This window comes from Clostridium fallax (assembly GCF_900129365.1).
Classification (GTDB): Bacteria; Bacillota; Clostridia; order Clostridiales; family Clostridiaceae; genus Clostridium_AH; species Clostridium_AH fallax.
In genome coordinates this window covers 1-57,671 of sequence record NZ_FQVM01000016.1, presented here as the reverse complement: position 1 = coordinate 57,671, position 57,671 = coordinate 1, and the positions used below count along the sequence as shown (strand labels likewise).

At 27.5% G+C, this 57,671-nt stretch carries 55 protein-coding genes, 2 pseudogenes, 1 riboswitch and 1 other annotated feature; of the genes and pseudogenes, 56 read left to right on the top strand and 1 reads right to left on the bottom strand.

Annotated elements, in window-relative coordinates; genetic code table 11:
- Nucleotides 1–252: 252 nt before the first annotated feature.
- The 22 genes and pseudogenes from BUA70_RS13300 to BUA70_RS08795 form a co-directional block, all read left to right on the top strand.
- Entirely contained in the window at nt 253–1,431 is a 1,179-nt protein-coding gene (locus BUA70_RS13300; protein WP_072896453.1) for a 3D domain-containing protein, read from the top strand.
- 109 nt (nt 1,432–1,540) lie between these two features.
- The gene (locus BUA70_RS08895; RefSeq protein ID WP_072896450.1) at nt 1,541–2,815 is read left to right on the top strand and encodes a replication-associated recombination protein A; all 1,275 of its coding nucleotides are present in this window, start codon (nt 1,541–1,543) and stop codon (nt 2,813–2,815) included.
- 135 nt (nt 2,816–2,950) lie between these two features.
- Nucleotides 2,951–3,412 (top strand): RrF2 family transcriptional regulator, encoded by a 462-nt coding sequence (locus BUA70_RS08890; RefSeq protein WP_072896448.1) that lies wholly within the window; start codon nt 2,951–2,953, stop codon nt 3,410–3,412.
- Nucleotides 3,405–4,589, top strand: a complete 1,185-nt coding sequence (gene nifS, locus BUA70_RS08885) for a cysteine desulfurase NifS (RefSeq protein ID WP_072896446.1) — start codon at nt 3,405–3,407, stop codon at nt 4,587–4,589. The genes BUA70_RS08890 and nifS overlap by 8 nt, the downstream gene beginning before the upstream one ends.
- Nucleotide 4,590: 1 nt before the next feature.
- Nucleotides 4,591–5,022, top strand: a complete 432-nt coding sequence (gene nifU / locus BUA70_RS08880; RefSeq protein ID WP_072896443.1) for a Fe-S cluster assembly scaffold protein NifU — start codon at nt 4,591–4,593, stop codon at nt 5,020–5,022.
- Nucleotides 5,023–5,029: 7 nt separating this feature from the next.
- A complete protein-coding gene (mnmA, locus tag BUA70_RS08875) occupies nt 5,030–6,106 on the top strand; it encodes a tRNA 2-thiouridine(34) synthase MnmA (protein WP_072896441.1) in 1,077 nt (358 codons plus the stop codon).
- Between the two features lie 129 nt (nt 6,107–6,235).
- Complete coding sequence (locus tag BUA70_RS08870) at nt 6,236–6,709, top strand: PRC-barrel domain-containing protein (RefSeq protein ID WP_072896439.1); 474 nt, start codon at nt 6,236–6,238, stop codon at nt 6,707–6,709.
- Between the two features lies 1 nt (nt 6,710).
- Nucleotides 6,711–7,736, top strand: coding sequence for an AI-2E family transporter (locus tag BUA70_RS08865; protein ID WP_072896436.1), 1,026 nt, complete (start codon nt 6,711–6,713; stop codon nt 7,734–7,736).
- Nucleotides 7,737–7,889: 153 nt separating this feature from the next.
- Nucleotides 7,890–8,062, top strand: a binding site (T-box leader).
- Between the two features lie 45 nt (nt 8,063–8,107).
- Nucleotides 8,108–10,744 (top strand): alanine--tRNA ligase, encoded by a 2,637-nt coding sequence (gene alaS / locus BUA70_RS08860; protein WP_072896434.1) that lies wholly within the window; start codon nt 8,108–8,110, stop codon nt 10,742–10,744.
- A gap of 150 nt (nt 10,745–10,894) precedes the next feature.
- Nucleotides 10,895–11,155 carry an IreB family regulatory phosphoprotein gene (locus BUA70_RS08855; protein ID WP_072896431.1) on the top strand — a complete coding sequence of 87 codons (261 nt, stop codon included), beginning with the start codon at nt 10,895–10,897 and terminating at the stop codon, nt 11,153–11,155.
- A 44-nt stretch (nt 11,156–11,199) separates the two neighbouring features.
- Nucleotides 11,200–11,616 (top strand): Holliday junction resolvase RuvX, encoded by a 417-nt coding sequence (gene ruvX, locus BUA70_RS08850; RefSeq protein WP_072896429.1) that lies wholly within the window; start codon nt 11,200–11,202, stop codon nt 11,614–11,616.
- Nucleotides 11,617–11,671: 55 nt separating this feature from the next.
- Complete coding sequence (locus BUA70_RS08845; RefSeq protein ID WP_072896427.1) at nt 11,672–11,932, top strand: DUF1292 domain-containing protein; 261 nt, start codon at nt 11,672–11,674, stop codon at nt 11,930–11,932.
- Nucleotides 11,933–11,953: 21 nt separating this feature from the next.
- Nucleotides 11,954–12,406 carry a Fur family transcriptional regulator gene (locus BUA70_RS08840; protein ID WP_072896425.1) on the top strand — a complete coding sequence of 151 codons (453 nt, stop codon included), beginning with the start codon at nt 11,954–11,956 and terminating at the stop codon, nt 12,404–12,406.
- Between the two features lie 67 nt (nt 12,407–12,473).
- Nucleotides 12,474–14,141 carry a ribonuclease J gene (locus BUA70_RS08835; protein WP_072896423.1) on the top strand — a complete coding sequence of 556 codons (1,668 nt, stop codon included), beginning with the start codon at nt 12,474–12,476 and terminating at the stop codon, nt 14,139–14,141.
- 21 nt (nt 14,142–14,162) lie between these two features.
- Nucleotides 14,163–14,513, top strand: a complete 351-nt coding sequence (locus tag BUA70_RS08830) for a YlbF family regulator (RefSeq protein WP_072896420.1) — start codon at nt 14,163–14,165, stop codon at nt 14,511–14,513.
- Between the two features lie 99 nt (nt 14,514–14,612).
- Complete coding sequence (typA, locus tag BUA70_RS08825) at nt 14,613–16,439, top strand: translational GTPase TypA (protein WP_072896418.1); 1,827 nt, start codon at nt 14,613–14,615, stop codon at nt 16,437–16,439.
- A gap of 80 nt (nt 16,440–16,519) precedes the next feature.
- Nucleotides 16,520–17,536: an endolytic transglycosylase MltG gene (mltG, locus tag BUA70_RS08820; protein WP_072896415.1), complete on the top strand. Its 1,017-nt coding sequence runs from the start codon at nt 16,520–16,522 to the stop codon at nt 17,534–17,536.
- Nucleotides 17,537–17,549: 13 nt separating this feature from the next.
- Nucleotides 17,550–18,194 carry an O-methyltransferase gene (locus BUA70_RS08815; protein ID WP_072896413.1) on the top strand — a complete coding sequence of 215 codons (645 nt, stop codon included), beginning with the start codon at nt 17,550–17,552 and terminating at the stop codon, nt 18,192–18,194.
- A 4-nt stretch (nt 18,195–18,198) separates the two neighbouring features.
- Nucleotides 18,199–19,419 (top strand): peptidase U32 family protein, encoded by a 1,221-nt coding sequence (locus tag BUA70_RS08810; protein ID WP_072896411.1) that lies wholly within the window; start codon nt 18,199–18,201, stop codon nt 19,417–19,419.
- Nucleotides 19,420–19,440: 21 nt separating this feature from the next.
- Nucleotides 19,441–20,061 (top strand): uridine kinase, encoded by a 621-nt coding sequence (udk, locus tag BUA70_RS08805; RefSeq protein ID WP_072896408.1) that lies wholly within the window; start codon nt 19,441–19,443, stop codon nt 20,059–20,061.
- 51 nt (nt 20,062–20,112) lie between these two features.
- Nucleotides 20,113–21,717: a peptidoglycan D,D-transpeptidase FtsI family protein gene (locus BUA70_RS08800; RefSeq protein WP_072896405.1), complete on the top strand. Its 1,605-nt coding sequence runs from the start codon at nt 20,113–20,115 to the stop codon at nt 21,715–21,717.
- A gap of 67 nt (nt 21,718–21,784) precedes the next feature.
- Nucleotides 21,785–22,213: pseudogene (locus BUA70_RS08795) on the top strand (sigma-70 family RNA polymerase sigma factor); the annotation flags it as partial.
- A gap of 27 nt (nt 22,214–22,240) precedes the next feature.
- On the opposite strand, the gene BUA70_RS08790 reads toward BUA70_RS08795, so the two are convergent.
- Nucleotides 22,241–23,746, bottom strand: coding sequence for a recombinase family protein (locus tag BUA70_RS08790; protein WP_072896401.1), 1,506 nt, complete (start codon nt 23,744–23,746; stop codon nt 22,241–22,243).
- 246 nt (nt 23,747–23,992) lie between these two features.
- Here BUA70_RS08790 and BUA70_RS08785 point away from each other — a divergent pair, with 246 nt between their 5' ends.
- The 34 genes and pseudogenes from BUA70_RS08785 to BUA70_RS08620 all read left to right on the top strand — a co-directional run.
- Complete coding sequence (locus tag BUA70_RS08785) at nt 23,993–24,316, top strand: hypothetical protein (RefSeq protein WP_072896398.1); 324 nt, start codon at nt 23,993–23,995, stop codon at nt 24,314–24,316.
- 368 nt (nt 24,317–24,684) lie between these two features.
- The gene (locus BUA70_RS08780; protein ID WP_072896396.1) at nt 24,685–24,909 is read left to right on the top strand and encodes a hypothetical protein; all 225 of its coding nucleotides are present in this window, start codon (nt 24,685–24,687) and stop codon (nt 24,907–24,909) included.
- A 336-nt stretch (nt 24,910–25,245) separates the two neighbouring features.
- A complete protein-coding gene (locus BUA70_RS08775; RefSeq protein ID WP_072896394.1) occupies nt 25,246–25,959 on the top strand; it encodes a hypothetical protein in 714 nt (237 codons plus the stop codon).
- Nucleotides 25,960–26,161: 202 nt separating this feature from the next.
- Nucleotides 26,162–26,440 (top strand): annotated as a pseudogene (locus BUA70_RS08770) (sigma-70 family RNA polymerase sigma factor); the annotation flags it as partial.
- Nucleotides 26,441–26,495: 55 nt separating this feature from the next.
- On the top strand, nt 26,496–27,260 hold the full coding sequence (locus BUA70_RS08765; protein WP_072896392.1) for a shikimate dehydrogenase family protein: 765 nt from the start codon (nt 26,496–26,498) through the stop codon (nt 27,258–27,260).
- 3 nt (nt 27,261–27,263) lie between these two features.
- Nucleotides 27,264–28,313 (top strand): type IV pilus twitching motility protein PilT, encoded by a 1,050-nt coding sequence (locus tag BUA70_RS08760; RefSeq protein ID WP_072896390.1) that lies wholly within the window; start codon nt 27,264–27,266, stop codon nt 28,311–28,313.
- 492 nt (nt 28,314–28,805) lie between these two features.
- Nucleotides 28,806–30,080, top strand: a complete 1,275-nt coding sequence (locus tag BUA70_RS08755) for a glycosyltransferase family 2 protein (protein ID WP_072896388.1) — start codon at nt 28,806–28,808, stop codon at nt 30,078–30,080.
- A gap of 179 nt (nt 30,081–30,259) precedes the next feature.
- A complete protein-coding gene (ftsA, locus tag BUA70_RS08750; RefSeq protein WP_072896386.1) occupies nt 30,260–31,513 on the top strand; it encodes a cell division protein FtsA in 1,254 nt (417 codons plus the stop codon).
- Nucleotides 31,514–31,526: 13 nt separating this feature from the next.
- Nucleotides 31,527–32,630 carry a cell division protein FtsZ gene (gene ftsZ / locus BUA70_RS08745; protein WP_072896383.1) on the top strand — a complete coding sequence of 368 codons (1,104 nt, stop codon included), beginning with the start codon at nt 31,527–31,529 and terminating at the stop codon, nt 32,628–32,630.
- Between the two features lie 224 nt (nt 32,631–32,854).
- On the top strand, nt 32,855–33,661 hold the full coding sequence (locus BUA70_RS08740; protein ID WP_072896381.1) for a sigma-E processing peptidase SpoIIGA: 807 nt from the start codon (nt 32,855–32,857) through the stop codon (nt 33,659–33,661).
- A gap of 13 nt (nt 33,662–33,674) precedes the next feature.
- Nucleotides 33,675–34,382: an RNA polymerase sporulation sigma factor SigE gene (sigE, locus tag BUA70_RS08735; RefSeq protein WP_072896379.1), complete on the top strand. Its 708-nt coding sequence runs from the start codon at nt 33,675–33,677 to the stop codon at nt 34,380–34,382.
- Between the two features lie 79 nt (nt 34,383–34,461).
- Nucleotides 34,462–35,235, top strand: coding sequence for an RNA polymerase sporulation sigma factor SigG (sigG, locus tag BUA70_RS08730; RefSeq protein ID WP_072896376.1), 774 nt, complete (start codon nt 34,462–34,464; stop codon nt 35,233–35,235).
- Between the two features lie 93 nt (nt 35,236–35,328).
- Complete coding sequence (locus BUA70_RS08725; protein WP_072896373.1) at nt 35,329–35,589, top strand: YlmC/YmxH family sporulation protein; 261 nt, start codon at nt 35,329–35,331, stop codon at nt 35,587–35,589.
- Nucleotides 35,590–35,649: 60 nt separating this feature from the next.
- Nucleotides 35,650–36,123, top strand: a complete 474-nt coding sequence (gene nrdR, locus BUA70_RS08720) for a transcriptional regulator NrdR (RefSeq protein ID WP_072896371.1) — start codon at nt 35,650–35,652, stop codon at nt 36,121–36,123.
- Nucleotides 36,124–36,246: 123 nt separating this feature from the next.
- Nucleotides 36,247–36,972: a peptidoglycan editing factor PgeF gene (gene pgeF, locus BUA70_RS08715; RefSeq protein WP_072896368.1), complete on the top strand. Its 726-nt coding sequence runs from the start codon at nt 36,247–36,249 to the stop codon at nt 36,970–36,972.
- A gap of 12 nt (nt 36,973–36,984) precedes the next feature.
- Nucleotides 36,985–37,683, top strand: a complete 699-nt coding sequence (locus tag BUA70_RS08710; RefSeq protein WP_072896365.1) for a response regulator transcription factor — start codon at nt 36,985–36,987, stop codon at nt 37,681–37,683.
- A gap of 3 nt (nt 37,684–37,686) precedes the next feature.
- On the top strand, nt 37,687–39,396 hold the full coding sequence (gene pnpS / locus BUA70_RS08705; protein WP_072896363.1) for a two-component system histidine kinase PnpS: 1,710 nt from the start codon (nt 37,687–37,689) through the stop codon (nt 39,394–39,396).
- Nucleotides 39,397–39,673: 277 nt separating this feature from the next.
- Nucleotides 39,674–40,555, top strand: a complete 882-nt coding sequence (locus BUA70_RS08700; RefSeq protein ID WP_072896361.1) for a phosphate ABC transporter substrate-binding protein — start codon at nt 39,674–39,676, stop codon at nt 40,553–40,555.
- 60 nt (nt 40,556–40,615) lie between these two features.
- On the top strand, nt 40,616–41,509 hold the full coding sequence (gene pstC, locus BUA70_RS08695) for a phosphate ABC transporter permease subunit PstC (protein WP_072896359.1): 894 nt from the start codon (nt 40,616–40,618) through the stop codon (nt 41,507–41,509).
- Nucleotides 41,506–42,405: a phosphate ABC transporter permease PstA gene (gene pstA, locus BUA70_RS08690; RefSeq protein WP_072896357.1), complete on the top strand. Its 900-nt coding sequence runs from the start codon at nt 41,506–41,508 to the stop codon at nt 42,403–42,405. Before pstC ends, pstA begins: the two co-directional genes overlap by 4 nt.
- Nucleotides 42,406–42,417: 12 nt before the next feature.
- Nucleotides 42,418–43,167 carry a phosphate ABC transporter ATP-binding protein PstB gene (gene pstB, locus BUA70_RS08685; protein WP_072896354.1) on the top strand — a complete coding sequence of 250 codons (750 nt, stop codon included), beginning with the start codon at nt 42,418–42,420 and terminating at the stop codon, nt 43,165–43,167.
- Nucleotides 43,168–43,417: 250 nt separating this feature from the next.
- Nucleotides 43,418–44,752: a DUF512 domain-containing protein gene (locus tag BUA70_RS08680; RefSeq protein ID WP_072896352.1), complete on the top strand. Its 1,335-nt coding sequence runs from the start codon at nt 43,418–43,420 to the stop codon at nt 44,750–44,752.
- A 3-nt stretch (nt 44,753–44,755) separates the two neighbouring features.
- The gene (gene der / locus BUA70_RS08675; RefSeq protein WP_072896349.1) at nt 44,756–46,072 is read left to right on the top strand and encodes a ribosome biogenesis GTPase Der; all 1,317 of its coding nucleotides are present in this window, start codon (nt 44,756–44,758) and stop codon (nt 46,070–46,072) included.
- Nucleotides 46,073–46,074: 2 nt separating this feature from the next.
- Complete coding sequence (locus BUA70_RS08670; protein ID WP_072896346.1) at nt 46,075–47,067, top strand: NAD(P)H-dependent glycerol-3-phosphate dehydrogenase; 993 nt, start codon at nt 46,075–46,077, stop codon at nt 47,065–47,067.
- 130 nt (nt 47,068–47,197) lie between these two features.
- Nucleotides 47,198–48,676, top strand: coding sequence for a stage IV sporulation protein A (spoIVA, locus tag BUA70_RS08665; RefSeq protein WP_072896344.1), 1,479 nt, complete (start codon nt 47,198–47,200; stop codon nt 48,674–48,676).
- 402 nt (nt 48,677–49,078) lie between these two features.
- On the top strand, nt 49,079–50,068 hold the full coding sequence (locus BUA70_RS08660) for an asparaginase (RefSeq protein WP_072896342.1): 990 nt from the start codon (nt 49,079–49,081) through the stop codon (nt 50,066–50,068).
- A gap of 84 nt (nt 50,069–50,152) precedes the next feature.
- A riboswitch (purine riboswitch) is annotated at nt 50,153–50,252 on the top strand.
- A 159-nt stretch (nt 50,253–50,411) separates the two neighbouring features.
- Complete coding sequence (locus BUA70_RS08655) at nt 50,412–51,764, top strand: NCS2 family permease (RefSeq protein WP_072896339.1); 1,353 nt, start codon at nt 50,412–50,414, stop codon at nt 51,762–51,764.
- A 427-nt stretch (nt 51,765–52,191) separates the two neighbouring features.
- The gene (locus tag BUA70_RS08650) at nt 52,192–53,799 is read left to right on the top strand and encodes an amidohydrolase (RefSeq protein WP_072896337.1); all 1,608 of its coding nucleotides are present in this window, start codon (nt 52,192–52,194) and stop codon (nt 53,797–53,799) included.
- Nucleotides 53,800–54,023: 224 nt separating this feature from the next.
- Nucleotides 54,024–54,908, top strand: a complete 885-nt coding sequence (locus BUA70_RS08645) for a YicC/YloC family endoribonuclease (protein WP_072896334.1) — start codon at nt 54,024–54,026, stop codon at nt 54,906–54,908.
- Between the two features lie 14 nt (nt 54,909–54,922).
- Nucleotides 54,923–55,192: an extracellular matrix/biofilm regulator RemA gene (gene remA, locus BUA70_RS08640; protein WP_072896332.1), complete on the top strand. Its 270-nt coding sequence runs from the start codon at nt 54,923–54,925 to the stop codon at nt 55,190–55,192.
- Nucleotides 55,192–55,830 (top strand): guanylate kinase, encoded by a 639-nt coding sequence (gene gmk / locus BUA70_RS08635; protein ID WP_072896330.1) that lies wholly within the window; start codon nt 55,192–55,194, stop codon nt 55,828–55,830. The genes remA and gmk overlap by 1 nt, the downstream gene beginning before the upstream one ends.
- Nucleotides 55,811–56,029, top strand: a complete 219-nt coding sequence (gene rpoZ / locus BUA70_RS08630) for a DNA-directed RNA polymerase subunit omega (RefSeq protein WP_072896328.1) — start codon at nt 55,811–55,813, stop codon at nt 56,027–56,029. The genes gmk and rpoZ overlap by 20 nt, the downstream gene beginning before the upstream one ends.
- A gap of 2 nt (nt 56,030–56,031) precedes the next feature.
- Entirely contained in the window at nt 56,032–57,216 is a 1,185-nt protein-coding gene (coaBC, locus tag BUA70_RS08625) for a bifunctional phosphopantothenoylcysteine decarboxylase/phosphopantothenate--cysteine ligase CoaBC (protein ID WP_072896326.1), read from the top strand.
- A 32-nt stretch (nt 57,217–57,248) separates the two neighbouring features.
- Nucleotides 57,249–57,671, top strand: a 423-nt coding sequence (locus BUA70_RS08620; protein WP_483188759.1) for a primosomal protein N' family DNA-binding protein, incomplete at its 3' end; no start/stop codon positions are given.

The window sequence follows — 57,671 nt, the reverse complement described above, 5'->3', positions numbered from 1 at the left end:
ACTTAGTTAAATATACTTTTAAAAGTATATTTGTAATTTAAAGTAAAAAATATTTAAAATAATTATAAAAACATAAATGATATAATAAAGTTTAAGAAATATTCATAAGATAATTATAATATATCTACTAAATGTGCCAATATCTATTAAATGTGTTATAATAAAAAACAATTAAAAAAATATTTGCTCAAAAATATTATATATTAGTTAGAGCATTAATTTAATTAATAAAGAGGAGGAGTAAAGAGAGTTATGCGAAAAAAAGCTATATCAACTATAATTGCAATGGCTTTAACTTTTGGGACAAGCTATAAAGCTTTAGCAGCACCAAATGATTCTATGAATGAAAATAAAGCTAAATATCAACAATTAAATAGTGAAATAGTTTCTTTAAACTCACAGATATCTGATCTTGATAATCAAATAGGCGATTTAAATAGTAAGCTAGATGAGAATAATGATAATATAAGAAAAGTTAAAGGTGAAATTGATAGTAATGAAGCTAAACTTCAAAAAACTAAAGAGGAACTTGAAAAAGAGCAAGAAACCTTTAGTAAGAGAGTAAGGGCTATTTATAAAAGTAATAGTTCTACAGAGTATTTATCAATACTTTTAACCTCTAAAAGTTTTTCTGATTTTTTATCTAGAGCTAATGCTGTAAATAAGATAATTTCTTTAGATAAAAAACTTATTAATGAAATAAATGAGAAGAAAGAAATATTAGATGATACAATTGAAAAATTAAATTCACAAGAAAAAGAATTACAAGATTTAAAAAAATCTACAGAAGATGATATTTCAAAGATAAAAGAGAAAAAAGCTGAACAAAAGAAATATTTAGATGAATTAAATGCTCAAAAAGATCAGGTAGCATCAATTATTGAGGCTAATGAAAGTGAGTTAATTGCAAAATCTGTATCTATTATTAATGATAGTCAAGATATAAGTGCTATAAAAGAAGCTATAAAAACATTAAAGGATTTATTACCACAAATTACAACTGATTCTGTAAAAAATAAAGCACAGTCAGCAATAAGTAATGGTAATGATAAAATTTCTTCTATGAGTGCAGTTGCAAAAGTTGAGACAGGCTCTAGAGGAAATACTTCATCTATACAAAATGGACCTGGAAACTATAAAAAAACATTAACTATGCAAGCAACTGCTTATTCAGGAGGAACTTTAACGGCTACAGGCTCTAAGCCAGTAAGAAACCCTGGTGGTATTAGTACAATAGCAGTAGATCCTAGAGTAATACCTTTAGGCACAAAGGTTTATGTAGAGAGATATGGGATGGCTATTGCAACAGATACTGGTGGTGCTATAAAAGGTAATATAATAGATTTATATATGAATTCTCATAGTGAATGTATTGCATGGGGAAGGCAAAATGTTACTGTTAATATAATTGCTTATCCTGGTGAATGGTAAAATTTATTTAGAAGGTTATAATTGGATTTTAAAGGAGGTATAATATTATTTATGCCTTCTTTTTATTTAATTTATTCTATATTATATATAAAAGAAAGGATGTGATTATATGTATAAGCCTTTAGCAGATAAAATAAGACCTAAAACCTTAGATGATGTAGTAGGGCAAAAACACATTTTAGATAAAAATAAAATTTTATATAGAATAATAAATAGTGGAACAATATGTAATATGATTTTTTATGGACCACCAGGAGTTGGCAAAACAACTGTAGCTAATATAATAGCTGAAAAAACAAATAAAAAGTTTTATAAACTTAATGCTACTAATGCATCTCTTAAAGATATTCAAAAAATAGTAGAAGAATTAGATACCTTTATAGGAATTAATGGAGTTATTCTTTATTTAGATGAGATACAAAACTTTAATAAAAAGCAGCAACAATCTCTTTTAGAATTTATAGAAGATGGAAGGATTACATTAATTGCAAGTACTACAGAAAATCCTTATCATTATATATTTAAAGCTATTTTAAGTAGATCTACTATATTTGAATTTTATCCTCTATTAGAAGAAGATATTATAGAAGGTTTAAAAAAGGCTGTGGAAAAATCTAAAGGAGATTATCCAGGTATGAAAATACAAATAGATGAAAAAGCCTATGAATATTTTTCAGTTTCTTCTAATGGAGATTTAAGAAAGGCTCTAAATGCTTTAGACTTAGCCTTAAGCTCAACTAATGCAGATGAGAATAAAATAATACATATAACAGAAAATATAGCAAAAGAAACTACTCAAAAGAAAATATTTAAATATGATATAAATGGAGATAGTCACTATGATATTTTAAGTGCTTTCCAAAAATCTATAAGAGGAAGCGATGTAGATGCCTCTCTTCATTATTTGGCAAGACTTATTAAAGCAGAAGATTTAATATCTATATGTAGAAGACTTTTGGTTATAGCTTGTGAAGATATAGGATTAGCATACCCTAGTGCTATATCTATAGTTAAATCCTGTGTAGATGCTGCAAATCAATTAGGATTTCCAGAAGCAAGAATACCTTTAGCAGAGGCTACTATATTGCTTGCAAATGCTCCAAAGTCTAATAGTGCTTATTTAGCTATTGATAAAGCTTTAAAAGATTTAGAAAATAAAAATATAGATGATATACCAAAGCATTTAAAGGATTGTCACTATAGTGGTGCAGTTTCTCTAGGAAGAGGAAATGATTATAAGTATCCTCATGACTATGAAAATCATTATATAAAGCAAAATTATTTGCCTAATAATTTATTATCTTCAGTATATTATGAACCTTGTAAAAACAAAAATGAAATGGCTGCTTATGAATATTGGAAGAAAATAAAAAATATTAAGTAGTATTTTAAAAATTTTTATTAGTATTTATAAAAATAATTATATATTATAAAACATTAATTGTTGACAGTTTAGGTCGGATTTGATATTATTACACTGTAAAGCATATCGTTTTACTCAACATTAAGGGGTGAGAACATGAAATTATCCACCAAGGGGAGATATGGAGTAAAGGCTATGGTTGATTTAGCTATACATTATGGCGAACCACCGGTATCTATAAAAACCATATCATCTCGTCAAAATATTTCAGAATATTATCTAGAACAATTATTCAGTCCTTTAAGAAAGGCAAAGCTTATAAAAAGTATAAGAGGAGCTCAAGGAGGATATGTTTTAAATAGAGAACCTAAGGATATAACCATAGCAAATATTATGGATGTCTTAGAAGGCCCTATAGAAATTGCAGAATGTATAGAAGGAGTACCTTGTGATAATTTAGATTGTTGTGCAACAAGACTTCTTTGGAAAAAAATAAAAGGAAGTATTGAAGAGGTAATGGAATCAGTAACTCTTCAAGATATAGTTAATGATTATTATAGCATTCAAAAGAATCGTGAAATGATTCATTTAGTAGATAGGAGTGAAGAAAATGAATAAAACAACTTATATGGATTATGCAGCTACAACTTATGTAAAACCAGAAGTTTTAGAGGAAATGATGCCATATTTTACAGAGAAGTTTGGTAACCCATCATCTTTTTATGGATTAGCAAGGGAAACTAAAATGGCTATAGATAAAGCAAGAGATAGAGTGGCAAAGGCTTTAAATTGTGATCCTAGTGAAGTTTATTTTACTGGTGGTGGTTCTGAGTCAGATAACTGGGCTTTAAAAGGAATTGCTTCTGCCTATAGAAATAAAGGAAAGCATATAATAACAACTAAGATAGAGCATCATGCAGTACTTCATACTTGTCAATACTTAGAAAAGTTAGGATTTAAAGTTACATACTTAGATGTTGACAGTGAAGGCTTTATAGATTTAGAACAATTAAAGAATTCTATCACAGATGAAACTATACTAGTTTCAATTATGTTTGCAAATAATGAAATCGGAACAATAGAACCTATAAAAGAAATAGGAAAAATTTGTAAGGAAAGAAATGTTTTATTCCATACAGATGCAGTTCAAGCTATAGGAAATGTAAAAATAGATGTTAAGGAACTTAATATAGACTTATTATCTTTGGCAGGACATAAAATTTATGGTCCTAAGGGTATTGGAGTTTTATATATAAGAAAAGGTATAAGAATAGACAACTTAGTTCATGGTGGCGGACAAGAAAGATCAAGAAGAGCAGGAACCGAAAATATTGCTTCTATTGTTGGAATGGGAAAAGCTATTGAACTAGCTACAGAAAACTTAGATGATCATATAAAAAGATTAACTGTATTAAGAGATAAGTTAATAGATGGATTAACTAAAATACCATACACTAGATTAAATGGACCAATAGGAGATAAGAGATTACCAGGTAATGTTAATGTATCCTTTGAATTTATTGAAGGAGAAGGAATTCTTCTTATGTTGGACTTTGAAGGTATATGTGCATCAAGTGGTAGTGCTTGTGCATCAGGATCATTAGATCCATCACATGTTTTATTATCAATTGGATTACCACATGAAGTAGCTCATGGCTCTTTAAGATTATCTTTAGGTGATGGCTCTACAGAAGAAGATGTAAATAAAGTATTAGAAGTATTACCTAAAATAGTTGATAGATTAAGACAAATGTCACCACTTTATGAGAACGTAGAGAAGAAGGGAGAAAAATAATATGATTTATAGTGAAAAGGTAATGGATCATTTTAAAAATCCAAGAAACGTAGGAGAAATAGAAGATGCCAATGGTATAGGTGAAGTTGGAAATGCTAAATGCGGAGATATAATGAAGATATACCTAAAGGTTGAAGATAATATAGTTAAAGATGTTAAATTTAAAACTTATGGATGCGGTTCAGCTATAGCATCATCAAGTATGGCTACAGAACTTATAAAAGGAAAAACTTTAGAAGAAGCTTGGGATTTAACAAATAAAGCTGTAGCAGAAGCTTTAGATGGACTTCCACCAGTAAAAATGCACTGTTCAGTTTTAGCAGAAGAAGCAATCCACAAAGCAATAAATGATTATAGAGAAAAACAAGGATTAGAACCTTGGGATATGAAAGAACATTCTCATGATATTCATGAGCAAGTTCATGGAGAATAGAAACCATATGAAAAAAAAGGTTGTTATAGGTATGAGTGGCGGAGTAGATAGCTCTGTCGCTGCTTATCTTTTAAAAGAGCAGGGATATGAGGTTATTGGGGTTACTATGCAAATTTGGCAAGAGGATAAGGAAGTAGAAGAAAGAGAAGGTGGTTGTTGCTCCTTATCAGCAGTAGAAGATGCAAGAAGAGTAGCAAATAAACTTGGTATCCCTTTTTATGTTTTAAATTTTAGAAAAAGCTTCAAAGAAAAAGTAATAGATTATTTTGTGGATGAATATTTAAATGGAAGAACACCAAATCCTTGTATAGCTTGTAATAAGTATTTAAAATTTGATGAACTTTTAACAAAAGCTAAAGCTATAGGTGCAGATTATGTTGCAACAGGACATTATGCAAAAATAAAAGAAGAGAATGGAAGATATCTTTTAGAAAGAGCTGATGATGATAGAAAAGATCAAACTTATGCTCTATATAATTTAACTCAATATCAATTAGCTCATACTCTTATGCCTTGTGGAGAATACACAAAGGATAAAATTAGAGAAATAGCAAAAGAGATTGGTCTTGCAGTTCATAATAAAAAAGATAGTGAAGAGATATGTTTTATACCAGATAATAATCATGGTAAGTACATATTAAATTGTGAACCTAAAAAGGTTAAAGTAGGAAATTTTGTTGATAAAGAAGGTAATATACTAGGAAAACATAAGGGAATAGTATATTATACAATAGGTCAAAGAAAAGGGCTAGGATTGGCTTTAGGAAGACCAGTTTTTGTAATAGATATTAATCCTATTACAAATGAAGTTGTAATAGGCTCTGAAGAAGAGATTTTTAAAACAGACTTAAAAGCTAAAGATGTTAATTTTATATCTATTGAAAAACTTGAAAAAGATATGGAAGTTGAAGCTAAAATAAGATATTCAGCAAAACCAGCTAAAGCTATTATAAGTCCTTTACCAGATGGAAAGGTTAAGGTATCTTTTAAAGAAAAACAAAGAGCTATAACTAAAGGTCAATCAGTAGTATTTTATAATGGAAATATAGTAGTTGGTGGCGGAGTTATAGAAAGTTTATTATAAAATTATAGATTAAACTTAAGATTGCAAATTTAAATGATTTGTTTGTCTTAAGTTTTTTATTTTATGTATTTTTTTATTTATATTGGAAAGAATATCTTATAGCTAAATAGCTTTAAGGTAGGTGGGAAAATGCATAGAGTAAATGACTTTCATATGATAAGGGTTTTAAATGTAAAGGGAGAAAAGATAGGAGAAATTAAAGATGTAGAAATAGATTATTTTAAGGAGATTATAACAGGATTTAAAATTTCATCAAAGGGATTTTCTAAAAAAAATTTTATAGATGCCAAAGATATACTATCTATAAATAAAGTAATAATAGCGAAAGAAGCTAAAAAACATGAAGGATTAAACTTTGAAAAAATAAAGGATATGGAAGTATTAAATAAAAATGGAGTAATTATAGGTATAGTTGAGGATTTACTTATAGATATTGAAAATTTTAAAATAAAAGGTTTAATAATATCCTCAGGATTAATTAATAAATTTTTAAAGGGAAAAGAAGTTTTGCTTTTAGGTGAAACTATTCTAGGAGAAAAAAGTATTTTATATTTTGGAAATAGCAAAATAAATTTAGCAGCTATGCCACATAGGGTATTATAAAATGAAAATAAGAAATAAAAATATAATTATAAAATTTTTAATAGTATTTTTAATAGTATTAATTATATTTTTCCTTTTAAAAATAAAAATAGTTAAAGAAATAGTAGAGATTTTAGTGATTTCTTTTATACTTTCATATACATTAAGACCTCTTTATAAATATATATGCAAAAAAATAAATATTAATAAAAGAGTTATAGCGGCAGTATTAGTAATATCTATACCTTCAATTATAATATTACTTATATCTTTTATGATTCCATCATTATTTAGTGAAGAATTAAATATGGAAGGGATTGTAGAGATTGGAGGGAAAATAGAACAGTGGCTCTTTAAAAATGTAGATTCTAAAAATTTTTCTTTTATAAATGATATGTGGATACAGGTTTCAAATAAGCTAAATAATATTATAATAAATCTATCTCAAAGTCTATTAAATGGATTAATAGGTTTTATTGAGAATATATTATCATTAGCAGTTATTCCTGTAGTTACTTATTATTTTTTAGCAGATTCAGCTTTAATATCTAATAAATTTTATCTTTTATTTCCTATAAATAAAAGAGCATTTTTAAAAAAAATGTTTGAGCATATAGATAAAATATTAGGAAAGTTTATATTAAGCCAACTATTTCTATGCTTAATTGTAGGAGTTTTAAGTTTTATAGTTCTTATAGTTTTAAGGGTAGAATACCCGTTATGGTTATCTTTAGTAAATGCTATAGCTAATATAGTTCCTTATTTTGGACCTATATTTGGAGCTGTACCTGCTGTTTTGGTTGCTTTATTAGCCTCTCCTTCAAAGGCTTTATATACAGCATTTTTCCTTTTATTGATACAGCAAATAGAAGGAAATTTATTAGCTCCATATATAACAGCCAGCTCTGTTAGAATTCATCCTTTAGTTATAATATTACTTCTTCTTATTGGAGAAAAGTTAGGAGGTTTTGCAGGGATGATATTAGCAATACCTATAGGAGTTACAATAAAAGTTATTTATGAAGATATAAATTATTATATTTTTTGAGATTATATTAATGTAAAATGAACTGATACATTAGTTTTTAAAATAAAGATTAAAAAATTTAATATAATTTAATTTTAATCAGATAAAGTTATTTTGAAATTAAGATATATTGACAGTTTAATAATAATTTAATATAATTTGCCTATAAGTTAATAGGAAGCAATGAAGGGAATAAGTAGAAAGGTAATTTGTTATTCAGAGAGAGAATGGTTGGTGAGAATTCTTTAGCATAACTTTTTGAAGCTATCTTGGAGCTTTAAATTTTAAGAGATGCATAAAAATGCATAATTAGGGTGGTACCGCGGAAGTTAGCTTTCGTCCCTTTTAGGGATGAAGGCTTTTTATATTGGAAAAAATAGGAGGATTTTAAAATGGAAAAAATGGGAGCAAATCAATTAAGAGAAGCGTATCTAAAGTTTTTTGAAAGTAAAGGTCATTTAATATTACCTTCATTTTCATTAGTTCCAAAAAATGATAAAAGTTTATTACTTATAAATGCAGGAATGGCCCCTTTAAAACCTTATTTTACTGGAGTTGAAGAGCCACCAAGAAGAAGAGTTACTACTTGTCAAAAATGTGTTAGAACTGGGGATATAGAAAATGTAGGTAAAACATCAAGACATGGTACTTTCTTTGAAATGCTTGGAAACTTTTCATTTGGAGATTACTTCAAGGAGGAAGTAATTCCATGGGCTTGGGAGTTTATAACTGAAGTATTAAAAATGCCTAAAAATAAACTTTATGTAACTATATATCATGAAGATGATGAGGCTTTTGATATTTGGACTAAAAAAACGGACATAGATCCATCAAGAATATTTAGATTAGGTAAGGAAGATAACTTTTGGGAGCATGGCTCAGGACCTTGTGGACCTTGTTCAGAGATACATTTTGATAGAGGTGAAGGAAAGGTTCAAAGTGCTGAAGAGTTTGTAAAGGCATCAGATGAAGATAGAATAGTTGAGTTTTGGAATTTAGTTTTCACTCAATTTGATGGTGATGGTCATGGAAATTATGAAAGATTAGCAAATCCTAATATAGATACAGGAATGGGTCTTGAAAGAATTGCAACTATTATGCAAGGTGTTGATAATATTTTTGAGATAGATACTGTAAATAATATATTAAAAAAGGTTTGTGAGCTTACAAATACAAAATATGGAGAAGATAAAATAAAAGATATATCAATAAGAATAATAACAGATCATACAAAGAGTGTTACTATGCTTATAAGTGATGGAGTTCAACCTTCAAATGAAGGAAGAGGTTATGTTTTAAGAAGATTATTAAGAAGAGCTGCAAGACATGGAAGAATTTTAGGAGCAGATGGAATATTCTTAAATAAAATAGTAGATGCAGTTATAGAAAATTATGGAGATGCTTATCCAGAATTAAGAGAAAAAGAAGATTATATAAAGAAAATAATAACTCTTGAAGAAGAAAGATTTAATGAAACTATAGATAGTGGAATGGAAATTTTAAAGGGATATATAAAAGAAGTAGAATCAGAAGGAAAAAAAGTTTTATCAGGAGATAAAGCATTTAAACTTTATGATACTTATGGATTCCCACTTGAATTAACAGAGGAGATAGTAGAAGAAAAAGGTATAACTGTTGATTTTGATGGATTTAATAAAGAGATGAAAGAACAAAGAGAAAGAGCAAGAGCGGCTAGAGGAGAAACTTCTTACATGGGTAGTGAAGAAAGTCCTATAAATAAAATAGAAGGATCAGTAAATACTATATTTGATGGCTATAATAAATTAGAGTTAGATTCTAAAGTTTTAGTTCTTGGAAATAATGAAGAGTTTAAAGATTTCTTAAAAGAAGGAGAAGAAGGATTCTTAGTTACTGAAGTAACTCCATTTTACGCTGAAATGGGTGGTCAAGTAGGCGATAAAGGAATAATAGAAAACAAAAATAGTAAAGTAGAAGTTTTAGATTGTAAGAAAAATGTAGGTGGAAAAATAGTTCATTATGTTAAGGTTCTTTCAGGTGAAATAAAAACTAATGATGAAGTGACACTAAAGGTTAATAAAGATTTAAGAAGCAAGATAGGTAAAAATCATACAGCAACTCATATGCTTCATGAAGCTTTAAAAGAAGTTTTAGGAGATCATGTTAATCAATCAGGTTCTTATGTAGATGCAGAAAGATTAAGATTTGACTTTACTCATTTTAAAGGACTAACAGAAGATGAAATAAAGAAAGTTGAAAATTTAGTAAATGAAAAAATAATGGATGTAATTCCTGTTAACACTAAAGTTATGACTATAGATGAAGCTAAAAAAGATGGAGCAACAGCTTTATTTGATGATAAGTATAGTGATGAAGTAAGAGTTGTTTCAGTTGGAGATTTTTCAAAGGAACTTTGTGGAGGAACTCATATAAAGAATTCTGGAGAAATAGGATTATTTAAAATAGTTTCAGAAACTGGAGTTGCAGCAGGTATAAGAAGAATAGAAGCTTTAACTGGATTCTGTGCTATAAACTTTGTAGAAGAAAAAAATAACTTATTAAAAGAAGTAGCTGGAATTTTTAAATGTACTGAAAAAGATTTAGTTAAAAAAGTTACAGCAGAGCACAATGAGTTAAAGGAAAAAGAAAAAGAAATTGCAGAACTTAAAGGTAAGTTAGTTCAAGGAGCAGAAGATGATATCTTAAATAACTTAAAAGAAATTAAAGGTGTTCAAATAGTAACTGCATCATTAAAAGATATAGATGGAAATGGATTAAGAGATCTTGCAGATAAAGTGCGTAATAAATTAGATTGTGGTATAGTAGTATTAGGTAGTGAAGCAAATGGAAAAGTTAATTTTGTAGCAATGGCTACTAAAGAAGCTATAGCTAAGGGAATCCATTGTGGAAAAATGATAAAAGAAGTTGCATCAATCGCTGGTGGTGGCGGTGGTGGAAGACCAGATATGGCTCAAGCCGGTGGAAAGAACCCTGATAAGATAGATGAGGCATTATCAAAGGTTTGTGAATTCGCTGAAAATATGCTATAATACTATACAATTTAATAAGTTTGATTTATAATATGGGTAAGATATTAAGTGTGAATAAAAAAATTATATATAGTGTATAATAATTAGTAATAAATATAGTTTGTGCACTTTTTGTAAGGGGGTGAAACTGCAAATATATTGCAGTGAGCTATGGAAAAGAATAATTTAGAGAATACAATGCAATTTGATTTTAGTAAAGACAAAAAGGACTTAACAAAAACTATATTAACAGATGTATATAATTCACTAAAGGAGAAAGGATACAATCCTGTTAATCAATTAGTTGGATATCTTATTTCAGGAGACCCTACTTATATTACGAATTATAACGGAGCAAGGGCGTTAGTTAGAAAACTTGAAAGAGATGAAATACTTGAAGAGGTAATAAAATCTTATCTAGAGATAAAATAAAGAGTACCCTTTGGGTACTCTTTATTTAATTAAGGAGTTGAAATATGAGGATCTTAGGACTAGACATAGGTCAAAAGACAATAGGAGTAGCTATAAGCGATCCTTTAGGATTTACAGCGCAAGGTATAACTACAATTAAAAGAAAAAACTTTTCATCAGATGTTGAAGAAGTAAAAAAAATATATGATCAATATGCTGTAGAAACAATAGTAGCAGGATTACCTAAAAACATGAACGGTACTATAGGGCCTTCAGGAGAAATGGCTAAAGAATTTTGTGAAAAGCTTAAGAAAAATTTTAATCCTAAAATAGAGTTTTGGGATGAAAGACTTACAACAGTAGCAGCTCACAGAGCTATGCTTGAAGCGGATTTATCTAGAGCAAAAAGAAAAAAGATTGTAGATAAAATTGCAGCAACTTATATATTACAAGGATATTTAGATAGAATATCTAAATTATAATATTGGAAATTGACAAGGATTATCAATTGATATTACAATAAAGGAGTGTTATAATATGCAAAACGAAGTAAATAACATAGTACTATTAGATGAAGAGGGTAATGAAGTAGAGTTTGATGTAGTAACAAAATTAGATATAGAGGATAAAGAATATTTAATAGTTGTGCCATCAGATGGTGAAGAAGAAGATGCAGTAGCTCTTAAAGTAGTTATAGATGAAGATGGAAATGAAGCTTTAGCTTCAGTAGATGACGAAGAGGAATTTTTAATGGTATCGGAGGCTTATGAGCTACTTGCTCTTGAAGATATCAATTAGAATGAGAGGTAGTGTAAATTAATGTCAAAGCTAACTTTGGAGATGATAAATAATTTAAAGGAAGACTTAAAAAGAAGAGGATATAAATTAACACCTCAAAGAAGGGCAATTGTTGACGCTATAATAGAATCAGAAGGAAAACATTTAACAGCGGAAGAGATTTATGATGTTGTTAAGAAAAATTGTCCAGAGATAGGATTAGCTACAGTATATAGAACCATTTTATTATTAGAAGAAATGGGAATTATATATAGATTAGACTTAGAAGATGGATGCAGCAGATATGAATTGGCTCATGAAGATGAGAATCATAGACACCATCATTTAGTATGCAATAACTGTGGAAAAGTTTTAGAAGTAGAAGATGATTTGTTAGATGAATTAGAACAAAGAATAGAAAAAACGTATAACTTTAAGATTTTAGATCATAGCTTAAAGTTTTTTGGTTTATGTGATGAATGTAGAACAAAATAAAAATAAGGATTCCTCTCATAAAAAGAGAAGATATCCTTCTAATAATTTAGCGATAAGGAGGGGAATTATGAAGAGAGAAAAACTTAAGGCTAAGATAATCCCATTAGGCGGCTTAAATGAGATCGGAAAAAATTTGACAGCCATAGAGTTTAAAGATGATATTGTGGTTATCGACTGTGGTCTTAAGTTCCCAGAGGAAGATATGTTTGGAATAGATATTGTTATTCCAGATATATCATATCTTTTAAAGAATAGAGATAAAGTTAGGGGAATATTTTTAACTCATGGTCATGAAGACCATATAGGAGCATTACCATATATATTAAAGCAATTAAATGTTCCAGTATATGGTACCAAGTTAACTCTTGGTATATTAGAGACTAAGTTAAAAGAACACGGTTTATTAAGCACAACAGAATTACACAGAGTAAGTCCAAGAGACATTATTAAGTTAAACTCTGTATCAATAGAATTCATAAAAACAAATCACAGTATAGCTGATTCAGTTGCAATAGCAATCCATACTCCATTAGGAGCAATACTTCATACAGGAGACTTTAAAATTGATTATACTCCTATAGACGGTGAGGTAATGGACTTTGCAAGATTTGCAGAATTAGGTAAAAAAGGTGTGCTAGCAATGCTTGCAGATAGTACAAATGTAGAAAGACCAGGATATACAATGTCTGAAAGAACAGTTGGAGAAAACTTTACAAGAATTTTTTCAAAGGCTAAAGGCAGAATTATCGTTGCAACCTTTGCTTCTAATATCCACAGAATACAACAAATTATAACCGCTGCAGAAGAATATGGAAGAAAAATAGCTGTATCAGGAAGAAGTATGGAAAATATAGTTCAAGTAGCTATAGAACTTGGTTATCTTACAATGGATAAAGACTCTTTAGTAAGTGTTGATAACATAAGTAAATATCCAAATAACAAAATTGTTGTTATAACAACAGGTAGCCAAGGTGAGCCAATGTCAGCTTTAGCTAGAATGGCATCATCAGAGCATAAAAAGCTTAACATACAAGAAGGTGATATGGTTATATTATCTGCATCACCAATACCAGGAAATGAAAAGTTAGTTTCTAAGGTGATAAATCAATTATTTAAAAAAGGTGCAGAAGTAATTTATGAAGCTCTTGCAGATGTTCACGTTTCAGGTCATGCTTGTCAAGAGGAATTAAAACTTATGCATTCATTAGTTAAACCTAAGTTTTTTATTCCAGTTCATGGTGAATATAGACATTTAAAACAACATGGAGAACTTGCCATTAAATTAGGTTTAGCACCTAAAAATGTAATGATAGCAGATAATGGAGATGTTATTGAGCTTTCAAGAGATTCTATAAGAAAATCTGGAACTGTAACATCAGGTCAGGTTTTTGTAGATGGACTTGGAGTTGGAGATGTTGGAAATATAGTATTAAGAGATAGAAAACATCTTTCTCAAGATGGAATTTTAACTGTAGTTGTAACAATTTCAAAAGAAAATGCATCTGTAATAGCAGGACCAGATATTATATCAAGAGGTTTTGTATATGTAAGAGAATCTGAAGATCTTATGGATGAAGCTAGAGAAATTGTAAAATCTGTATTAAAAGAATGTGAACAAAATAAAATAACAGATTGGGCTACAATGAAATCTAGTATAAAAGAATCTTTAAGAACTTATTTATATGAGAAAACAAAGAGAAAACCTATGATATTACCAATAATAATGGAAATCTAGTTTAGATATGAAGGTGTAGAAATGAATATTTATGATAAAGCTCACGAATTTGCAGAAGAACTTAAAAATCTTAAGGAAGTTGTAGATTATAGGGTAGCAACAGAAAATATTAATAACAAAGAAGAAAATAAAAAAATTGTTGAAGATTTTAGAAAAGTACAAATAGAAGCTTATTCAGAACAAATGAGCAAGGGCGTAATTTCAGAAGAGACAAAGCAAAAGATGCAAAATCTAGGTGCTGTAGCAATGACAAACCCAGATGTAGCAAACTATCTTCAAAGTGAAGCTAGATTTGCAGTGATTTGGGAGGATTTATTAAAAATCCTAAATGATGCTATAGGAGTAAATGTAATTGCACCAGAGTCAAAATAAATTTGACTTTTCTTTTCAATAATATTATTATTAAAATAATTGAATTGGATACTTGGGTATCCAATTTTATTTTGCAGTAAACACATTGGAGGAATTAAAATGGCTATAGTAACAAGAGATGATATTAGAAATATAGCGATAATTGCACACGTTGACCACGGTAAAACAACATTGGTTGACGCACTATTAAAGCAAAGTAATATTTTTAGAGCGAATGAAAAAGTTCAAGAAAGAGTTATGGACTCAAATGATCTTGAAAAAGAAAGAGGAATAACAATCCTTTCAAAAAATACAGCAGTAATGCATGATGGAATAAAAATTAACATAGTAGATACACCAGGACACGCAGATTTTGGTGGAGAAGTTGAACGTGTACTTAAAATGGTAGATAGTGTTATTTTAGTTGTTGATTCTTATGAAGGACCAATGCCACAAACAAAGTTTGTTCTAAAAAAAGCTTTAGAACTTGGATTAAAACCAATAGTTGTAATAAATAAAATAGATAAATCAGATGCAAGACCTGAAGAAGTAATTGATGAAGTATTTGAATTATTCTTAGAGCTTGGAGCAAATGATGAACAATTAGATTTCCCAATAATCTATGCTTCAGCAAGAGATGGTATAGCTAAATATGAAGTTGAAGATACTAACGATAATATGACTCCATTATTTGAAACAATAATAAAGCATGTTGAAGCACCAAAAGGTGAAATTGATGAGCCTTTCCAAATGTTAGTAACAACCTTAGATTCTAGCGAATATGTTGGAAAAATAGCTATCGGAAAGATTGAAAGAGGAACTGTAACTAAAAATCAAATGGTTACAATAGTAAGAAAAGATGGATCTACATCAAACTTTAGAGTTTCAGGTCTTTATGTTTATAACGGATTAAAGAGAGAAGAAACTGAAGAAGCTAAACTTGGAGATATAATTGCTATGAGTGGAGTTGGTGATGTTAATATTGGAGAGACTATAGCAGATGCTAACTGTCCAGAAGCACTACCTTTTGTTCATATTGATGAACCAACATTAAGTATGAACTTTTTAGTAAATGACTCACCTTTTGCAGGAAGAGAAGGTGACTTTGTAACTTCAAGACACTTAAGAGATAGATTAATGAAGGAACTTGAAACAAATGTAAGTTTAAGAGTAAATGAATTATCTCCTGATTGTTTTGAAGTAAGCGGAAGAGGAGAATTACACCTATCAATTCTTATAGAAACTATGAGAAGAGAAGGATATGAATTCCAAGTTTCAAAACCAAATGTTATTTTTAGAAAAGATGAAAATGGTAAATTAGAAGAACCAATGGAATATTTAACAATAGATGTTCCAGAAGAATTCATGGGACCAGTTATGGAAAAAATGGGACCAAGAAAAGCTGAAATGGTTAATATGACATCAGCAGTTAATGGATATTCAAGACTTGAGTTTAGAATTCCTGCAAGAGGATTAATAGGATTTAGAAATGAATTCTTAACAGATACTAAGGGTAACGGAATAATGAATCACGTATTTGAAGGATATGGTCCATATAAAGGTGAAATTCCAGGAAGAAATAGAGGTTCATTAACAGTATTTGAATCTGGAGAAGCTATAACTTATGGATTATTTAATGCTCAAGAAAGAGGTACATTATTTATAGAACCAGGTACAGAAGTATATGCAGGTATGGTTTGTGGAGAATGTTCAAGAGCTGATGATATTGATGTTAATATTTGTAAGAAAAAGCATGTATCAAACTGTAGATCATCTGGAGCTGATGAAGCTTTAAGACTTTCACCAGCTAGAATTATGACTTTAGAGGAGAGCTTAGAATTTATAAATTCTGATGAATTAGTAGAAGTTACTCCAAAGAGCATAAGAATAAGAAAAAGAATATTAGATGTTCTTGAAAGAAAAAGATCAATGAGAAATGCTAAGTAGTTTATAGTTTTAAAGTTTTGTATTATAATTAAGTAAATAGCCTAATTTAGGCTATTTACTTTTGTATATAGGGGGCTTTTATGAGAAAAAAGTTAAACTTAGGTTTAGTAGTAGTTACTTTTATAATAATAATTTTTGCTATGTTATTTATTTTTTATAAAAATGCAATAAAAAAACCATTGAAAACCTCAGATAAAACTATGGAAATAGTAGTAAATGAAGGAGAAGGTCTTTATGGAGTTTTAGATAAGTTAAGTGGAGAGGGTAAACTAAATAACTTATTAGCTATAAAAATGTACATAAAGAAAAATCATATAAATTCTGAAATTAAACCGGGAATATATAATGTATTAAAGGATACTAATTTAGAAAATTTAATAAAATTATTAAAAAATGGTGGATTAAATAATAAAGAAATTAAGGTTACAGTACCAGAAGGATTTACAGTAGAAGATATAGGTAGTAAACTTGAAAAATTAGGATTATGTTCTAAGGATGAATTCTTAAAAGCTGTAAAGAATTATCCTTTACCAGATTATATTAAAAAAAATAAAAATATAAGATATCCTTTAGAAGGTTTTTTGTTTCCAGATACATATGTAATAAACAAAGATGCAAGTGCTAAAGATATAATTTTTATAATGATTTCTAGATTTGAAGAAGTGTTAAAAGAAATAGAGAATAAGCTTAATATAACTATTCCTAAAGATAAAATAGAAGAAGTTATAACTGTAGCTTCTATTATAGAAAAAGAAGCTAGAATAGATAAAGATAGACCTTTAATAGCTTCTGTTATATATAATAGATTAAAAAAAGATATGCCACTTCAAATAGATGCTACTGTTTTATATGCTTTAGGGAAACATAAAGATATAGTAACCCTTAAAGATTTAGAGATAAATTCACCATACAATACATATAAGAAAAAAGGTATACCTATAGGACCTATATGCAACCCAGGTGAACCATCTATAATAGCCGCATTAAAGCCCGAAACAACAGAGCATTTATATTATATACTTACAAAAGACGATAGTCATTATTTTACAAATAATTACAATGATTTTTTAAAGAAAAAGAAAGAATTAGGATATTAATGGAGGATACAACATGAGTGGAATCACACATGAATATATGGAAACCTATTTAAGAAGCTTAATTCCTGAAAGAGAAGGAAAACTTAAGGATATAGAAGATTTTGGAAGAGAAAATTCTGTTCCAATTGTACAAAAAGAAACAGCTAAATTTTTAGAATTTATGGTTTCTATGAAAAAACCTAAAAAAATATTAGAATTAGGTACTGCAATAGGATATTCAGCTATTTTAATGTATGAAGCAGCAGAAACAGAACCGGAAATTACAACAATAGAAAGAGATGAAAAGATGATTTCTATTGCAGAAGATAACATTTCAAAGTATAATCTTAAAGGGAAAATTAAAGTTTTACAAGGTGATTGTTTAGAAATACTTGAAAACTTAGAAGATAAATTTGATTTAATATTCATGGATGCAGGTAAAGGACATTATAATCATTTTCTCCCACATTGCTTAAGACTTTTAAAAGATGATGGTATAATAATTGCAGATAATGTTCTATTTAGGGGCATGGTTGCATCTAAAGAATTAGTTAAAAGAAGAAAAATAACTATAGTAAAAAGAATGAAAACTTACTTAGATATGGTTTCGAAAGATGAAAGTTTAATTACAACAGTTATTCCTATGGGAGATGGAATAGCAGTTACAAAGAGGAGGTAATTTTATGAGAAAACCTGAAATTTTAGCACCAGCAGGAAACCTTGAGAAACTAAAAACTGCTATTGATTTTGGGGCAGATGCTGTTTATTTAGGTGGAAGTAAACTAAATTTAAGAGCCTTTGCAAATAACTTTACTAATGAAGAAATGAAAGAAGGAGTAGAGTATGCTCATGAAAGAGGAAGAAAGGTTTACGTAGTTTTAAATGTAATTCCTCATAATTCAGATTTAGTTGGAATTGAAGAATATTTAAAAGAATTAGAAGCTTTAAAAATTGATGCTATAATAGTATCTGATCCTTCAATAATAGTTACAGCAAGGGAAGTAGTACCGGATCTAGAAATACATTTAAGTACTCAAGCTAATAATGTAAACTGGAAAGCTGCTAAGTTTTGGTATGGCCAAGGAGTTAAGAGAATAGTTTTAGCGAGAGAACTTAACTTTAAGGAAATTGAAGAAATTTATAAGCACGTTCCAGAAGACTGTGATTTAGAAGCTTTTGTACATGGCTCTATGTGTATGGCTTATTCTGGTAGATGTTTAATATCTAACTATTTAACAGGAAGAGATGCAAATAGAGGTGCTTGTGCTCAAGCTTGTAGATATAAATATTATCTTGTTGAAGAAAAAAGACCAGGAGAATATTTCCCAGTGGTAGAAGATGAAAAAGGAACATACATAATGAATTCTAAAGATTTATGTATGATAAAGCACATACCGGAACTTGTTAAAAGTGGTATATACTCCTTTAAAATAGAAGGTAGAATGAAAAGTGCATATTATGTTGCCGCTGTAGTAAAAGCTTATAGACAGGCGTTAGATGCTTATTTAAATGACCCTGAAAATTATAAGTTTGATGAAAAGTGGCTAGATATATTAATGAAAGTTAGTCATAGAAATTATCATACAGGATTTTATTTTGGACAAAATTCTTCAATGCAAATCTATGAAAACTCATCTTACATAAGAGATTATGATATAGTAGGTGTAGTTAGAAGTTATGATAAAGAAAAGGGTATTGCCTTAATAGAACAAAGAAATAGAGTTTTTGAAGGTGATACTGTAGAAGTACTTAGCCCAAAAGGTGATGGATTTAAAGTAAATCTTTTAGATATGAAAGATGAAGCTGGAAACAAAATAGATGTAGCACCTAGAGCTCAGATGATATTCTCAATCAAAACAGATAGAGAATTAAAAGAAAAGGATATGTTAATAAAAAGCAAATAGTTAGTTAAGGGAGGCAAACCAATGAAAAGACCCATATTAATAGGCATAACTGGAGGTACAGGATCAGGAAAGAGTACTATTGCAAATGAAATTTTTAATAAATTTCAAGAAGATTGTATAGCTATGATAGAGCAAGATGCATATTATAAAGATCAAAGCAATTTATCTATGGATGAGAGACGTAAAACAAATTATGATCATCCAGATGCATTTGACAATGATTTAATGATGGAGCATCTACAAACTTTAATAAAAAGAGAAGCAATAGAAAAACCAATATATGATTTTGCTGAGCATAATAGAAAAAATGATACTATTACTGTAGAACCAAAGGATATAATAATAGTAGAAGGTATTTTAGTTCTTTCAGATGAGAGAATAAGAGATTTATTAGACATAAAAATTTATGTTGATACTGATGCTGATGTTAGAATAATAAGAAGATTAATAAGAGACATAAATGAAAGAGGAAGAACAGTAGACTCAGTTATAAATCAATATTTAAGCGTTGTAAGACCAATGCATATGCAATTTACTGAACCAACTAAAAGATATGCTGATATAATAATACCAGAAGGCGGACAAAATAAGGTTGCCATAGACATACTAGTAGCTAAAATAAAACAAATATTAAATCAATAATGAATAAAACACCTCCTTATAGGCTAGAATCTAGCTAAAGGAGGTGTTTTTTTGCGTAAAAAATTACTAAGGTTGTCATCGTTAATAATATTTGTTTTCATATTCTTGGCATATAGAGTATTTAAAGTTCAACAAAATATGATGGAAAAAGATAATAAGTCTAATATTCAAAAGGAAATAATATCAGATAGTAAAGGATTATTATTAGATGAAAAAGGAGAAAATTTATTAGATTATAAAAAGGAGTATTATTTAGTTATAGATGAAAAACCTTTTAGACTAAATGATCCTAGAACATTTCTTGATGACCTTTTGGCCTTTAGCTATATTGTTAAAAGTGATAATCCAGATTTTTCATTAGAAGAAATCTTTAAAAATGGAGAAAAAGAATATATAAAAATATCTGAAAATACTTATTATAAATTAAAAGAAATTAAGAATATTAAAGGAATATATACATTTTCTAAAGATGTAACTGAAAAAAAAGAAGCTTGGAAAATAGAGAATTTATTAGGGAATTATTATAATGAAGTTGAAGATAAGGGGAAAATTAAAAAAGATCTTAAACCTCTTGGAACTTTAGAAAGAACTATATATGAATACATAAAAGATAATGAATTTCCTAATGTTAAATTTTCCTTAGATAATAATGCTATATATACTTTATCAAAAATAGATGATGAAAGTAAAAATATAAATATAAAAACAACTTTAGATAATCAGTGGCAAAGTAAAATTAGAGAAGTTTTAAATGATCCTAAATATAGCAATCTAGAAAATGCAGGGGTAGTTTTAGTAGAATCTAAAACCGGTAAAATAAAAGCTTTAGCTCAAAAAGATGAAAAGCAAGTAAATATTTTACTTGGGGGAACTTATGGGTATGAGCCTGGATCTATATTTAAAATTTTAACAGCAGAGTTAGCATTAGAAGAAGGAATAATAAAAGAAAATGAAAAGATATATTGTGATGGGAAAAATTGTTTTAGAAATGGGAAATCTCATGCTCATGGGTCAATAGATTTAGAAACAGCAATGAAAGTTTCATGTAATGTATTTTTTCAAAAACTAGCAATGAAAATAGGATATAATGATCTTTATAACTTTGCAAAAAATCAAGGGGTTTTTAGTAAAGTTCTTGGATTTCAAGATGAAAGAATTGGAGAAGCTGATTTAAATGGAGGTGTAACTAATTTTTCTATTGGTCAATCTATAGTAACAACTCCTCTTCAAATGGTATCTTTACTTTCAACAGTTGTAAATGATGGAACTTACGTAAAGCCTTATATAATAGACTCTATATTAGATGAAGATAATAACACTGTAAAAGTATTTTCTAGTGAAGATAATAAAAAAGTAATAAATGAACAAACTGCAAGAAAAGTTAAAAAAGATATGAAAGCAGTAGTAGAAACTGGAAGTGGATATAATGCTAAAATAAAAGGAATAGATATTGGTGGAAAAACTGGTACTGCCAATGGAAATAACAAAGATTATGGTACATTTTTAGGATATTTCAACATAGAAAATCAATATTATAACATGATGGTTTTTGTTCCAGGAATAGAAGGAAAAAATGCAGAAGGCGAAGAAATGGTTGGAGGTAATACTGCAGCACCAATTTTTAAAGATGTTATATCATCTATAACAAAAAAATAAATTTAACTGTTCAGTTTTTTAAATTTGAAACATATTATATAATAAGCAATTTTAGGAGGCTCAACTAATGTTTTTATTCAGCTATTTTGCAGAAATGATAGGTAATATGGTATTATTGTCTGGCTATGTAACAGGAAATGCAACTTTTCCTCAGCCTTTAAATGAAAAAGAGGAAGAAATGTACTTAGAGAGATTAAAAGATGGTGATTTAGAAGCAAAGAATGTTTTGGTTGAAAGAAATTTAAGATTAGTAGCTCATATTGTAAAAAAATACTCTTTTCAAAATAAGGAAGTAGATGATTTAATATCTATAGGAACTGTAGGGCTTATAAAGGCAATTGATTCTTATAACCAAGATAAAGGAACAAGACTTGCAACATATGCAGCAAGATGTATAGAGAATGAGATATTAATGTTATTTAGAAATAGTAAAAAAACTAAAGGAGAAGTTTTTTTGCAAGATCCTATAGGTGTAGATAAGGAAGGAAATGAAATCCGTTAGGTATGCTATATGTAATCATACCTAATGGATCAATTTAGGAAATATCTTTATTTCAAAGTCATTATTTTTTTGATTGGAGTTTTTTACATATTCTATCTTAAATAATATACTTTTTAAAAGATTATTTTTCTTTTTTATATCAGTAGTACTTTTGTATGCTTTAATAATATTTTCAAATTTAATAATATCTTCATTATTAAATTTATTCTCTTTTTCGATTTGTTTATTTAAATTTAGGATTTCCTTTTCAGTATTTAATATTCTAATATCTATATTTTTAGATCTTTCAAGAAAAACTTCGTCAGAATAAATTCCTCTTTCTAATAAATTAAATAAATTTAGTTTCTGTTTTTTTAAGCCTTGTAATTCTTTCTTTAAACTTTGAAGGTGTTTCCTATAGAATTTATCAAAATCTTTCTTTGTATTATTTTTTATAGAAGCTTTATATTTCTCAGTATATTTTTCTAAAGAATCTAAAAGAGATTTTTCAACATATTCAAATCTTACACTTTTATTGCCGCATTTATTAGTACAGAGTAATCTATATATTCCTCTTAAATTACGCATACTCATTTTTTTATTACATATACCACAAATAATTAATCCTGCCATAGGATTTACAGGATTATTTATTATTTGATAAGGAACATGATACTTATTATTTAATATTTGTTGAGCTTTATTAAATATATTAGAATCTATTATAGGACTATGTTTTCCTTCAACTATAATCCATTCAGATTTATCTCGAGTTCTTGTATCCTTCAGTTTGTAAGGGCTAGGCGATTTTTTTATCTCTTTTTTTTTCCAAGTTATTTTACCTATATAAATAGGATTTTTTATTATAGATAAAATAGAGCTAGGACCAAATTTATTATTAGCTTTAGTTTTATATCCTAAAGAATTTAATTTATTAGATATAGAGGTAGCTCCATTGCCATCAATATACATATTAAATATTAATTTAATTATTTCAGATTCATAAGGATTAATTTTTAAAGTTCTTGCTTTGTTTATAAAATCAATATCATATCCTAATGGAGGATTAGTGGCTATATAATTTCCATCTTCTACACTTCTTACTCTTCCTCCCTGCATACGCCTATTAATCATTTTTAATTCCTTACGACTCATAAAGGCTTCAAATTCTGTATATTCTTCATCAAAATCATTATCTAAGTTATAAGTTTTTTGAGGTGTAATAATTTTAGTATGACTATTTTTAAAGGTCTTTAAGATTATGCCCTGATCTTCCATATCACCACGACCTAAACGTTGCATATCCATAACAAGGACACCGTCATATAAATTATTTTCTACTTCTTTTAAAAGTTCTAACATTTTAGGTCTAAAAAATAAACTTTCTCCTGACACAATTTCTTCTTTAACTTCAATAACATCAAGATTTTTTTCTTTAGCAAATTTAAGGAGTGCCTTTCTATGTTTAGAAAGAGTTTCACCTTCACCTAAAGTTTTTTCAAGTTCTTCATCGGCTCTAGATTTTCTTAAATATATTGCTATATTCATTTTTAGCACCTCCTTAATGGGAAAATTATACAGTACACTATATATTGTATAGGAAAATATGGATATTAATCAAGTTTAAAAATAAAGTATTTCTTATGTTTTTAATAATAGCTTTTATTATGAAAAAGCAAAACTTAAAAATATATAATAATAAACCTTATTTTAGGTATATTAAACTTGCAATAATTATCTAAATTGTTTATATTTAAATAAGCTAATTACTTAATTTTTTAAAGGGGTGAAGGAATGATTACTAAAGAAGATGTAATGACTAAAGCTGTTAGAGTTTATTTAAAATCTAAAGGTGTAAAAGAAATAGATGAAAGTTCTGAAGAATTTACTAAGCTGTTTAATAAGGTTTATGAAGATTTTAAGGATGCTGATTTAGGTATGGATAGTACTAAAGAATATAAAATAGTTGAAAGTTTAAATAAATATAATGATGTATTAACAGTAAATAAAGTAAAAAAAAAAGAAAAATGGTCAGATGAGGAGATAATAAAAATACTATTAGTAATGCTTATAGTAGTTATAGTGATTTTGGGAATATTATTTTTCATATATAAATAAGAATGGGCCTTTGTAAAGAAGAGCCTATTTTTTTATGCTTATTAATAAAAGATATATTTTACTAATAATATTTTTTATAAGTTTACAAATAAATTTATAATTATAAATAGTATAATATAGATTTTAAGATTATATTATTTGGATCATTATTTTGCTTTTTTATTAGATAGTATTGATTGAAGAAGCATAAAGTTATGGTTATGACAGTGCTTAAAATATCTCTATAATATAAGAATATATAAGAAGAATTACATATAAATAGAAAAAATAGACTTTTCTTTAGAAAAGTCTATTTTTATAGTTTTAAATTTAAAAGAACAAGGAATTAAAAAATAAGTTTATAGTATAAATAAAAAGAGGTGGTTTTAATGGCGAAGGTAATTATTATAGAGCCAAACATCTCAAAAGAGGAAAACGAAAAAAACTGGCAGAATGTTCTTGGAGCATTAGAATCTATAGCAGAAGAAGAGTTTCATAGAAGAGCTAAAGGAATTATAAAAAATGAGGAAGAAAAAGAAGAAAGTTTAAAATCTCAAAATTTAGATGTGACAATAATAACAAAGGAAGATAAAACTATAAATATTACACTTTAGAAAAATTAGGCTTAATGGGCCTTTATTATAAAGGATAAAAATATAAAGATATTCCAACATATTATATTTTACAAAGTCTTATTATATGTTTATAAAATATAATTTTATATTAAATTTTTTATAAATTATTGGCTATTTTAATATATCAGATGACTAAAGATAAATAGAAAAAATGAATGTTATTAGTATATTAAAAATGAAAATTTAAGTGTTTTAATTACAATTATAATATTTATGAATATATTAGAATAAATAAAATTGTAACATTTAAGATTTAAGTTAAATATAATTTATATAGAAGATTAAATAATAAATATGCTATAAAAAGAGGTTAGTATGGAAGATGATATAAAGAAAGATTTAAAAAGTTCAAAGGTAGATTATGTTCATTCTATTATAAAGAATACATTGAGTTTTATTCCAGGGTTTGGAGGAGTGGCATCAGAAGCATTTAATTTAGTTATTTCAGAACCATTAAGTAAAAGACGAGATAAATGGTTAATAAAAATTTATGAATCATTAGTAGAATTACAAAAGAAGGTAGATAATTTTAATATAGAAAGTTTACAAAATAATGATCAATTTATAAGTATCCTATTTAAAGCAACTCAAGTTGCTATGAGAAATCATCAGCATGAAAAATTAAATTCATTGCATAATGCTTGTATAAATACTGCTACCAATATATCAATAGATGAAAATGAGCAAATAATGTTTTTAAATTATATTGATGAGTTGACAATATGGCATTTAAGGATATTAGATTATTTTAATAATCCTATTAAAAAACTTAAAGAGAAGAATATATCAGAAAATAGTTATTCTATGGGATCACCTATGCAGCCATTATTGGATTATTTTCCAGAATTAATTGAAAAAAAATACTTGGTAGATATAATGATAGAGGAGTTATATAGAAAAAAATTATTTGAACTAAATCATCTAAAGTTAACAATGACAGCTAATGGAATGGTTGCACCAAGATTAACTAAATTTGGTGATGATTTTATAAGGTATATTGAAAAAAATAAATTATTAGATATTATATAATTTAACAATTGAGATGTAGTATTTATTTAAAAATAATAATTTATAAGTGAACTTTTTTATTTCTCATAAATTAATATAAAAATATAAATAAAGTATTTTTATTCTATTGTATATAATAAGTTTAATAAGGATATAATTTAAGCTATGAATTTCATTTGTAATATTTTTAAGTTTTAGAATATGTATACAACATATTAAATAAAATGAAATATGCTTAATAGATGTATTAAGTAGTGAAAGCGATTCTGTATTAGAAACTGTTGAGAATAATTTGCAAATTAAGCAGCTCTATAATAAAATTAATTCTGTACTTACAAAAAGAGAGAAAAAAATTTTAGAAATGAGATATGGGCTTATTGATGGACATATTAAAACTCAAAGAGAAATTGCAGCACTATTAAATATTTCTAGAAGCTATGTTTCTAGAATAGAGAAGAAAGCTCTTAAAAAATTATGTAAGGAACTTAATAGTAAAAAGTAAATTAAGAGCTAAATTCCTTTACTTAGGGAATTTAGCTTATTTATATGGAGGAAATATGAAAAAGGTAGGATTATTAGGAAAAAATATTAATTATTCTAAATCACCTAGTATACATAATAAATATTACAAAGATAATAACATTCAATTAAACTATACATTATTTGATACAAGAGAAGAGGATTTAGAAAGTTTTATAAAGAATCTTCCAGAAAATATTATAGGTTTTAATGTTACAGTACCATATAAAGAAAAGATTATATATTATTTAGATGAAGTTAATTATCCAGCGAATTTAATAAAAGCTGTGAATACAGTGGTAAATGTAAGTGGAAAGTTTATAGGGTATAATACAGATTACTTTGGATTTATAAAGAGTTTAGAAGAAAATAATGTAAAAGTTAAAGATAATAACGTATTAATATTAGGAAATGGCGGAGCTTCTAAGGCTGTGTATTTAGCTATAAAAGATCTAGGTGCAAAAGTTATAGATTTTGGATGCAGAAATATAGAAAAGTGCAAAAAAGAATTTATAGAATCTAATGATATTTTAAATATAAATGAGATAAAAGATATATCAAAATATGATCTGGTAATTAATGCAACTACCTTAGGAAATATAAATAATAATATATCTCCTATAACTATAGAAAAGTATAAAAAGTCTACTATTCTTTATGATCTTAATTATATTCCAGAAGTAAATGAATTTTTAAAGAGAGGGTTAGATTTAGGACTTAAAGTAGTTAATGGATGGGATATGCTTTATTATCAGGCAGTTTATTCAATAAAGCTTTGGGAAAAGGAGTTAAATAAGATATAGTTAATGATAAAATTAGAAGAATTACTGCTTACTTTAATAGAAAAAGAGGGCTCAGATCTACATTTATCAGTAGGAATAGAGCCGATGATTAGAATTCATGGTAAACTGCTAAAGATAAAAGAGAAAAAATTAAATTCCTTTGATTTGGAATGTTATACAAAGGAAATACTAAAAGAAAAATTAAAAGAATATTATACTTTAGGAGAAATAGATGCTTCTTATTCTCTTAAAGATATAGGAAGATTTAGGGTAAATATATTTAAAGAAAAAGGAGTAGACGCCATAGCGATAAGGTCTGTTTCTTTAAAAATTCCAACCCTAGATGATTTTAATTATCCAAAGGTACTAAAAGAATTATGCAATAAAAAGAGAGGATTAGTTTTAATAACAGGAGCTACTGGAAGTGGAAAAAGTACTACTTTAGCAGCAATGATAAATGAAATAAATAAAAATAAAGCAATGCACATAATAACTTTAGAAGAACCTATAGAGTTTTTACATTGTCATAATAAATCAATTATTAATCAAAGAGAAATAGGAGTAGATAGTCCTTCGTATAAAAGTGCATTAAAATCTGTACTAAGGGAAGACCCAGATGTAATATTAATAGGGGAACTTAGAGATTACGAGGCTATTGCAACAGCTATTACTGCAGCAGAAACAGGACATTTAGTATTATCTACTTTACATACAATAGGTGCTGCAAAAACTATAGATAGAATAATAGATGTTTTTCCAGCTAATCAACAGATGCAAATTAGAACTCAATTAGCTACTATATTAGAGGGTGTAATATCTCAGCAATTAGTACCAACAATAGATGGAAAAATGATATTAGCATCAGAAATAATGATTTCTAATTCTGCAATAAGAAGTTTAATCAGAGAAGGTAAAAGTTATCAAATAGAATCTATAATACAAACAAGTGGAAAATATAGAATGAAAACTATGGATAAGTCATTACTAGAGATGTATAAAAAAAATTTAATATCTAAAGATACAGTACTAGATTATGGAATAGATAAAGAAGCAATAGAAAAGGAAATTAATTAGAGTAAACTTATTTTTTTAAAGAAAAGTAACTTCTAAATATAAAATTTAGAAGTTACTAAAGAATAAATTTTTGTAAATACTTTAATATAAATTATCTATTAATAAAATTTAAAAAATCATATAATCTAAAAATTTTAAAGAGTAGTTTAAAGGTTCATAATCACTAATGTTATGGATTATTTTATTTATCATTTCTCTTTTCATTATATAACCCTCCCTTAGCTTAGTTTTTTTAAAACCTATTATCCAAAGGATTCATCATATCTATGAAATGGAATTTTTATAAATTCTATTTCATCATTTCATAACATTATAAAACCTCCTTAAAAATATAATGAATTTATATCTTTCCTTTATTATACCATATATTAACAAGTTGATTAAGAAAATAACAAGGTTAAGTGTTATTAAGTAATATCAATTTTTTATTAAACTTATAGTATTTATTTTAAAATTATGCTACAATAGCAATGAATTAAGGGGGAGTTGTTAATGGGTTTTTTTAAAAATATATTACAGCTGATAACCGTAGTATATACTAATGTAGTTTTTATAATTAGTATGTACTATTTAATTATTTCCTTTTTTGGAATTATAAGAATAAAATCTAAAAAAGAAGTAAAACCTAAAAAAAGTTTTGCTTTAATTGTTGCAGCACATAATGAAGAGGCGGTTATAGGAGATGCTGTAGATAGTTTAAAGCAGTTAAAATACCCTAAGGAATTATATGATATTTTTGTAATTGCAGATAATTGTACAGATTCTACAGCAAAAATTGCAAGGGAACATGGAGCAAAAGTTTTTGAAAGAAATGTAGAGGATAAACGTGGTAAAGGTTATGCTCTAGAATGGATGTTTGACAAGATTTTTAAAATGAAGAAAAAATACGATGCTATAGGCGTTTTTGATGCGGATAATTTAGTGTCTGGTAATTTCTTAACTGAGATGAATAGAACTTTGCTTAAGGGATATAAGGTTGTTCAAGGATATTTAGATAGTAAAAATCCTAATGATACTTGGATTACAGGAGCTTATTCAATATCTTTTTGGTCATCAAATAGAATGTTACAGCTTTCAAGAAATAATCTAGGACTTTCTAATCAGTTAGGTGGTACAGGTTTTTGTATAGATACTGGAGTGTTAAAAAAATTAGGTTGGGGTGCAACCTGTTTAACAGAAGATTTGGAATTCACTTGTAAACTAGTCTTAAATGGAGAAAAAGTTGGCTGGGCTCATGATGCTAAGATTTATGATGAAAAGCCTCTTACTTTAGCTCAATCATGGTCACAAAGAAAAAGATGGATGCAAGGTTTTGCAGATGTTTCTAGCAGATATTTTTTAAAGCTTATGAAAAAAGCTTTAAAGAATTTTGATTTTGTAGCTTTTGATTGTGCTTTATATAGTATTCAACCTATAATAATAATTCTTTTAGGAATAGCTATGATACTTAATTTTGTTAATTACTTTAAGATGGCTCCAGGAATGGTAATGTCAGTAGTAAATACTATTAATACTGCTAATTTCAATATGACAATATTTGCAGTAGTACTTTTGGGAATTCTACAATTTATCTACTTACCATTTATTTTATTATTAGATAAAAAATTAAGCTTAAAAGCTTTTTGGTATTATATAATATTGCCAATATTTTCTTTAACTTGGATACCTATTTCAGTTCAAGGAATACTTCATAAAAATGATAAAGAATGGTCTCATACTTTACATACAAGAAGTGTAAAAATAAGAGAACTTGAAAAGGTGAAGTAAAGTTTTAGAATTTACAAAATAGATAGAACTTTAAGAGAATAGGCAAAATCCTATTCTCTTTTTTTAATAAATTATTAAAATAAAGATAATTTTTTAAAAATAAAGAGGAAAAATACACTTTATGTTGAATATATTAAGGTATTAATTATTAGAGCGCAAGGAGGGAAGACATAATATAAATGCAAAAATATATAGTTGGAATGGATATTGGAAGTAATAGCATTTGCGCTACTTTAGCTACAACTGAAAATGAAGACTTTGAAATTATACATACTGTATCAGTTAAATCACAGGGTATAACAAAGGGGGTAATAACAGATATCAATTTAGCCTCAGAAGCAGTTAGGAATTGTAGTGAAAAATTAAGTAGTGCCACTAATTTAGATTTAAAAGATTATTATGTAGGAATAAGTAATTCACAGTGTAGAGTTATAGAGTCAATTGGATATAGTTATATATGTTCTAGTGAAAATATAATAGAAAGTGAAGATATATATAGATCAATAGAAGAAGCAAAAAAAATTAGTATGCACAACGATGAGGAAATATTGGATATTTTAATAGAATCATTTATAATAGATGGGGAAACTATTACAAAAAATCCAATGAACCTTAAGGGTGAAAAATTAGAAGTAGTTACATCTATAATTTTATGCAAAAAAGAAATAATAAACAGTTATAGAAATGTATTTTTACTTTCTAAACTAAATATTAAAGGATTTCTTTTGAATTCTAATTCTTTAAAAAGTATACTATTAAATGAAAGAACTTTAGGATTAAATACATTAATAATAGATGTAGGAGCAGAATGTACTGATCTTGCTTATTATGAAAAGAATCAGTTGAAATTTATATCTTCTAGTGTTGTTGGTGGTGAAAATATATCAAGGGATTTATCTATCTGTGCTAAGATACCTTTTGAAGAAGCAGAAAAAATTAAATTGCAATTTAGTGAAAACTATAGAACAATTTTTAAAAAGGGCTTAGTTAATGGGTTAAAAGTTAGTGATTCTAGCTTAGATGATGAATTATACTATTATGTAGTTAATGCAAGATTAGATGAAATTTCTAAGATTTGTTATAAAAATCTACTAGAGGGAGGAATAGTAGATTCTATTAATGAAATTTTCATAATTGGTGAAGGAATAACAAATTTTGAAGATATAAAATATGTTTTTGAAGATATTTTTAAAAAGAAAGTATTTATAGTAACAAAAAATCAATTAGGATTACAAAATTCTTCTATAATAAACTCAATAGGTATTGTTAAAGATGCCTTTGATAAGGTAAAATTAGAAGTAGATATAAAAATATTGCAAGCACAAAAAATTAAAAAAATAGAAAATAAATTTGAAGAGGAAAATATTAAGACTGATTCTAAGAAAAAATCATGGCTTAAAAACTTAAAAAGACTTATTGATGACATTTTCTAAAGGAGGAATTATTTTGTTAGATTTTGATGTAGATATGCAAGAGTTTGCCAATATAAAGGTAATTGGATGTGGCGGTGGCGGAAGCAACGCTGTTAATAGAATGATAGTTGAAGGATTAAAAAATGTTGAGTTTATAGCAATAAATACAGATAAACAAGCATTACTTTTATCACATGCTACACAAAAAATACAAATAGGTGATAAACTAACAAAGGGGTTAGGTGCAGGCGCTAATCCAGAGATAGGAAAAAAAGCAGCAGAAGAGAGTAAAGATGAAATTGCAGAAGCAATAAAAGGTGCTGATATGGTGTTTATCACTGCTGGTATGGGTGGTGGAACTGGTACTGGTGCTGCGCCTGTTGTAGCAGAAATAGCAAAATCAATGGGAATATTAACTGTAGGGGTTGTAACAAAACCTTTTCCTTTTGAAGGTAGAAGAAGAATGAAACATGCTGAAATGGGTATAGATAACCTTAAGCAACGAGTAGATACACTAGTTACAATACCTAATGAAAGATTATTAACAATGGTTGATAAGAAAACAACTTTATTAGAATCTTTTAAACTAGCAGATGATGTTTTAAGACAAGGTGTACAAGGTATATCAGACCTTATAACAATTCCAGGTCTTGTAAACTTAGACTTTGCAGACGTTAGAGCTGTTATGCTTGATAAAGGATTGGCTCATATGGGTGTTGGTAATGGTACTGGTGAAACTAGAGCTCAAGATGCTGCAAAGCAAGCAATATCATCACCATTACTTGAAACTTCTATAGTAGGAGCTACTGGGGTGCTATTAAATGTAACTGGTGGAGCTGACTTAGGACTTTTAGAAATAAATGAAGCAGCAGAAATAGTACAAGAAGCTGCAGATCCAGATGCAAATATAATATTTGGAGCTGTTATAGATGAATCTCTTAAAGATGAAATAAGAATAACAGTAATTGCAACAGGATTTGAAAAAGGAGCAAATGAAATAGGTTCTCAAACTATAGAGGAAACTGTTTCAGAAACTAATATAGATATGGCAGAAAGAGAAGTGGCATCAACTACTTCAAACTCAAATTCAGGAGATGAATTAGATATTCCAGCATTTCTAAGAAGATCAAGAAGATAAAATTTAAAAAAGCAGAGAATAAAATATAATAGTTTTATAATATATACTTTCTTAATTTTACAAATTAAGAAAGTATATTTTTTTTATTTAAAAAAAGAAATGTTTTTATGTGGATTTTTAAATATTACTGTAGGAAATAAATATATAAAAAATAGATTTAAGAAATACAAAATGACAAAATTTTATTGAAGCAAGTTTTATAATTATTTGTAAGGAGTGATTATATGGATTTATATGTAGATGTATTATTATTTGAAAATTTTATAGTTAATGGTTTTTTACTTTTAATTTTAAATCAAATTTTAAAGATAGAAGTTAACTACAAAAGACTTTTAATTGCAGCTACTATAGGAAGTCTTTACACTTTAACAATGGTGATTCCTGATTTAGAGTTTTTATCAAAACTTGTTTTTAAAGTGTTAGTTGCAGTTTTAATGATTTACATTTTGAATAAGACTAAAGATTTAAAGGTTATGATAAAATCTGTAATAAGTTTTTTCCTTTTATCCATATTATTAAGTGGGTTTTGTTTAACTTTTGTTATATATAAAAATTCTTATAATTTAGGAGAAGATTATGTAATAAGTGAGTTTTCTTTTAAGTTTGTTTTACTTTCTATTATGATAATATATCTTATTTTATTTAGAGTTATTTTATATATAAAAGATAAAAGGATTTTAACATCATTAATTTATGATGTAACAATTATAGAAAAAGGTATAGAGTATAAATTTAAGGCCTTCTTAGATACAGGAAATGAATTAACAGAACCAGCCACTTGCTTACCTGTAATAATTGTTGAAGACAGTTATTTAGAAAATATAAACTTTTTTAAAAAGGATATATACAATATACCTTATAAAGCTATAAATGGACATACTGGTATTCTTAAAGGATTTATACCAGATGAAATATATTTAAAAATAGATGAAGATAAAGTAATAAAAAAAAGAGCAATAATTTGCTTATGCAAAGAAAATTTAAGTAGAACAAAAGAATTTAATGGTTTATTATCTAGAGGAATTTTATAAGGGGGAGAAAAAAATGGGGAGAATATCATTATGGCTTAACAGAATTTTATGTAAGTTTAAAGGGCTTTTTAAGTCTTTGCATTATGTTGGAGGAAATGATGCACTGCCACCTCCACTAACAAAGGATGAAGAGGATAAGCTTGTTTTAAAACTTATGTCAGGGGAAGAATCAATAAGAAGTATATTAATTGAGAGAAATTTAAGATTAGTAGTTTATATAGCAAGAAAATTTGAAAACACTGGCGTTGGTGTTGAAGATTTAATATCTGTAGGTACCATTGGACTTATAAAGGCAGTAAATACTTTTAATCCAGAGAAAAAAATAAAACTTGCAACATATGCATCAAGATGTATAGAAAATGAAATACTTATGTACTTAAGACGAAATAGTAAAGTAAAAGCTGAAATATCTTTTTATGAACCTTTAAATATAGATTGGGATGGAAATGAACTTTTATTATCAGATATTTTAGGAACAGACAATGATATTGTTTATAATTTAATTGAAGATGAAGTTGATAAGCAATTATTATTTTTAGCTATGAAAAGTCTAAATGAAAGAGAAAAGGAAATAGTAAAGTTAAGATTTGGACTATTTGGAACTAGGGAAAAAACACAAAAAGAAGTAGCAGATATGCTTGGGATATCTCAATCTTATATATCTAGATTAGAAAAGAAAATAATAAGAAGATTAAAAAAAGAAATTAATAGAATGGTATAGGTTTGTCTTTAGTATAAAATTTCTCTCTTGCGGTAAGAATATAAATGCACTAAGTCATACTTCAAAGGAGTTGAAAAACGTGATTATAAACAAAGTAGAAATTTGTGGCGTTAATACCTCAAAGCTCCCAGTATTAAAGGAGAAAGAAATGAAAGAACTCCTTTTAAAAATGAAGGATGGAGATATAACCGCAAGAGAGAAATTTATAAAAGGAAATTTAAGATTAGTATTAAGCGTAATTCAAAGATTTAACAACAGAGGGGAAAATGTTGATGACTTGTTTCAGGTTGGCTGTATAGGACTTATGAAATCAATAGACAATTTTGATCTTTCTCAAAATGTAAAATTTTCTACTTATGCTGTACCAATGATAATAGGGGAAATAAGAAGATATTTAAGAGATAATAACTCTATAAGAGTAAGTAGATCCTTAAGAGATATAGCATATAGAGCATTATTAGTTAGAGATAAACTTGTAAATGATAATAATAAGGAGCCAACAGTATCTCAGATTGCAAAGGAATTAAATCTTCCAAGGGAAGAAGTTGTATTTGCATTAGATGCAATACAGGATCCAGTTTCTCTTTTTGAACCTATATATCATGATGGAGGAGATGCTATCTATGTTATGGATCAAATCTCTGATACAAAAAATTTAGATGATAATTGGCTAGAAAATATCTCCATAAAAGAAGCCATGAAAAAATTAAATGATAGAGAAAAGCTAATATTAAATTTAAGGTTTTTTAATGGAAGAACCCAAATGGAAGTAGCAGATGAAATAGGAATTTCTCAGGCACAAGTTTCAAGACTTGAAAAAACAGCATTAAAACATATGAGAAAATATGTTTAGAGCTCTTTTAAGAGCTCTTTTTTTTATATTAAATAAAATAAGAATATATTTTATAAGATAATTCATATATTGATATTAATAAGGAGGGATTTTATGGAGTTTAATTTTCATTCTCTTAATAATATAAAAAACATGGAGATAATAGATTTAAAATTAGGTGCTAAAATAGGCTTTATAAGAGATTTAAAGATTAATTGTGATGAAAGTAAAATTGAATCTATATTAATTCCTATACAAAAAAATAGCTTTTTTGGAAAAATGGAATTTATAGAAATACCTTGGAGTGACATAATAAAAATAGGGGTAGATGTAATTTTAGTGGATACAAAAGGAAAATTAGAAGGAGATAACTAGAAAAATCCATGAAAAATGTGTATAATAGGGTATACACTTTGATGGAAGGGCGTGAAATAGTTGAGATGTCCATATTGTGCTTATGAAGAAAGTAAGGTTGTAGATTCAAGATCAACAGATGATTATGCAGCTATTAGAAGGAGAAGAGAATGTTTAGGTTGTGGTAAAAGATATACAACATATGAAAAGGTAGAGGATATACCTATACTAGTAATAAAAAAAGATTTAACGAGAGAAAATTTTAATAAAGGAAAGATAATTAATGGTCTTATAAAAGCTTGCCAAAAAAGACCGGTTTCTAGAAAGCAAATAGAAGATATTGCAGAGGATATTGAAAAGAAAATCAGCAATAAAATGCTTGCAGAGGTTAAATCTGATTACATAGGGGAAATGATAATGGAAAGGCTTAAATCTATTGATGAAGTATCCTATGTTAGATTTGCATCGGTTTATAGACAATTTAAAGATATTAATACCTTTATGGAAGAAATAAAAAATTTAATGAATGTAGAAAATAGTGATGATGAAAAATAAGCAAGGAGTTTTATAATCTCTTTGCTTATTTTTTTAAAATTTAATGTTAAAGTAGTGTTAAAAAAATTAAAAAATTGTTCTTTTACTGTATAATTATATTAAGATATTTTAGGAGGAGTTTTTATGGATAAAAAAATAATAAATATAAAAGATATGGAATTTATAAAATTACAAGATAAAAATATTAATATGCTCTTCTCTACAGCTAAAAATAATGTGAGCTTTAAAATAGGAAGTAATGAATTATATAATCATTTAGATGACTTAAAAGAAGATTTAAACTTAAAGGATTTTAAGTTTTTAGAACAAATACATGGTAATAAAATATATAATATAGATAAAGATTTTGGATTAGATATAAAAAAAGGTGATGGACTTTATACAAAAAGAAAGTCTATAGCTATAGGAGTTTTTACTGCAGATTGTGTTCCTGTAATTCTTTATGATAATAAAAATAATATTATTTCAGCAGTTCATAGTGGATGGAAGGGAACCTTTGAAGAAATTAGTGGAAAGGCAGTAGATATATTTATAAAAAATGGATCAAATCCATCAAATATTAAAGTTATAATAGGACCTCATATTTGCAGTAAATGTTATGAAGTTAGTGAGGAGCTTATAGAGAAATTTAAATCTAAAGATATTTTTAATAATTTTAAAATACATGAAGGAAGATTTTTGAATCTTGAAAATTGCGTAAAGTCTCAACTTTTATATAGAGGAATAAAAGAGGAAAATATAATATCATTAAAAATTTGTACTTTATGTGAGAAGAATATAAAATTACATTCTTATAGAAAAGATAAAGAAAATTCAGGACGTTTAATTTCATTTATTTATATGAATTAAGGAGGACATAATATGGCATATGAAAAGATTCTTATAGTTGATGATGAAGAACATATCGTAGAGCTTGTTAAATTTAATATAGAAAATGCAGGATTTAAGGCTATTACAGCTTATAATGGAATAGATGCTATAAAAAAGGCAAAAGAAGAAAAACCATCTTTAATATTATTAGATTTAATGATACCTGGGAAGGATGGTTATGATGTTTGCAAAGAAATAAGAAAGAATGAAGAAACTTGTAATATTCCAATCATTATGATAACAGCTAAAGGAGAAGAATTAGATAAAATATTAGGGTTAGAATTAGGGGCAGATGATTATATAACAAAACCTTTTTCAATTAGAGAACTTATAGCTAGAGTTAGGGCAGTTTTAAGAAGAACCACTGTTGTTTCTAATTATGATAAATCTTTAAAAATGGGAAATTTAGAGATCGATTTTGTAAAGCATGAGATTTTAAAAAATGGAAAAAAGGTAGATTTAACATTAAAGGAATTTGAACTTTTAGAAAATCTTATTAAAAATAAAGGTAAGGTTTTAACAAGAGAAGTTTTATTAGATAAAATATGGGGATATGAATATATAGGAGAAACAAGAACTGTAGATGTACATATAAGACATCTAAGAAAAAAAATAGAGGATGATGATAAGAATCCTAAGTTTATAGAAACAATAAGAGGTATAGGATATAGATTTGGTTATGGAGAATAAAAAATGAAAAAAAAGATAATGTTTTCCTTTGGAATAACTATTATATTTTCTTTGATGATAATAACATGTTCTTTTGTTGCAATTTCAAATTATCAAAATATAGATAGAACAAAGGATAATTTAATGCATTACAACGATGTTATTGCTATTTCCTTAAGAAATAATTCTAATAAAGAAGATATAATAAATACCCTTAAAGACTTAAAAGAAAGAGATAAAGGTATAAGGCTAACTTTAGTTGAAAAGGATGGAAAGGTTATATATGATTCAGAAGGATTAGATATTTATGAAAACTATATATATAGGGAAGAGATTGAAAAGGCTATGAAAGAAGGAGAAGGCGATGGTACAAGGTTTAATAAAAAGCTAAATTCTAATGTAGCTTATTATGCTACAAAAATAAATGAGGATTATATTATAAGAAGTGCCATACCTTTAGAAAACTTAAGATTATTTCATCAACATAATATTAAGTTTTATTTTTTTACATTAACTTTTGTTATTTTAATATCTATATTTATATCTCAAAAATTAACAAAAATAATTGTAGAACCTTTAAACGAATTAGAACTTATGACATCAAAAATATCTAGTGGAGAGTTAGGAAGAAGGGTTAAAATTACATCTAATGATGAACTAGGATCTTTAGGGAAAACCTTTAATGAAATGGCAGATCAACTTCAAAGTACTATGGCAGAGCTTATAGACAAACAAAATAGATTAGAAGCTATTTTAAAAAGTATGGATAGTGGAGTTATTGCAATAGATAGAAATCATAGGGTTATTATGATAAATCCTTATGCGGAAAAAATATTTGGAATTAAAAATAAAATTATAGGTGAAACTCTTAAAGACACTATAAAAGATTTTGATTTAGATAATATTTTTGAAAATCCTAATGAATATAGAGAAGTAAAAATAGATTCTCCAAATAAAAAAGAACTTAGAATTAAAACAGCGGAAATAATTAATGAAGGTGAGCATATAGGTACAGTAGCCGTAGTTCAAGATATTACAGATATAAAAATTTTAGAGAATATAAGATCTCAATTTGTAGCCAATGTTTCTCATGAATTAAAGACTCCTCTTACATCTATAAAGGGATTTGCTGAAACTTTAAAATATGTAGAAGATGAGGAGCATAGAGTTAAATTTTTAGATATAATAAATGATGAGGCTGAAAGATTAACAAGACTTATAAATGATATATTAAGTTTATCTAATATAGAGCAAAATAAAGAAATTAATTTAACTTATTTTGATCCTAATAAGGTTATAGAAAATGTATATACTATGATGAAAATAGAAGCTAAGAAAAAGGATATAGAACTTTTTATAAACCTTAATAGTACATTTACTCTATTAGGAGATAAGGATAAGTTTAAACAGATGATATTAAACATTGTAGATAATGCTATAAAATATTCAGAAAAAAATGATAAAGTATATATAGAAACTGAAAATAATAATGGTAAATTTAAAGTTTCTATAAAAGATACAGGAATAGGTATACCTAAAAAAGATATACCAAGGCTTTTTGAAAGATTTTATAGAGTGGATAAAGCAAGATCTAGAGCTAAAGGTGGAACAGGATTGGGGCTTGCCATTGTAAAACATATAATAAAAACTTTTAATGGAGATATAGAAGTATTAAGTGAGATAGGAAAAGGTACAACATTTATAGTTACAATAAAAGGACAAAATATAAAATAAAATTTATTATAAAAGAGTTATCTAAATATAAAATGAACCTTGAAAAGGAGATTTTTATTGTGATAGCTCTTTTTTATTGTAATTAATGTTAAGTAAAGTTAATAAAGAATATTTTTATAAAATTTAATAAAATATTTTGCCAAAGAGAATAATAACCTTAAAGCTATGTTAAAAGAATTTAATGGAATTATAAAAAATCTTAACAGAGAAACAATACTAATTTAACTTTAATAAATTATTATTCATTTATAGGATAAAAACATTTTGGAGGGAAAATATGAATAAAAGAAATTTTAGTTTTTTTCTAGGATTAATATTAGTTTTTATTTTAAGCAATCAATTTATAAGCTGCAGTTTATCTAAAAAAGATGATGAAAATAAAATAGTTGGAGCCATAACTTTATCTGGATCTACTGCACTTCAACCTTTAATGGAAAGGGCTTCAGAGGAATTTAAAAAAAATAATGAAGATGTAAGTATAAGTGTTCAAGGAGGTGGATCTGGTACAGGATTAACTCAGGTACTACAAGGAGCTGTAGATATTGGAGTTTCAGATATTAAGGCTAGAGAGAAGTTAGGAGATAATGAAGCTAAAAATCTTAAAGAGCACAAAGTAGTAGTACAGGGTTTTGCAATAGTCTTAAGTAAAGATGTTAATATAAAATCTCTTTCAAAAAAAGATTTAAAAGATATTTTTTCAGGAAGTAAAACTAATTGGAAAGAGTTTGGAGGAGATGATAAGGATATAATAGTAGTTCATAGACCAGCATCATCAGGAACAAGAATAACTTTTACTGATAAGATTTTAGATGGAGATAAGGAATTAGAAAATGATAGTACTGGGATTATTCAAGATTCAAATGGGAATTTAAAATCAACTTTAAATACCTCAAGTGGGGCTATAAGTTATATAGGGTTAGCATACTTAAATGATATAGAAAAAGAAAACTTTAAAATAATATCTATAGATAATATAGAGCCAACAAAAGAAAATATAAAAGAAGGAAAATATCCTTTTTGGTCTTTTGGATATATGTACACTAAAGGGCAGGAGGAGAAAATAACAGAATCTTTTATAGACTTTATAGAAAAAGGTGAAAATAAAAATTATGTGGAAGAAATTGGTTTCATTCCATTATCAGAAATGAAAATAAAATAGTGTATTAAAAATTTTATTATTTTTACTTACATATAAAATTAAAAAATGAGGGATTTAATTATGGAAGGTAAAAAGCTTTTAAAAAGATTAAAGAATGAATATATAGGAAAAGGATTTTCTTATTTTTGCGGAGGATTAATAATTTTAATAACTTTATCAATAATATTCTTTTTAGTTAGCAAAGGAATCCTAACCTTTACAAAGGATAAATATAATATTTTAGAATTTTTATTTAATACAAAATGGAGTCCTAATAAGGATTCTGGTAATTTTGGAGCTTTGATATTTATAATTGGATCTACTTTAGTATCCTTAGGAGCTATATTATTAAGTGGACCTATTGCTATTTCCTTAGCAATATTTATGAATATTATATCTCCTAAAATAGGAAAAAAAATTTTACAGCCAGTTTTAGAGATATTTGCAGGAATACCCTCTGTTGTTTATGGTTGGGTAGGAGTATCTTTATTAGTACCATTAATAAAAAATTACTTTGGTGGTTTAGGATTTAGCTTACTATCTGCAATAATTGTACTTAGCATAATGATACTACCAACTATTGCAACAATATCTTCAGATGCTATAAAAGCATTACCTAAAGAATATAAGGAAGCTTCCTATGGATTAGGAGCAACAAGATGGCAAACTATATATAAGGTTATAATTCCAGCAGCGAAAAATGGTATATTAACTGCCGTAGTTTTAGGAATTGCAAGAGCCTTTGGAGAAGCATTAGCAGTACAAATGGTTATTGGTAATACTTTAAGATTACCTAAGGGATTATTATCACCAACATCAACATTAACTAGTATTTTAACTATGGATATGGCAAATACTGTTTTTGGATCTAAGTGGAATAATTCTTTATGGTCATTAGCTTTAATATTACTTCTAATATCTTTTATGTTTATTTTAATAATAAAAAAAATAGGAAGTAGAGGTGAATTAAATTGAAGGTGAAAAAAGCAGACAAAATAGCTACTATAATATTTTATACAATAGCAACTTTTGTTACAGCCTTTCTATCATTTTTTATAATATATATATTAATTAAGGGGTGGGAAGCTTTAAATCTTAACTTTATTTTTGGAGAAAGTAAGGGAACAAAAGAAGGCGGAGGAATAGGAATTCAACTTTTTAATTCATTTTATATGCTTTTCATATCTTTATTAATAACTGTACCTATTGGAATTGGTGGAGGAATATATTTATCAGAGTATGCAGGTAACGGTAAAATAGTAAATTTTATAAGATTATGTTTAGAAACAATGGCTTCTCTTCCATCAATAGTAGTAGGACTTTTTGGACTTTTAGTTTTTGTAACCTTAGTAGGATGGAAATATTCTATTTTAGCAGGAGCTTTATCTGTAAGTATTTTAAATCTACCTTCTATGACAAGAATTAGCGAAAATGCTATAAAGGAGGCATCAAAAAAAGTAAGGGAAGCTAGTTTAGGATTAGGAGCAACAAGATGGCAAACAATAAAAAAGGTAACTATTCCAATAGCTATACCAGGGGTTTTAACAGGTATAATACTTTCAGCAGGCAGAATTTTAGGAGAAGCAGCAGCTTTTTTATATACTGCTGGAATGATTGCTCCTATTGTTAAATTTGATAGGTTAAATTTATTTTCTATGACAGCCCAGGGAAAACTTTCTGCTTATAATCTTTTTAGACCAGCAGAAACCTTAGCAGTTCATATCTGGAAATTAAATTCAGAAGGAATTGTGCCAGATGCTGCTAAAATAGCAAATGGCTCATCAGCTATATTAATATTAATAGTTTTAATTTTTAACTTTGGGGCAAGAATTATAGGTAATGGATTTTATAAACATTATACTGGTAAATAGGAGAGGTGCTTAATGTCAATAATAGTAACTAAAAATTTAAATTTATATTATGATAAGGTTCATGGACTTAAGAATATAAATATAGAGATATATAAAAATACAGTAACAGCACTTATAGGACCTTCAGGTTGTGGAAAGTCAACTTTTCTAAGAACTATAAATAGAATGAATGATTATATAGATAAAGTAAAAATTCAAGGAGAAGTTATTTTTGAGGGAAAAAACATATATAAAGGTTATGATGAAATAGAATTAAGAAAAAAAATAGGAATAGTATTTCAAAAGGCAAATCCTTTTCCTATGTCTATTTATGATAATATTGCATATGGACCTAGAATACATGGAATGAAAAATAAAGAAAAAATAGATGAAATAGTTGAAAGAAGTTTAAAAGGAGCAGCTCTTTTTGATGAGGTTAAAGATAGATTAAAAAAGAATGCATTAGGTTTATCAGGAGGACAGCAGCAAAGACTTTGTATTGCAAGAACTTTAGCAGTAGAACCAGAAGTAATCTTAATGGATGAACCAACTTCTGCATTAGATCCAATTTCTACTAGTAAAATAGAAGAACTTATAGAAGATTTAAAGAAAAAATACACAGTTGTAATAGTAACCCATAATATGCAGCAAGCTAAAAGAATTGCAGATAAAACAGCTTTTTTCCTTAGTGGAGAGGTAATAGAGTATGGAGATACAAAGGATATATTTAATAATCCTAAAAATATAAAAACAAAAGATTACATAACAGGAAGATTTGGATAATTAAGTTTTATAATAATTGAAAAACATAATTATATAAAATTTTTAAAACTTTAAATTAATGATTTATATAAAATTAAATATAAATTTAAGAGGATAGATTTTGTTAAAGGTTTTATTTAGAATAAATAGTAAATTTATAACTTATTCAAATATAACTTTAAAATACTATCCTTTTCTTAATTATTGACTATAAAACTGTAATAATGTAATATAACATAATGAAGTAATGTTGATAATAGGAGTTGAAAGGATGAAAACTAAGATAAACAAAATAATTCCAGGTGGAATTGGAGAAGAAATGGGATTTGAAGTAGGAGATATCTTATTATCAATTAATGGTACTGAAGTTAAAGATATAATAGATTATAGATTTTTACTTGCTGATGAATATGTAGAAGTAGAAATTCAAAAAGCAAATGGTGAGATTTGGGAATTTGAAATAGAAAAAGACTATAGTGAAGATTTAGGAGTAGAGTTTGAAGACTCTATTATGGATAAAGCAAAAAGTTGTAGTAATAAGTGTATATTTTGTTTTATAGATCAACTTCCAAAAGGTATGAGGGAAACCTTATATTTTAAAGATGATGATTCAAGATTATCATTTTTACAAGGAAACTTTGTTACTTTAACTAATATGAAGGATGAAGATATAGAAAGGATTATAAAATATAGAATTAGTCCAATTAATGTATCTGTTCACACAACTAATCCTGAACTTAGAGTTAAAATGCTAAATAACAGATTTGCAGGTAAAATTTATGATAGACTTAAAAAATTGGCAGAGGCTGAAATTACCATTAATGCTCAAATAGTAGTTGTCCCAGGACTAAACAATGGAGATGAGCTTAAAAGAACAGTAGAAGACCTTTATAAATTATATCCAGCAGTTCAAAATATAGCAGCAGTTCCAATTGGAATCACTAAGTTTAGGGAAGGACTTTTTAAAGTAAATACCTTTAATAAAGAAACTGCAGCTAAAGAAATAGAAAATGTAAAAGAACTTCAAGATAAATATTTAAAGGAAGTAGGATATCCTTTTGTAAGATTATCAGATGAATTTTACATAATGGCAGAAAAGGAGATTCCAAAGGAAGAATTTTATGGTTCCTATGGTCAAATTGAAGATGGTATAGGAATGGTTAGGCTTTTAAGAGATACAATAGATAAAGATTTAAATCATTTAGATAAAGATATTTCTGGAAGTTTTTCAATGATTACTGGAACTTTAGCTTATAATGAAATAAAGAGCATTGCAGATAAAATATCTAATAAAAACGAAAAAGTTCTTATAGATGTTTATGCAATAAAAAATAAATATTTTGGAGAAACCATTACTGTAGCAGGACTTTTAACAGGTACAGATATAATAAATCAGCTTAAAGATAAAATTAAATCTAAGTATTTAATTATGCCTGATAATATGTTTAGAAAAGGCTATGAAATGGGAAGCATAGAAGATAAGATAATGCTTGATAATACTAAAATAAAAGACATAGAAGAAGCGTTAGGAGTTAAGGTAATAGTTTGTGATTACACAGGGGAAGACCTTATTGACTTAATAAATGAATATTGCAAGGAGGTATAGCAAATGGGAAAACCAATAGTAGCTATAGTAGGAAGACCAAATGTAGGTAAATCTACACTATTTAATAGATTAGCTGGAAAGAGAATATCAATAGTACAAGATACTCCAGGAGTAACTAGAGATAGAGTATATGCTCAAGCAGACTGGTTAAATCACGAATTTACAATGATAGATACAGGTGGTATAGAGCCTGAAAGTGAAGATATCATAGTAAAACAAATGAGAAGACAGGCACAAATGGCAATAGAAACTGCTGACGTTATTGTTTTTATAGTAGATGGTAAGGAAGGATTAACAGCAGCAGATCATGAAGTTGCTCAAATGCTTAGAAAAAGTAGAAAACCAGTAGTTCTAGTAGTAAATAAAATAGATCATCTAAGAGATGAAGATAATGCTTATGAATTCTATAATTTAGGGATAGGTGATCCTGTAACAATATCTGCATCACAAGGACTAGGTCTTGGAGATATGTTAGATAGAGTTGTAGAGCATTTTCCAAATGGAAGTGAAGATGAAGAAGATGATGAGTATATAAGAATAGCTATGGTAGGTAAGCCTAATGTAGGAAAGTCATCTCTTATAAATAAACTTTTAGGAGAAGATAGAGTAATAGTAAGTAATGTACCAGGAACTACAAGAGATGCTATAGATAGTTATTTAGAAACTGATGAAGGTAAATTTATATTAATAGATACAGCTGGGCTTAGAAGAAAGAGCAAAGTTAAGGAAGAAATTGAAAGATATTCAGTAATAAGAACTTATGCAGCTATTGAAAGAGCCGATGTATGCATATTAATGGTTGATGCTGAGGTTGGTGTTACAGAACAAGATGAAAAAATCATAGGATTTGCTCACGAATTAAATAAAGCAATTATGGTTATTGTAAATAAGTGGGACTTAATAGAAAAAGATGATAAAACTATGGTTAAATATCAAAATGACTTACAGGTTAAACTTTCATTCCTTAAGTATGCACCATATCTATTTATATCAGCTATGACTGGTCAAAGAGTACATAAGGTACTAGAAATAGCAAAAATGTGTTATAATAATTATTCAAAGAGAATATCAACAGGTATATTAAATGATGTAATAAGTAAAGCTGTTTTAATGAAGGAGCCACCAATAGTTGGCTTAAAGAGACTTAAAATTTATTATGTTACACAAGTGGCAAATAAGCCACCAAAATTTATATTCTTTGTAAATGATCCAAGTGCTCTTCATTTTTCATATGGAAGATATTTGGAAAATCAATTAAGAGAAAGTTTTGATTTTAAAGGTACTGGTATAGAGATAGAGTATAGAGAAAGGAAGGAATAATTATGAGTAAAGTGACTTTTCTAGGAGGCGGAAGTTTCGGAACTGCTTTAGGGGTTTTATTAGCAAGTAAAGGCGAAGAAGTTAGGATCTGGGACAGAAAAAAAGATGTTGTAGAGGAAATAAATAAAAATAGACATAATAATAAATACTTAAAGGACGTCTTTATTCCTAAAAATGTCACTGCTTTCTGTGATAAAAAAGAAGCTTTAAAAGATGCTGAATATATAGTTTTAGCAGTGCCATCCCATGTAATTAGAAGTATATGTAAGGAGATTAAGGATATTATTCCAAAGAGTGCAATTGTAATTAGTATAGCTAAAGGTATAGAAGAGGAATCAGATAAAAGATTATCTGTTGTTATAGAAGAGGAACTTCAAAATCCAGTAGTTATAATGTCTGGTCCTAGCCATGCAGAGGAAGTAGCAATTGGCATTCCTACTACTTTAGTTGTATCTTCAAAGGATATGAAGTATGCAAAGAAGGTACAAGATTTATTTATGGCCCCAAGTTTTAGAGTATATACTAATGATGATTTAGTAGGAGTAGAAATCGGCGGTGCAGTTAAAAACATCATAGCTCTTGCTGCAGGAGTTGCAGATGGTATAGGTTATGGTGATAATGCAAAAGCTGCTTTGATGACTAGAGGAATGAAGGAAATAAGTAGAATTGGAGTAGAGCTTGGTGGAAGAGCAGAAACCTTTTTTGGATTAACAGGAATGGGAGATTTAATTGTTACTTGCACGAGTTTACATAGTAGAAACAGAAGAGCGGGAATACTTATAGGTAAAGGAGAATCCTTAGAAGATGCTCTTAAAGATGTAGGTATGGTTGTTGAAGGAGTTAAAGCTTGCAAAGCTTTTTATCACTTAAAAGAGACTAAAAATATTTCAATGCCAATAACAGATATACTTTATAAAGTCTTATTTAAAGGAAAAGATCCTATTGAAGGTGTTAATGAACTAATGGCAAGAGATAAGAAAAGTGAACTTTACTAATTAAAAATTTATTCTTTTAACTTTATACTAAAGAGATAGAAATATTTTCTATCTCTTTTTATTTTTTAGTATATTATTTAAGTTTTTCCAATATATATATACTGTTAATAAATAATTAGGAGGGTATAACGTGGATAACTTTAGCATATATAAAGATATTTCTGAAAGAACTCAAGGAGATATTTACGTTGGAGTTGTAGGTCCAGTTAGAACTGGAAAATCAACATTTATTAAAAGATTCATGGATCTTATGGTAATACCTAAAATAGAAAATACTTATAAAAAAGAAAGAGCAAAGGATGAACTTCCTCAAAGTGGTTCAGGAAAAAGTATCCATACTACTGAACCTAAATTTGTACCTAATGAGGCTATAGAAATAAATTTAGGAGATGGAATAAAGTTTAAAGTTAGAATGGTAGACTGTGTTGGATATATAGTTGAAGGAGCTCTTGGTTATTTGGAAGGGGAAGACAGTAAAATGGTAACAACTCCATGGTTTGATTATGAGATACCTTTTGAAGATGCAGCAGAAATAGGTACAAGAAAAGTAATAACTGATCATTCAACTATAGGCTTAGTAGTTACTACTGATGGAAGTATTACAGGAATTAGTAGAGAAGATTATATGGAAGCTGAAGAGAGAGTTATTGAAGAGCTTAAGCTTATAAATAAGCCATTTATAATTGTACTTAATTCTAAAAATATTGATTCTGATGAAGTAAAAAAACTTAAAGAAGAGTTAGAAGATAAATATAAAGTTCCTGTTCAACCTATGAATGTTATAAATATGACTGAAGAAGATATTACTGGTTTATTCAAAAAAGTACTTAAAGAATTCCCTGTAAAGGAAATAAATATTGATATGCCAGAATGGGTTGAAAAATTATCTCCATCTCATTGGTTAAAATCTGGCTTTTTAAACATAGTAAAAAATATGTGTAAAAACATAAATAAAGTAAGAGATATTAAAGAGTGCTTAGAAAGTTATAGTGAAGAGGAGTTTTTAGGAGCTACTAATATCTGTGAAATGAATCTTGGAGATGGTACTGCAAGAGTTAAGATGAATCCAAAACAAGGGATTTTTTATAAAATATTAAGTGAGATTTGTGACTCAGATATTTTATCAGAAAGTGATTTATTATCTTTAGTTAAAGAACTTAATGTTGCAAAGGTTGAGTATGATAAGGTTTCTTATGCTCTTAATGAAGTGAGAGAAACTGGATATGGGTTAGTTGCACCACAATTATCAGAAATGAAATTTGAAGAACCGGAGATTGTAAAGCAAGGTGGAAAATATGCAGTTAAATTAAAAGCTAGTGCTCCAAGTCTTCATCTAATTAAAGCAGACATAAAAACGGAGATAACACCTATGATGGGATCAGAAAGAGAAAGCGAAGAACTTTATAGAGCTCTTTTAGAGCAATTTGAAAGTGATAGAACTAAACTTTGGCAAAGTAATATGTTTGGAAAATCCTTAGAGATGTTAGTAAAAGAAGATCTTCAACATAAGCTTTATAAAATGCCAGAAGAAGCTCAAATAAAAATTCAAAAAACTCTTCAAAAAATTATAAATGATGGAGATGGAACTTTAATTTGTATAATTTTATAAATATAAATCAGATAATTTTAAATAAACATATATTTTAAAAATTTATTGTTAAAATTCATATGGAATTATAAGGAAATCTAAAATTGTTTTTTTAGATTTCCTATTTTTATTTTAATGCATTTAAATATAATTATTTTAGTTAGCTAAAAAAGGAGGTACTTTATAATTATATATTTTATTATTTTATCAATTAATAAAATTTTTAACATTAAATCAATACTTTATAAAGAAAAATATTAATATAGTTTATAAAATATATAAAATTATGAAAAGTTCTTTTTAATATTAATAAAATTTAAATAATCATAAAATTTACATTTTTATGAAAAACCTTATAAAGGAGTATAATTAGTATTAAGTTAATGCTTACAAATACATAATGTTTAATTCGGAGGTTTTAATATGAAAAAAGTAGCAATTGTTTTCAATGGTGGAACTATATCAATGAAAATTGATCCAAGGATACATGCAGCAGTGCCTAGTTTAAGTGGAGAAGAGATAATGTCAATGGTTACTGGCATAGAAGGATTTGCAAAAATAGAGTGTCATAATTTTTCAAGTTTACCAGGACCTCATATGAGTCCTGAAATAATGCTAGATTTATCACAGTTTGTTCAAAAGTTAGCTGATAGAGATGATATAACAGGTGTTGTAGTTACTCATGGAACAGATTCTCTAGAGGAAACAGCATTTTTATTAGATTTAACATTAAAAACAGAAAAACCTATAATAGTAACTGGAGCAATGAGAAGTAGTTCTGAGCTTGGATACGATGGTCCAGCAAATTTAGCAGCTTCAATTTGTACAGCCTCTTCTGAAGATGCATTACATAGAGGAGTTTTAGTTTGTTTTAATGGTGAGCTTAATAGTGCATCAGAGGTAACAAAGGTAAACTCTATGGCACTTAATGCCTTTAAAACCCCTAATTTTGGACCTATAGGAATAGTAGATAATAATAGAGTAATGTTTTATAGGGATAATATAAGACATAAACCAATGAAAATAGATAAAATAGATGCAAAGGTAGTTTTAATAAAGGCAGCAGCAGGTATGGATTCAACTCTTTTAGATTATTCTATAGATAAAAATGTAGATGGAATAGTTGTTGAAGCTATGGGAAGAGGTAATGTTCCTCCTGATATGGTTGAGGGTATAGAAAGAGCATTAAAAAATAATATACCAGTAGTAATAACATCCCGTTGCTTTGAAGGAAGAGTTTTAGATTCTTACGGATACCATGGTGGTGGAAAGGAATTAAGAAATTTAGGAGTAATATTTGGAGACAACCTTCCAGGACAAAAAGCTAGAATTAAGCTTATCATAGCATTAAGTTATACTAAGAACCTAAAAGAAGTAAGAGAATTATTTGAAAAAGGATTATATAATTATTAATAAAGAACAATATAACAACGTATAATATCAATCTGTAAAAAATATAAGTTCGTATTATTGACAAATAATACGAATTTATATTATAATAATATTCGTAAGATAACTCATATAGTTCTAGCAATAAGGGCTAGAAGTTTCTACCAGATACCGTAAATATCTGACTATGGGTGGATTTTATGAAGGTTATTATTGAATTTTAGCCATCATAGGTTCACGCCTATGATGGCTTTTTGTTATTTATAATATTATGAAAATTATGACTATAACCTTAAGTATAATTAATCCACATGAGGTCATCTACAAATTTAATAATTTTATTATATAAAAGTAGGAGGACTTTACAATGCAAAATATAACTAAAAAATTTTCTGTGAATTTGCCTATAGAAAAAACAAATACTAAAACAGAGGTAATAGCAGGTATTACTACTTTTTTAGCAATGGCTTATATAATCGCAGTAAATCCAGATATTTTAAGTAAAGCAGGTATGCCACAAGGAGCCTTAGTTACAGCTACCTGTTTATCTGCAGGATTTACAACTATACTTATGGGTTTATATGCTAAGTTACCTTTAGGGTTAGCATCAGGAATGGGATTAAATGCTTTTTTTGCTTTTACTGTAGTACTTCAAATGGGAGTTCACTGGACAGTAGCATTAACAGCAGTTTTTGTTGAAGGTATAATATTTATTTTATTATCCTTATTTAAGGTAAGGGAAGCTGTTGTTAATTGTATACCAAAAAACTTAAAATATGCAGTAACGGCAGGGATAGGACTTTTTATTGCTTTTATAGGAATGCAAAACGCAGGTCTTGTAGTTAAAAATGATGCAACTTTAGTATCCTTAGGAACTTTTAAAGCTCCTACAGTAATTATTGCTTTTATAGGGATTATAATAATTGCAGTTTTAGAAAAAAAGAAAATAAAGGGAGCTATACTTTGGGGGATCTTAAGTAGTACATTAATAGCTTGGTTCTTTGCATTTTTTAAACCAGAAGTTGCAGCAAGTTATAGAATATTTTTACCACAAGGATTTTTTAAATTTGAATCTATAGCGCCAATTGCAATGAAATTAGATTTTTCTTTGCTTACATCAGCACAAGGAATAGTGACTTTTATAGGAATAGTATTTACATTTTTATTTGTTGATTTTTTTGATACTGTTGGTACTTTAGTAGGAGTTGCATCAAGGGCAAATATGTTAGATAAAAAGGGGAATATGCCTAATGCTGGCAAAGCTTTATTAGTAGATGCCATAGGAACAACAACAGGGGCTTTAATGGGAGTTTCAGCAGTAACTACTTATGTAGAAAGTAGTACAGGAGTAGAGGCTGGAGGAAGAACAGGTCTTACAGCAGTAGTTACAGGAATACTTTTTCTTATAGCAATGTTTTTTTCCCCTATATTTATAGCAATTCCATCATGTGCAACAGCAGCAGCTTTAATTTATGTAGGATATTTAATGCTTGGATCAGTTAAAAATATTGATTTTTCAGAAATAACAGAGGCTCTTCCAGCATTTTTAACAATAGCAATGATGCCTTTAACATACTCAATTGGAGATGGATTAATTTTTGGGGTATTATCTTATGTTATATTAAATTTATTAAATAATATATTCTCAAAGGAAAAGAAACAAGTTTCTTTTATAATGATAATTCTTGCTGTTATATTTATGATTAAGCTTATTCTTTAATTTTACGATAATATTTAATTATTAATATAAGATTATAAAGATTAGAAGAACATAAAAGAAATGTTTATTATACTTTAGACTATTAAAAAAGACTTTTTCACTTAGTGGAAAAGTCTTTTTTTAATACATTAAAGTAAATAAAATTAAATTCAAGTGAATTTTCCTTAAAGCTATTAATAAATAAAGGTAAAAGTATTACAATGAAATTATTGGAAGCAAACAAGAGAAATTTAATTAATTAAAAAACAATAAAATATTATTAAAATATATTGATATTAAAACTTCTAAATTGAATTAGCATTTGAAAAGATTGATTAAATAAAATTATTACGAATAATTGGGAAAATAAGAATAACAATAAAATAGATGGAAATAAATAAGGCAGAAAAGATAATTAAATATACTTTGAAAATAAGGAAGTGTTTTTATGAAAAAGATAATTTACTATAATGGCGATATATTAACTATGGAAGATACTAATCTTTATGTAGAAGCTATATTAGTAGAAGATGGTTTAATTAAAAAGATAGGGAACAAAGAAGAAATTTTAAGGCTTAAAGATAATGAAACAGAAATAATTGATTTAGAAGGTAAAACTTTAATGCCATCTTTTATTGATGCTCACAGTCATATATCAGGTTTTGCAACTGGACTTGCTTTTGCAAATTTAGATAAATGTAGAAGCTTTCAAGATATAATTAATACATTAAATAAGTTTAAAGAAGAAAGTGAATTAGCACCAGAGGATTGGATTGTTGGCTTTGGTTATGATAACAATAATTTAAAAGAAAAGAAAAATCCTACAAAGGAAGTATTAGACAAAGTATCAAAAGATCATGTTATATTTATATCACATATTTCAGGGCATAACGGTTCTACAAACTCAAAGGGATTGGAGTACTTTGGAATAACAAAGGATACAAAAGATCCTGTAGGCGGAAAATATGGGAGAGAGTTAGAATCAAATGAGCCAAATGGTTATTTAGAAGAAGCTGCTTATAGAAAATGTTCATTAAAGGTTAAAAGGCCATCATTAAAACAAATGGAAGGTTTATTTAAAAAAGCTGAAAAGATATATGAAAGTTATGGAATAACAACAGCACAGGATGGATTTATAAGAGATACTGAATTTAAAATATTAAAGCATATGTCAGATGTTAAAAATATTGAAATGGATATTATAGGATATATAGATTTAGCTGATTCTAAACATATTTATTATGATAATAAAGACTTTGTAAATAAATATATAAATAGATTTAAAATTGGTGGATTTAAAATATTTTTAGATGGTTCACCTCAAGAAAGAACAGCTTATCTTACAAAACCATATGAAGGTGAAAGAACTTATCGTGGATATCCTAATTATCCAGGTGAGAAGGTAGTAGAACTAGTAGAGGAGGCATTGGATTGTAAAGAACAACTTTTAGCTCATACAAATGGAGATGCAGCAGCAGACCAATACTTAGATGCTTTTAAAAAGGCAATAAAATCAGAAAAATATAATGATATATATCGTCCTGTAATGATTCATTCACAAATAGTTAGGGAAGATCAAGTTGCAGATATGAAAAAGATAAATATGATACCATCTTATTTTGTAGCTCATACTTATTTCTGGGGTGATGTTCATATTAAAAATCTTGGAAAAGAAAGAGCTTTTAAGATAAGTCCAGTTAAAACAACTGTAAATTTAGGAGAAATTACATATACATTACACCAAGATACTCCAGTTATTTTACCAGATATGGTATTTACTATTTGGTGTGCAGTAAATAGAATTACTAAATCAGGAGTTATTATTGGACCAGATGAAAGAGTTACCACTATAGAAGCGTTAAAAGCTGTAACTATAAATGCAGCTTATCAATATTTTGAAGAGAATATAAAAGGATCAATAAAGGAAGGTAAACTTGCAGATTTAATAATTTTAGATAAAAATCCACTAAAGGTTGATAAGATGGATATAAAGGATATTAAAGTCATTGAAACAATAAAAGAAGGAAAAGTTTTATATAAAAAAGTTAGTAATTAAAGATTTCATAAAATAAAAGATATTATTGTTAGATGAATTGTATTAAGGCATTAAGTGGAAAATAAAATTTTTAATGAAACTTTATTTGCATAAATTAATTAATTAAAATATAGAATAATAAAAATAAATATAAAAATATTTGTAAATTTTTTATTAACAAACCATTGACTTGCCATTAAGGGAGTTGTAAAGTATATATAGTTTCCTATGGAAGGATGATGAAGATGATTAAAAGCATGACCGGATTTGGTAGAGCAACTACAGAGGAAGGTAAAGATAGAATATACACTTTAGAAATAAAAAGTGTTAATCATAGATATTTAGATATTAATGTTAGAATGCCAAAATCTATGATATCCCTAGAAGAAAAAATAAGAAAATCTGTTTCTGAAAAGTTAAATAGAGGAAAAGTTGATATTTTCTTAAATTATAAAAATTATGGTCAATGTAATACAGTAGCAAAAATAAATACAGAACTTGCAGATAGCTATATGGAATGTTTAAAAACATTAGAAAATAGATATAAAGATATAAAAAATGATGTATCTGTTTCATTAATAGCAAGATTTCAAGATGTAATAACAACAGAAGAAAAAGAAGAAAATTTAGATACTATATGGGGTGAGATTTCACCACTTTTAGATAAAGCATTACATAAAATAATTGAAATGAGAGAAACGGAAGGAGAAAAACTTAAAGAAGATATTTTAGAAAAATGTTCTAAAATAGAAGTTTGGGTTGATGAAATAGATAAAAAATCTCCTTTAGTAGTTGAAGCTTATAAAACTAAGCTTCAAGAAAGAATTTCAGATCTTTTAGATAATGTAGAAATAGATGAACAAAGAATTGCAATGGAAGTTGCAATATTTGCAGATAAAGCAGCTATAGATGAAGAAGTGACTAGGTTAAAAAGCCATATAAGTCAAATGAGAGATACATTAAGTTTAGAAGAGCCTATAGGCAGAAAGTTAGATTTTTTAATACAAGAAATGAATAGAGAATCTAATACAATAGCATCTAAATCTACTGATTTAAATATAACAAATTTAGTCATCAATATTAAAAATATTATAGAAAAAATAAGAGAGCAAATTCAAAATATTGAATAATTAGGAGGATGACCATGAGTATAAAACTTATTAACATTGGATTTGGAAACATAGTTTCCGCAAACAGATTAGTTGCAATTGTAAGTCCAGAATCAGCACCTATTAAAAGAATAATTCAAGAGGCTAGAGATAGAGGTATGCTTATTGATGCAACCTATGGAAGAAGAACAAGAGCTGTAATAATAACAGATAGTGATCATGTTATTTTATCAGCAGTACAACCAGAAACTGTTGCGCACAGATTATCAACTAAAGATGAAGTTGTAGATGAGGTTGATGAATAATGCATAATCATAAAAGAGGAATTTTAATAGTATTATCTGGACCATCTGGTGCAGGAAAAGGTACTATTTGTAAAGAGTTATTAAAACAGTGTGATAATTTATATCTTTCTGTGTCTGCAACTACAAGAAACCCAAGAGAAGGGGAAGTTGAGGGAGTTAATTATTACTTCCTAACTAAAGATGAATTTAGGGAAAAGGTAGCACAAAATGACTTTTTAGAACATGCAGAAGTTTATGGAAACTACTATGGAACACCTAAATCTAAAGTTGAAGAAATGTTGGATTCAGGTAAAGATGTTATTTTAGAAATAGATATTCAAGGAGCTTTAAAGGTTAAGGAAAAAGCTACAGACGGTGTGTTTATATTTATATTACCACCTTCTATGGAAGAACTTAAAGCTAGAATAATTAAAAGAGGTAGTGAAACAGAAGAATCTTTAATGACAAGATTTAAATCTGCATACCAAGAGATAAATTATGTATCAAAATATAACTATGCAGTAGTTAATGATACTGTTTGTGAAGCTGTAAAAAAAATAGAAGGAATTTTATTAGCAGAAAAGTGTAGAGTAGATAGAATTAAAGAAAGCATTTTAGAATCTAAGGAGGGTACTATTCATGAACAACTCTATGATTAATCCATCAATAGTGGAACTTTTAAAGAAGGTAGACAATAGATATTCTTTAGTTATTGTTACATCAAAAAGAGCAAGACAAATTATTGATGGAGCAGAAACTTTTGTTAAGGTAGATTCAAATAAACCTTTAACAATTGCAATCAATGAAGTGAATGAAGGATTTGTTGATTATGAGCAATTGAAAGAAGGCTTGAAGTAAAAATGAATAAAAAGTGTGTTGTATTAGGCGTGAGTGGAGGAATAGCTGTATATAAAGCTTTAGACGTTATAAGTACACTTAGAAAAAATGATGTGGAAGTTAGAGTTATAATGACAAAGTCAGCTACAGAGTTTGTAACTCCTCTTTCATTTCAATCATTAAGTCAAAATATGGTTATTACAGATATGTTTGAAGAGCCAAAAGCTTGGGAAATTCAACACATTTCTTTAGCTAAAAAGGCTGACCTTATGGTTATAGTTCCTGCCACAGCAAATATTATTGGAAAAGTTGCAAATGGAATAGCAGATGATATGCTATCTACTACTATTATGGCAACTAAAGCTCCAGTAGTCTTTGCTCCGGCAATGAATACTAATATGTATGAAAATCCTATTGTTCAAAATAATATTAAAAAACTTAAAGAGTTTGGATATAGTTTTATAGAGCCTGCAGAAGGTAGATTAGCCTGCGGAGATACAGGCAAAGGTAAACTTCAAGATACAGGTATTATTTCTAAAACAATTTTAAGTATGCTCAATGAAAACAAGGATTTAAAAGGAAAAAAGATATTAGTAACAGCAGGGCCAACAATTGCTCCATTAGACCCAGTAAGACATATAACTAATAGGTCTACTGGAAAAATGGGTTATGCCATTGCCGAGGAAGCAAGAGATAGAGGGGCAGAAGTAACCTTAGTTACAGGACCAACTTCTATAGAAAAGCCTTTTGGTGTAAATATAATAGAAATTAAAACAAATAAAGAAATGTATGATGTTGTATTATCAGAGTTTGATGATAAAGATATTGTTATAAAGTCTGCAGCAGTAGCAGATTATAAGCCTAAAGAATACAGCAAAGAAAAAATAAAAAAATCTTCTGATATCCTTAATATAGAGCTTATAAAAGATAAGGATATATTAAAGGAGCTTGGGAAGAAAAAGAAAAATCAAATTTTAGTAGGCTTTGCAGCGGAAAGTAATGATTTAATGAAAAATGCAAAGGGAAAGCTAGAAAAAAAGAATTTAGACTATATTGTAGCAAATGATATAACTGGAGAAGATATAGGATTTGCATCAAATAAAAACAAGGTTAGTATAATCTCAAAAGATGGAGAGATAAAAAATCTTGAAAAGATGTCTAAAAGAGAAGTTGCAAGAAATCTATTTAACATAATAAAAGAGCGCTAATGCGCTTTTTTATTTTATAAAGGGTGATTTAAGTGGCATTTTATGCTGAAGTTATAGTAAATAATGATTCTCTTCAAGTCGATAAACCCTTTACCTATTTAATTCCTGAAAAATATGAAGATAAAATAAAAAAGGGATTTAGAGTTAAGGTTCCTTTTGGAAGAGGAAATAAAACTATAGAAGGGTTTGTTTTAAATATATTGTTTGAATATGATGGAGACTTAGATAAAATAAAAGAGATATCATCTTTATGTGATGATGAACCTATTTTATCTTTAAAGGACTTATATCTTATTGACTTTATGAGAAAAGAATATCTATGTAAGTATATTGAAGCCATAAGAGTAATAATTCCTAAAGGAATTATGAAAGGAAATAAACATAGATTAAAATCAGCTATTTTTTTTAAGAAAGAACTTAAAGAAAAATTTTTAAAGGATAACTTTAAAGAAATT

Bases quoted from the DNA above. Each gene is read 5' to 3' on its own strand.
- BUA70_RS08710 (WP_072896365.1), top strand. From the start codon at position 36,985: ATGGCATATGAAAAGATTCTTATAGTTGATGATGAAGAACATATCGTA.
- BUA70_RS08700 (WP_072896361.1), top strand. From the start codon at position 39,674: ATGAATAAAAGAAATTTTAGTTTTTTTCTAGGATTAATATTAGTTTTT.
- alaS (WP_072896434.1), top strand. From the start codon at position 8,108: ATGGAAAAAATGGGAGCAAATCAATTAAGAGAAGCGTATCTAAAGTTT.
- BUA70_RS08725 (WP_072896373.1), top strand. From the start codon at position 35,329: ATGGAGTTTAATTTTCATTCTCTTAATAATATAAAAAACATGGAGATA.
- BUA70_RS08835 (WP_072896423.1), top strand. From the start codon at position 12,474: ATGAAGAGAGAAAAACTTAAGGCTAAGATAATCCCATTAGGCGGCTTA.
- ftsA (WP_072896386.1), top strand. From the start codon at position 30,260: ATGCAAAAATATATAGTTGGAATGGATATTGGAAGTAATAGCATTTGC.
- BUA70_RS08740 (WP_072896381.1), top strand. From the start codon at position 32,855: ATGGATTTATATGTAGATGTATTATTATTTGAAAATTTTATAGTTAAT.
- BUA70_RS08755 (WP_072896388.1), top strand. From the start codon at position 28,806: ATGGGTTTTTTTAAAAATATATTACAGCTGATAACCGTAGTATATACT.
- BUA70_RS08780 (WP_072896396.1), top strand. From the start codon at position 24,685: ATGGCGAAGGTAATTATTATAGAGCCAAACATCTCAAAAGAGGAAAAC.
- BUA70_RS08650 (WP_072896337.1), top strand. From the start codon at position 52,192: ATGAAAAAGATAATTTACTATAATGGCGATATATTAACTATGGAAGAT.
- BUA70_RS08870 (WP_072896439.1), top strand. From the start codon at position 6,236: ATGCATAGAGTAAATGACTTTCATATGATAAGGGTTTTAAATGTAAAG.
- BUA70_RS13300 (WP_072896453.1), top strand. From the start codon at position 253: ATGCGAAAAAAAGCTATATCAACTATAATTGCAATGGCTTTAACTTTT.
- BUA70_RS08775 (WP_072896394.1), top strand. From the start codon at position 25,246: ATGGAAGATGATATAAAGAAAGATTTAAAAAGTTCAAAGGTAGATTAT.
- pstC (WP_072896359.1), top strand. From the start codon at position 40,616: ATGGAAGGTAAAAAGCTTTTAAAAAGATTAAAGAATGAATATATAGGA.
- gmk (WP_072896330.1), top strand. From the start codon at position 55,192: ATGCATAATCATAAAAGAGGAATTTTAATAGTATTATCTGGACCATCT.
- sigE (WP_072896379.1), top strand. From the start codon at position 33,675: ATGGGGAGAATATCATTATGGCTTAACAGAATTTTATGTAAGTTTAAA.
- BUA70_RS08660 (WP_072896342.1), top strand. From the start codon at position 49,079: ATGAAAAAAGTAGCAATTGTTTTCAATGGTGGAACTATATCAATGAAA.
- BUA70_RS08855 (WP_072896431.1), top strand. From the start codon at position 10,895: ATGGAAAAGAATAATTTAGAGAATACAATGCAATTTGATTTTAGTAAA.
- pstB (WP_072896354.1), top strand. From the start codon at position 42,418: ATGTCAATAATAGTAACTAAAAATTTAAATTTATATTATGATAAGGTT.
- ruvX (WP_072896429.1), top strand. From the start codon at position 11,200: ATGAGGATCTTAGGACTAGACATAGGTCAAAAGACAATAGGAGTAGCT.
- BUA70_RS08655 (WP_072896339.1), top strand. From the start codon at position 50,412: ATGCAAAATATAACTAAAAAATTTTCTGTGAATTTGCCTATAGAAAAA.
- BUA70_RS08815 (WP_072896413.1), top strand. From the start codon at position 17,550: ATGAGTGGAATCACACATGAATATATGGAAACCTATTTAAGAAGCTTA.
- BUA70_RS08810 (WP_072896411.1), top strand. From the start codon at position 18,199: ATGAGAAAACCTGAAATTTTAGCACCAGCAGGAAACCTTGAGAAACTA.
- coaBC (WP_072896326.1), top strand. From the start codon at position 56,032: ATGAATAAAAAGTGTGTTGTATTAGGCGTGAGTGGAGGAATAGCTGTA.
- BUA70_RS08865 (WP_072896436.1), top strand. From the start codon at position 6,711: ATGAAAATAAGAAATAAAAATATAATTATAAAATTTTTAATAGTATTT.
- udk (WP_072896408.1), top strand. From the start codon at position 19,441: ATGAAAAGACCCATATTAATAGGCATAACTGGAGGTACAGGATCAGGA.
- BUA70_RS08830 (WP_072896420.1), top strand. From the start codon at position 14,163: ATGAATATTTATGATAAAGCTCACGAATTTGCAGAAGAACTTAAAAAT.
- typA (WP_072896418.1), top strand. From the start codon at position 14,613: ATGGCTATAGTAACAAGAGATGATATTAGAAATATAGCGATAATTGCA.
- BUA70_RS08785 (WP_072896398.1), top strand. From the start codon at position 23,993: ATGATTACTAAAGAAGATGTAATGACTAAAGCTGTTAGAGTTTATTTA.
- BUA70_RS08890 (WP_072896448.1), top strand. From the start codon at position 2,951: ATGAAATTATCCACCAAGGGGAGATATGGAGTAAAGGCTATGGTTGAT.
- BUA70_RS08840 (WP_072896425.1), top strand. From the start codon at position 11,954: ATGTCAAAGCTAACTTTGGAGATGATAAATAATTTAAAGGAAGACTTA.
- nifU (WP_072896443.1), top strand. From the start codon at position 4,591: ATGATTTATAGTGAAAAGGTAATGGATCATTTTAAAAATCCAAGAAAC.
- pgeF (WP_072896368.1), top strand. From the start codon at position 36,247: ATGGATAAAAAAATAATAAATATAAAAGATATGGAATTTATAAAATTA.
- BUA70_RS08790 (WP_072896401.1), bottom strand. From the start codon at position 23,746: ATGAATATAGCAATATATTTAAGAAAATCTAGAGCCGATGAAGAACTT.
- BUA70_RS08845 (WP_072896427.1), top strand. From the start codon at position 11,672: ATGCAAAACGAAGTAAATAACATAGTACTATTAGATGAAGAGGGTAAT.
- rpoZ (WP_072896328.1), top strand. From the start codon at position 55,811: ATGAACAACTCTATGATTAATCCATCAATAGTGGAACTTTTAAAGAAG.
- remA (WP_072896332.1), top strand. From the start codon at position 54,923: ATGAGTATAAAACTTATTAACATTGGATTTGGAAACATAGTTTCCGCA.
- nifS (WP_072896446.1), top strand. From the start codon at position 3,405: ATGAATAAAACAACTTATATGGATTATGCAGCTACAACTTATGTAAAA.
- mnmA (WP_072896441.1), top strand. From the start codon at position 5,030: ATGAAAAAAAAGGTTGTTATAGGTATGAGTGGCGGAGTAGATAGCTCT.
- mltG (WP_072896415.1), top strand. From the start codon at position 16,520: ATGAGAAAAAAGTTAAACTTAGGTTTAGTAGTAGTTACTTTTATAATA.
- BUA70_RS08645 (WP_072896334.1), top strand. From the start codon at position 54,024: ATGATTAAAAGCATGACCGGATTTGGTAGAGCAACTACAGAGGAAGGT.
- BUA70_RS08670 (WP_072896346.1), top strand. From the start codon at position 46,075: ATGAGTAAAGTGACTTTTCTAGGAGGCGGAAGTTTCGGAACTGCTTTA.
- BUA70_RS08680 (WP_072896352.1), top strand. From the start codon at position 43,418: ATGAAAACTAAGATAAACAAAATAATTCCAGGTGGAATTGGAGAAGAA.
- der (WP_072896349.1), top strand. From the start codon at position 44,756: ATGGGAAAACCAATAGTAGCTATAGTAGGAAGACCAAATGTAGGTAAA.
- BUA70_RS08760 (WP_072896390.1), top strand. From the start codon at position 27,264: ATGATAAAATTAGAAGAATTACTGCTTACTTTAATAGAAAAAGAGGGC.
- pnpS (WP_072896363.1), top strand. From the start codon at position 37,687: ATGAAAAAAAAGATAATGTTTTCCTTTGGAATAACTATTATATTTTCT.
- BUA70_RS08765 (WP_072896392.1), top strand. From the start codon at position 26,496: ATGAAAAAGGTAGGATTATTAGGAAAAAATATTAATTATTCTAAATCA.
- BUA70_RS08895 (WP_072896450.1), top strand. From the start codon at position 1,541: ATGTATAAGCCTTTAGCAGATAAAATAAGACCTAAAACCTTAGATGAT.